Source organism: Kribbella sp. NPDC004138, from assembly GCF_053603655.1.
In genome coordinates this window covers 1-56,466 of record NZ_JBSGFZ010000039.1, presented here as the reverse complement: position 1 = coordinate 56,466, position 56,466 = coordinate 1, and the positions used below count along the sequence as shown (strand labels likewise).

The window sequence follows — 56,466 nt, the reverse complement described above, 5'->3', positions numbered from 1 at the left end:
AGCACCAGATCACTCCTGATCAAGCGTTCGACCGGATCCGCCGGTACGCCCGCAGCCGCGGCATCCAACTGACCAGCGTCGCCGCCGCAGTCATCCGCGACAATTTGGATCCCTAACGGCCCCGAGGGACTCCCAGATAGCACGCTTCGACCCGACGGGGACGCCATCCACAGATTGGCCAGGCCCCTGGCATGAGCCGAGCACGTACTTCGTCTCATCCGCGCACGCCGGGCACTCCGTGGATGGATTCGGCCTGTTGTTCGAGGAAGATCCTCGCGGGCTCGGTTCTGGCCAGGGCGGCTGCGCGGGTGAAGGCTAGCCTGGCTTCTGCTGGTTGCCCGAGTCTGCTCAGCAGGTTGGCACGGGAAGCGTGCAGCAGGTGGTAGCCGTCGAGTTGGTCGCCGAGCTCCTCGAGGAGGGCCAGTCCGGCTTCGGGCCCTCGAAGCTCCGCGACGGCAATGGCGCGGTTCAGCGCAACGACAGGTGTCGGCATGACTGTGAGCAGCCGGTCGTAGAAACGGACGATCGCGGTCCAGTTGGTGTCTTCGTAGCGGGCCGCCGCGCAGTGCATCGCCTGGACCGCGGCCTGCAGCTGGAACGGTCCGATCCGGCGTCGCCGCAGGCAGGACAGGACGAGCGTCTGGCCCTCGTCGATCAGAGCGTGGTCCCACAGCGAGCGATCCTGATCCTGGAGCAGTACACCGATCCCCTGGTTGCCTCGCGCGGGGCTACGCGCTTCGCTGAGCAGCATCAGAGCCAGTAGGCCGGCAGCCTCCGGCTCAGCGGGCACAAGACTGACGAGTACGCGACTCAGCCGGATGGCCTCGGTCCGGAGGAACGCGCGATGGCTGTCATCAACCCCGGCGTTGTACACGAGGTACAGCACCGAAAGCACAGCCCGCAATCGGCCGGGCAACTCTGCGTCGCCGGGCAGGCGATAAGGAATACGCGCCGCCCTGATCTTGTACTTCGCCCGCACGAGACGCTTCGCCATCGTGTCCTCGCTGACCAGGAAGCCCGATGCCAGCTCCGGCAGCGTGAGCCCCGCGACGAGGCGAAGCGTCAGCGCGACCTGATGCTCGCCCCGCAGCGCTGGATGACAGCAGGTGAACATCAGTCTCAGCTGATCGTCGTCGGACGCAGCGGGCTCGCTTTGCAGCCGATCGGTGGCCAGTTCCCTGGTCAATGCGCGTCCGCGCGCATTCCGCCGTACGACGTCGACCGCCCGGTTGCGCGCGGTCGCGATGATCCAACCGGCCGGATTCCGCGGTACGCCGTCGCGTGGCCATCGATCCATCGCGGTCACGAAGGCATCCTGTACGGCGTCCTCGGCCAGTCCGATGTCTCCGAGCAGCCGCACCAGCGTGGCCACGGCCGGACCGTGCGCGTCGCGGAACACACGCTCGACGTCGTCCATCCCGCCGCCTCCGTCAGTGCCCGGCCTGGACCCGTCCCGTCGCCCGGAACGGACGCACCTCGATCGCATGGTTGATCGCCTCCACGACCTTCTCCGCCCATCGCAAGGCCGCATCGAGGTCCTCGGCGTTGATGACGTAGAAGCCGCCGACGTGCTCCTTCGCCTCAACGAAAGGACCGTCGGTGGTCACCTTGTCGAGGCCGGTGCCACCCCGCACCACGGTCGACGCGTCGGAGCCGTGGAGCGCCCCTCCGAACACGAACGCGCCCGCCTCGTCCATCTCCTCCTCGAGTGCGATCACACGGCCCATGAAGGCGTGCATCTCCTCGGGCGTCGCCGGCGCGCCCGCTCCACCGTCGTACACCGACAGCAAGTACTGGTTCATCTCGGCACCTCGACTCCGCGGGACCACCCCGCTCCGACCTCATGACGAACGCCAAGCCCCCGATCAGGACACTTCAGCATCCCAGATTCCGACGTCGTTCCCAGGGATCATCTGCCAAACTCCGACAGAGGGTTGTCGCGAGCGCAGGTGACCGTGGGACCGGCCCGCCGCGCAGGTGGGAGAACCGCATGACGGAGGAGCCATGATGGGCTACCCCTGCGTCCGGCTGGCCGACCGCTTCCTCGCCTCCTACGACGCCACGAACGGCCTCGTCGTCAAACTCCCCGCCAGGCGGGTATCCGAACTGATCCGCGCAGGCACCGGCGTCCCGTTCGCGCCGGCCGGCAAGGTCTTCCGCGAATGGATCGCCGTCCCCACCATCAATCCCGAACTCTGGCACGAACTCCTCGACGAGGCAGTCATCTTCGCCCGAGCGTCCCTGAACGCCTGACGTCCTTCACTCCGATCTGTGCGCGGACCGCGACCAGCGCATACTCCGCAGGACATCCGCCCGATCACCGGGCTTCCAGAAGACCCTTCAGCCGCACGAGATCCTTGCGATTCGCTCGGCGCATCGCCGCAGACATCACCGGGGCCGCGACGCCGGCGAACCCCGAAGGCTCACCGCGGTTACGCAACGACATGTTCGTGGAGTCCTCACCGGCAGGTGACCACTGATAGCTGGTCTCCATCGGGAACGGGCCTTGAGCCGTGCGCATCACCAGTCGCTGCAGCGGGACGAGCTCAACGATCTCATACGTGTACGCGAGTCGCCTGCCAAGGAAATGCGCCACGAAATCCATCCGAGACCCCACCCGGACCGGCGGCTCGGTACGCCAGACGACCGACTCGATGTTGGAGTACCACGCCGGCGCGTTCGAGGGATCCGCGACATACGCCGCCACCAGTTCCACAGGCCGATCGATCACGATCTCGGTCACAACATCGACTGCCATCCACCCTCCCCGCACCCATCGGCGCAGTTACCAGCACAGGGGTGTGCCAGTCCACCAGCGCCGACAGCCCATCGGACCTCAGTCAGTACTGTAGGCCTGCAACTGCCAGCTTGATCTCGGTGCCGCACAGGCCGCTCAGCATCGGCACCTCCGCGAGTTCGGGTGCTGTACGCCAAAGTGGCCAAGGAGCACATCGAACGTTTGGCACGACAACCGTTCTGCTGCCATGGGAGCGGCCGGACGGGCAGCTCCAGGCGGTGGATTTGCACTTCATCTGGAGGGACGGCAGGCCGCTGCGGCCCAGGGCCTCTGAGATACCGGCTGAACCCGTTCAGCGCTGACCGCGGTTCGGCACGCCGAATGGGGTGCCGTGCGGCGCTGAAAGAATGTGCGGGTGGATCACATGCCCGACCCCGCGCTCGTTCCAGAACTATTGGTGGAGTCAGTTGCGGCGAGCCTCGACTTCTGGTGCCGGTTGTGCCGATTCGAAGTGCTGTACGACCGGCCGGAGGAGGGATTCGCGTACATCGCCCAGGGCAGCGCGCATCTGATGCTCGAGCAGATCGGGGTCGGGCGGAACTGGCTGACCGGACCCCTCGACCGACCACTCGGACGCGGCATCAACTTCCAGATCAGCGTTGCCGCGGTCGGCCCCGTCTGCTCGTCGCTTCGCGAAGCGGGCTGGCCGCTGTTCATGGAACCGGAAACCAAGTGGTATCGGACCGGCAATGGCGAGGCCGGCGTCGAGCAGTTCCTTGTCACCGACCCAGACGGCTATCTTCTTCGGTTTCAGGCGTCGCTCGGGAGGCGGCCCGTCGAGCAGCCGTGAGGTGTCTCGAGTCGATCCTCCAACGGACACGCTGGAGTTGTTCGAGTACGTCGGGCTGGGTATGGAGCCCCCAGCCGGCGACTCCTCGGTCACGTACGGAGGACGTCTCCGGCCCCGCTACCCTCAGGTGAGCGATCGAGGGACAGGGAGCGACACGGATGGCGTCCGGTAAGGCCCAGAAACCTGGTGTGCGTGCGGCGAAGGCGGCGGCGACCCGGGCCCGGATGCTGGCGGCCGCGCGGAAGCTGTTCATCGAGCACGGGTACGCCGGGACCAGCATGCAGGCCATCGCCAAGGAGTCCGGGGTGGCGGCACAGACGCCGTACTACACGTTCACGACCAAACGTGCGCTGCTCAAGGAACTCCTCGATGTCGAGATCGCGGGTGACACGGCGCCGATCGCCACCCTCGACCGGCCCTGGGTCGCGGAGGCGATGGCCGCCGAACCGGCTGATCAGCTGCGCCAGATCGCGAAGGCGACCGCCGCCATCCACACCCGCGTGGCTCCACTGCTCGATGTCATCCGCTCGGCGGCACCGACCGAGCCGGAGGCCGCTGAACTGTGGCGAACCAACCTCTTCCAGCGCTTGACCGTTCAGACCGCGGTCGTTGCCGCGCTGATGGCGAAGACTGGGCTGCGCGACGACCTGGACGCCGGTAGAGCGGCCGACATCCTGCTGGCGGTCCTCGCGCCCGAGACGTTCCTGCTCTTCGTCCAGGAGCGCGGATGGACGGCCGACGAGTGGGCGGCCTGGGCCGCGGACACCTTGATTCACTCGCTGTTGCCGGCCGACCTCTGGTAGAACCGAACGCTCGGGCGTCGGGCCGGCGGCAGCAACATGGCGACCAGCGCGGCCACCGACAAGGCGGCCGCGATCGCGATCATCGACGCGGTTGCCTCCACCTCGGGATAGACGGACTCGCCCACGTTGAGGCCGGCATGCGCATAGGACGCCAGGATCACCAGCCGTCCACCGGCGACGAAGATCCAGACGATCAGGACCCGGGCCGCCACGGTCGACACCGTCCAGGCGGCGATCCACGACCACTCCCGGCCGGCCTGCACGAGCGGGACGATGTGCCACGCAGCCCAGATCATACCGATGATGAGACCGCGGAACACCGGGCCGCGAGCGCTGCCGAAGCGTGGGTACAGGAATCCCGTCCAACCGATCTCTTCCATCGAACCGGCTACCAGGAAAACCACGACCAGCACCGGGACCGCCACCGCCGCGGATCCGGCCGCCCCGGCGGCCCTGTCGACGAGCCAGTTCGCGGCAGCGGCCGGCACGAGCAACGCCGGAACGCCGACGAGCCCGGCGAACAGCCATCGTCGACGGCCTCGCCGAGGGAGCCGGATCATCTCCCGCGCGAGGCGGCGCACCGCACCGGCCTCGCCGGTGAAGTGGGCGATCAGGAACGCGCAGATCATCGGTACGACGAACTGCGCGGCCGAGACCGGGAGGTCCATCGGCAGATCCTCTGGAGAGTCGACGAACGTCCCCACCAGCCAGATCGGTGCCGACAGCAAGAAGACAGCACCGACGAACCACCTGCGCTGGCCCCTCTGCGAGACCACTGACGTCGTCACCTGCTCTCCCTCAGACCGATGGCCCGATGGATCCGCGCCAGGGCGTTCGGCGCCCACCAGTTCCACCGGCCGAACAACCTCATGACGGCCGGCAGCAGCAGGCCGCGGACGAGTGTGGCGTCCACCAGGACGGCCAGCGCGAGCCCGACCCCCAACAGCTTCAGCACACTCAGACCCGACGTGGCGACCGCGCCGAGGGCGACCGCCACGACGAGCGCCGCTGCTGTGATCAGCCGCCCGGAGACCTTGAGACCGAAGGCAACGGATCGAGCCGTGTCCCCACTGTCCAGGTAATGCTCACGAATACGCGACAGGACGAACACGCTGTAGTCCATGGACAGGCCGAACGCGACGCAGAACATCAGGATCGGCACGGTGACCTCGAGCCGGCCGGTATGGACGAAGTCACCGACGAGCCACTTCAGATGGCCTTCCTGGAAGACGTAGACCATGGCACCGAACGATGCGGTCAGACTCAGCGCATTGAGGACCAACTGCTGCAACGGGATCACGATGCTGCCGGTGAACAGGAACAGCAGGACGATCATGCTGAGTGCGATGACCGCCGCGGCCCAACCGATCCGGTCGGTCAGCATGTCCTTGGTGTCCACCAGAGTCGCGGCGTCACCACCGACCAGGGCACCAGGCGGCGCCGGCGTCGCACGGACGGCACGCACCAGTGTTTCGGCCGCGCGCGAGTTCGGGTCGAGATCCGCGGTGACCAGCAGCCGCGTTCCGTTGTCGAGAAGCATGCCGGCGGACGTTCGGGATCGGGCCACGGCCTGACCACCCACGAACGTACCCGCCGGTGAGTCGACCTGGGCGGCATGCGGCAGGACCGACAGGCGTCGGGCATAGTCCGCGACCGCGGTCGTCGTGATCGGATCGCCACCGTCGAGGACGACGACGATCGGCGCGGTCTGCGCTGACGGGAACTGGGTCCGGACAGCCTCCGCCGCCACCTGCGCCGACGCCCCTCGCGGAAGCACGCGATCATCCAGGAGGCCGAAGTCCGCCCGAAGGAACGGGACGGCGGTCGCGCCCAGCAGGATCACCACAGCGACAGCCACCACGAGTGGCCGGCGCATGGTCAACGCGGACAATCGCCCTGGCCGACCACCGGAACCCGCACGTCGTCGCCGCAGGAGCGCGGTCACGTCGAACCTGTCGATCCGCAGGCCGACCACCGCGAGCAGTGCGGGAAGCAGGATTACCGAGGTGATCGACGCCAATGCCACGACAACGAAACCGGCGTACGCGAGGGAGCGCAGGAAGTAGATGGGAAAGACCAGCAGGGCGGCGAGCGAGAGCGTCACCGTCATGGCCGAGAACAGGACGGTCCGCCCGGCGGTTCGCACACTCGTCACGATCGCGGCCGCGGTGCCCCGGCCCGCGGCCAGTTCCTCGCGGTACCGATTGACGATGAACAAGCTGTAGTCGACGGCGAGCCCGAAGCCGAGCGCGGTGGTCAGGTTCATCGCAAAGATCGACACCGGCGTCGCTTCCGCGAGCACGCGCAGGACAGCGAGCGTCCCGGCGACCGACACGGCACCGACGACAACCGGCAGCAACGCGCCGATCAGCGACCTGAACACGATCACCAGCACGAGAACGGTGAGCGGTGCAGCGATCAACTCCGACCGCGTCAGATCTTCCGCACTCAGCCGGTCGGCCTCCGCGTTCACGACCCCGGCCCCGGTCGCCCGCACCTCCAGATCCCCCTGCCGGCCGACGAACCGAGGCACTACGTCGTGCACCAGTCGCGCCACCTCGTTCTCGTCGCCGAGGAGCCTGACGACGATCAGCGCGCTCCGGCCGTCGGCGGAACGTAGCCCGGGATCGTTCGTGGTCCAGTAGGACCGCGCGTACGACACCGAGTTCGAGCTGCGCTCGATGCGCCGCGTCAATTGCCGGCCCGCCTCCGCAGCCCCGGCGTCGTCGACGCCGGCGGCGGAACTCGCAACGAGGACGACGTTCGGTGCGCCTGCTCCGAACTCGGAGGTGAGTACGACGTCGGCACGGACCGACTCGAAGCTCTCGGCTGTGTATCCACCGGCGGACAGGTGATGCTCCGTCCCGGCGCCGAGCACCGCGGCGGCACCCGCGATCAGCGTGGTGATCATCAGCGTCAGCCAGCGACGGCGTACGACGCTTCCGGCGACCGTGGCCAGCGCGCCGGCCGGGCGGCGCCCGGTCAGGCGCCCACGGGGCTTCATCCGCTCTTCAGTGGTCTTCGTCATTGTTCTACTCCGCTGTTTCACTACGCGTCGCCGTACGATCGGCAGCGACGTCCGGGGTGCTGGGCACTTCCCCGCCCGCTGATCGCCGGGCCAGCAGGACGAGGGTCAGGGCGGCGCCCACCGCGGCGAGCCCGGCCGCGGTGCTGAAACCGGCCCGAAGGCCATCGACGTAGGCCGCCATCGGGTCGGCCGAGGCCGAGCGCTCCGTCCAGGTAGTTGCGATCAGCAACAGCCCGGTGACGCCGAGGCCGGCCCCGATGCGTTGAGTGGTGTTCACGATCCCGGCGACGACCCCCGCATCCGCGGCGTCGACCGCGCTGACGGCGGGAACGGTGACGCCGACGAACGCCGCCGGCAGCCCGACGCCGAAGACCAGCGAGGGCGGAAGGACGTCCCGCACGAAGTCCGCGTCGACCGGCAGCCGCGCGTACCAAGCCAGGGCGACAGCCTGGAGGGCCAGACCAAGGGCGAGGACGCGCGCAGCTCCGAGCCGCTTCAGGATGCTCGGCAGGACCGTGCGGGAGAACACGATCCCGGCCAGCGCGACGGGCATCACGGCCAGTCCGGAGCGGATCGGCTCATAGCCCTGCGCGATCTGGAAGTACAGAGACAGCAGGACGAACGCCGGGACGTGGGCCGCACCGACGAGTGCGTTCACGAGCGACGCGCCCGTCACCGCGCGGACCCTGAACAGTCGCAGCGGCATCAACGGGTGGCGCGCGCGTTTCTCGAGGGTGAGGAAGCCGGCCAGCAACGCGGCGCCCACGGCGACCGTCGCCCACGCGGCCGTGCCCTGACCTGTCTCGCCGAGTCCGTAGCCGATCAACAGCAGAGCCGACGTACCGATCACCGCACCGGGGAGGTCAAGGCGGGCCGTGGCTCCGCGCACCTCCTGAGGGTCGGCCGGCAGCAGCGGCCGAGCGACGATCAGCCCGGCGACGCCCACCGGGAGATTGAGCAAGAAGATCGCGGGCCAGCCAAGGCCCTGAGTCACCAGGCCGCCGATCGCCGTGCCGAGCGCGGCGCCGGAGGCTCCCATCGCGCTCCACACGGCGAAGGCCTTTCGCTGTGCCGCAGGGTCACTGAAGCTTGACTTCAGTAGAGCGATCTGAGCCGGCACCAGGACGGCAGCTCCCAGCCCTTGCAGTGCTCGCCCCGCGATCAGCAGCGTGGCCGTCGGCGCGAACCCGGCCGCCGCGGAGGCGATCGTGAAGACGGCGAGTCCGGCGACGAACATCCGGCGAGGTCCGAGCAGGTCCGTCGCACGGCCGCCGACCAGCATGAATCCACCGAATGTCAGCAGATACGCGTTGCTGATCCAAGCGAGCTGCGACTCGCTCAACTGCAGTGTGGTGCCGATCGCCGGTAGGGCGATGTTCACCACGGTCGCGTCGAGGAAGACGATCAACTCGACGGCGGTGATCAGCAGCAGGGTGATCGCCTCGCGGCGTCGACCGGTCATCACAAACCCCTTTCACTAGAGCGGGACTTTAGTTAGAATTCACTAAAGCGTTGCTCTAGTCAAATCTGTTCTGGAAGGTAGGTGGCGGCAATGAACGGCACAAGCAGGCCGGTGGCCCTGGTGACCGGGGTCGGACGGCGGATCGGGATCGGCGCGACTCTCGCCGAAGGGCTCGCGGCGAGCGGGTACGACGTCGCCTTCAGCTACTTCGGGAAGTACGACGAGCGAATGCCGTGGGGCCGCGACACCGACGGCCCGACCGGGATCACCGCGGTCCTCGAGCGTCACGGCGCGCGAACGCTGGCGGTCGATGCCGACCTGGAGGACGCACGCGCTCCAGCCGGCCTGTTCCGCACGGTGAACGACGCGCTCGGTCCTGTGCGAGCGTTGGTGATGGCACACTGCGAGAGCGTCGACAGCGGCATCCTCGACACCACGGTCGACAGCTTCGATCGGCACTTCGCCGTGAACGCGCGCGCCACCTGGCTACTGATCAAGGCCTTCGCCGAACAGTACGACGCGCCCTTCGGCTCCGGCCGCATCGTCGCGTTGACCAGCGACCACACCGCGCACAACCTGCCGTACGGCGCCAGCAAAGGCGCGTTGGACCGCATCACGCTGGCCGCCGCAGAGGAACTCCACCACCTGGGACTGACCGCCAATGTGATCAACCCGGGCCCGATCGACACCGGCTGGATGACCCCCGACCTGGTCCAGTGGGGATCCGTGGCCACGCCCCTCGGACGCCTCGGCACCCCCCGCGACACCGCCGACCTGGTCAGCTTCCTGTGCTCCGAACAGGGCGGCTGGATCAACGCGCAACTACTCCACAGCAACGGCGGCCTGAAGGGGTAGCGGCCGGCAGTTTCTCCGGGGATTGCCGGAGGAGTCACCTGGGCGCTGGCGGAGGAGCTCAACCGCCGCCTGTACGAGAACCTGGGGCAGACCGCTGTGAACGCGTTCCGCACGGTGCGAACTCGTCACGCACGTGTCCCAGCTAGCGGATGCGGTCGGTTCGGTCCGCGAGGTGGCGGCCCGGGTACTCCGTGACTTCCGGCTCGCCGGACGGGTCGTCACCGCGCCGGACAGCATCCACATCCTCGCCCCTACCGGACTTCACGATCAGACCTGGAGTCCGGACGAGGCGTGACGGCGTCAACTCGAGCGCACGACAAAAGTCACAGACACCCCGCCGCCGCGGACGAAAGACTGATGCCTCGGCCCGAACCCGTCGGGCCGATCGGCACCTCAGGAGTTCACATGTCCACGGAAGCGACCACTTTTCGCCGGTGGCTGCCGCCCCGCACCGGGGTGGTCCTGCCTGCCCACGGCCCGACCGCGGCCGACCGCCTGATCAAGATCTCCCGGTGGTCCGCATGAGATTCACCAACACGATCACCGTCAACCGCCCGCCGGTCACGGTCTTCGCCTTCCTGGCGAATCTCGAGAACCTTCCCGAGTGGAACTACGCGCTCGCCGAAACCCGAAAGCTCACCCCTGGCCCGACCGGCGTCGGGACCCGCTACCTGCAGACCCGCACGATTCCCGTCCGGGCCGAGGAGACATTGGAGATCACCGAGCTGATTCAGAACGAGAAGCTCACCATCGACGGCACCCTCAACGCGTTCCCCGCGAAGGTGACCTACACGCTCCGTCCAACCGGCAACGGCACAACCCTCACCAACACCGTGGAGCTTCGCACGCCGGGCGCACGGAACCTACTGGCACCCATCGCCCGCAACCGCATCAAGTCCGCGGTCGCGGACAACCTGGCCGAGCTGAAACGACTCCTCGACCACTCGTGATGGCGCCACACCTCGACAGTCGCCAAGCCCTTGTAAACAAGGTCACTTCAGCTCAGCTCAACGGCGGGCGGCACACCCAGCACATTTTCGAAACCTCGATCGGGACGAAGGTCTGCCTGAACTGGGCTTCGTCAGGGTCCCACTGGGCAGATCGACTACTTCGTGACGGGCTGGGTTGGGGTGATTCGTGTTGTGAAGGATTCGGCGCTGTAGACGACGTCGTTCGACGCCGCCCCCTTGCCGACGTCGACCAGGCGGGAGCCGATGCTCTGGCCGCTCGACGGGGAGATGATGATGTCGAGGCGCTGTCCCTCGTTGACGGCGAGGCCGATCGCGCGGCCGTGTCTGCCGTCGAGCGTTTCGACGTCGTCCGTGAGCCGCATTCCGGGGATCTTGCGCGCGGCTTCGTACAGTGCCGCTCGCAGGTCGGCCGGTGCGAAGCCCGAGTTCAGTGCGGAGGCGATGCGACCGAACGCCCGCTGGTCCGGCGACATCGCCCCGGCCCGGGCGAGCTCGAGTTGCCGCTCGGGAACGCCATGCCGCGGCAAGACCGGCGGGGTGTACTTGCGCAACGCAGCGAGCAATGCGTCCGGATCCCGGGGCTGGCCGGCGAGAAACGCCGGTGACGGGAACTCCCAGCTCGGGGTACACGGCGCCGTCTGGGTGTCCGGCTCGATGAGGACGCCTCTGCAGGTCGCTCGGCCCAGACGCGGCTTCGGATGGCCGAGCAGGAAAGGCGCGTACCTGCGCGCCGCGGCCTTGTTCTGGGGCGTGGCGAAGTCCACCTTCACCAACTCCTGGATCCGCAGCGTGTACGGGCGGCTCGGATCGGCCGTGACCCAGCTGTCCTGCCGCAGGTGTTCCGTCGCCGTGAACTCCTTCCTCGGACCGAACTTGTAGAGGAACGTCCTCTCAGTCGTGACCTGACGAAACTTCCCAGGCGGGATCGACGCCTCCGGATCGGCCTTGGCCTTCGCCGCAGCATCAGCCAGGAACGTGCCGGCATCGGCCGTCGCCCCGGGCACCGCCGAGCTGCCATCGCGGCTCATCACGTCGGCAGCGAGGAGCCCGCCGGCCAGGGTCAGCGCAAGGCCACCCGCGACAACAAGCCGCGGCCGGACCACGCGACGGCGTACGGGCGGCGCGGTCAGCAGACGCTGACGGGCCCGAGCCAGGACGAGCGGGTCGGGTTCCGGTACGTCGTCGCGTACGCGCTTGAGCAGGTCGATCTCGGTCATGACAGGTTCTCCTCGAAGTCGGGACCGAGCGCGGAGCGGAGGGCTCGACGGGCTCGGTGAAGGCGGGAGCGAACGGTTCCGATCGGCACATTCAGCGCCTCGGCGATCTGGGCGTACCCGAGGTCTTCCCAGGCGTACAGCAGCAGTACGTCGCGCTCCGCCTGCCGCAGGCCGGCGAGAACACCGGTCAGGATCCGTGCAGCCGAGGCAGCGTCGACACGCGCCGCGACGTCAGCGGCGAAGGGGGCAGTGTGCTGGTCGACGGCCGCCGGTTGGGACCGGGCGTAGGCCAGATACTGGCGTACCTCGTCGCGGCGCTTGCGATGGATCAGGTTGGTTGCGATCCCGTACAGCAGCGGCAGCGCACCAACCGACGCGGCGGCGTACCGCTGTCTGCGCTCGAAGGCGATCAGAAAGGTCTGACCGACCAGATCGTCCGCTTCGCTGGTGCCGAGCCGACGTGTGACGTAGCGATGGATTCGGGGGGCGTAGAGGTCGAACAGGCGGGCGAAACCCTCAGGAGTGTCGGGGATCGGATCGACCTCCGGCGCAGACGCGCGGTCGGGTCGAGACGGACCGGGGCCGGCGATGACTGGTCCCGTCAGGGCGGCTTCGCCCAGCGCGACCTCAGGCGGGTCGTCCTCGGCAATGCCAACTTGGAATCGGTACATGCGCCCTTATGCCCGATCGACCCGTTCCGGTTCCCGCCACACGTCCGGAGCCTAAGGCAGCGTCCGCGTCCTCACGGTCTCCCAGCCACTGATCCGCGGATGCGTTCAGGTTCCTGACATGCCGGATGCTGACAGCGGCTGGGCCGGCCTACCCGGTGAACTTCTCGTGCGCGGCCATCGCGGCGCCGACGATGCCGGCGTTGTTGAGCAGTTGAGCCGGCTTCACCGGGGTGGAGATGTCGAGGAGCGGCACCCACTTGTCGGCGTGCTTGCTGACCCCGCCGCCGACCACGAACAGGTCGGGGCTGAACAGGCCCTCCACGTGCCGGAGGTAACGCTGCACCCGCTTGGCCCACTGCTTGTACGACAAGCCCTCGTTGTCCTTCGCCGCCGAGGACGCCCTCTTCTCCGCGTCGTAGCCGTCCAGCTCGAGGTGACCGAGCTCGGTGTTGGGCACGAGCCGGCCGTCGACCAGGAGCGCGCTGCCGATGCCGGTGCCGAAGGTGAGCAGGATGACCACGCCGCCGACGCCCTTGGCCGCGCCGAACCGGGCCTCGGCGATGCCGGCCGCGTCGGCGTCGTTGAGCACGGTCACGGCGCAGTGGGTGATGTCGGTGAAGACCTTGTCGACGTCGGTCCCGATCCAGCTCTTGTCGACGTTCGCCGCGGTCTGGGCCACCCCGTGCCTGATCACGGCCGGGAACGTCGCGCCCAGCTCACCGGTCCACCCAGCCTCCTCGACCAGCCGGGCCACGACCTCGGCGACGGCCTTCGGAGTCGACGGGACGGGCGTCAGGTACTTCACCCGCTCCGCGGCCAGATCGCCCTTCTCCAGGTCGACGACCGCGCCCTTGATCCCGCTGCCGCCGATGTCGACCCCGAAAGCGGTGGACGTCTTCATCCTGGGCACCTGATCCCTCTCCTCGCCTGCAAGCTGCTGTCCAGACCTTTGTACCCCGCCGTCCGCACATCAGCCTCGGGCTGACGAAGATCCACCGCAGCTGCTCAGCGCCAGTCGAGGACGAAGAGCTTGCCGATCATCGGCGCGAAGTCCGCGGGCGGCTCCACCTTGGTCGGTGTGGAGCCTGGCTTCACGTCGGACACGTAGTAGTCCCGCTTCTCCTCCTTCACGGACAGGAACGCGAACTTCTGCCCGTCCGGCGAGATCTCCAGGACGTAGTTGTTGCGATCATTGCTCGGCAGAATCGGGCCGCTCGCCGCCGCGTTCGGGGTGAGGTCGAAGGTCGAGAACCGGTCGTCGGGTCCGCTGCACAGCACTGTGTCGTTGTCGATCCAGCCCAGCGCGTCACCGGAGGCCGACTCCCCGCACGACAACGACGTCGCCTGATCGATCGCAGCGGGGCCGATCACTGCGCGATCGGGCTTGACGTCCAGCAGCTTTCCCTCGGCCAGGACGCGTTTGCCGTCGGGCGACAGCCGAGCACTGCTGCCCACCACCGCCGTACCGGGTGTTCCGACGACGAACAGGTGGGACTCGCCGATATCCTCGATCGGCCGTTCGCCGACGGCCTTGTGATCTCCGTCGAGTGGCCTGCTCGCAATGTGGTCTTCGTCGTCGACCTCACTGGTGAACCAGACCGCGTCCCCGTCCGGCGACATGGCGGCGTTGTCCTCCTGCGGGGTGTCGCCGAAGTCTTCTTCGCCGGTCAGGTCGGTGAACTTGCCCGAGCGGTCGACGTAGCCCACGTGCGTCGCCATGCTCTGTGGGTCCTGGATCACCACGGCCAGTTTGGTGAAGTCCCGGTCGAACAGCGATCTGACGGCAAGGATGTCGTTGCTGTTCGTCAGATTCGTCGGCGCGCAGATCACTTCCAGCGCGGTGCCGGGCCGGACCTTCTCGGTCGCGGTCAGGACGTTGTCCGGTAACTGGAACTCCGCGTGCGCCATCTTCTGCAGGCTCTGCGGATCCCATCCGTCGACGGTGACCGTACCGCCTCCGCTGTCACCCGCCGGACTGCACTGCGCGGTGACGACCATGCCCGCTCGCGAGAAGTCGTCATCCGCCTTCGGCGTCGACGAGCTCCGGCTGTTTTCGGCTTCCGCTGCCGGGTCGGGCTGATCCTTGCCGGACGAACAAGCACCAAGACCGACTGCAAGCCCCAGCGAGAGAAGAATCGCACGCCACTTCGGTGAACTGACCACGCAACTACTCCAGACATCTCAGAGCGGACAGGATTCGAGGATTCCGAACCATACCGGTCCGACCGGTCACAGCCAGTGACTCCGCGGAGCAGAAGTACGCCGTTCGCTAGCTTTGACTGATGAGCCGGATCTTCACTGTCAGTTTCGCGTCCGTGTACCCGCTGTACGTGACGAAAGTCGAGAAGAAGGGACGAACGAAGGCAGAGCTGGACCAGGTCATCGAGTGGCTGACAGGGTTCGGGTCCGCCACGTTGGAGCGTCACCTGGAAGCCGGGACGACCTTCGAGGACTTCTTCGCCGGCGCGCAGCTCAATCCCCGCGCGTCATCGATCACCGGGGTGGTCTGCGGCGTGCGCGTCGAAGGCATCGAGGATCCGCTGATGCAGAAGATCCGCTACCTGGACAAGCTGGTCGACGAACTCGCCAAGGGCAAGCCGATGGACAAGATCTTGCGAGCGTAGCGGCGCGTCCGCAGGACTGCGACCGGAATCAGCCCCGCGGATCGGAGATGCGTTCGACGTGGGGTCTGAGGGTGCCGTCGTACGGGTTCGGAGGCAGGCCTGTCAGGAGGTCCGGCAGGTGGAAGGTCTGGAAGAGGGACAGGTCGAAGAACGCGACCGCGTGCACGATCGCCGTGGCTGTCAGGGTGAGGACCTGGATCTGGAAGGCCCGGTGGATGTTGTCCTTCGGGTCTCGCATGTAGACGGCGAAGGCGGGGTGGCCGTTGGCCTGCAGCGGGACGAGGTACTGGTCGCCGGGGCGTTCGGCGGGACAGTGGGTGCTGATCAGGCGGCCGATGTCGCGGGCGCCGCGGAACCAGGACGTGAACGGCGGCATCTCCCAGATCGCGTCGTCGGCGAAGAGCGTGACGATCGCGGGGACGTCGTACTGCTCGAAGGCGGCGCGGTAGCGCGCCAGCAGGACGGTGTCGGGGACGAGTGCCGGAGCCGGAGTGAGCGGCGCGGGCCGAACGTCGCCCGACGGAGCCCTGCCCTCGAGACGGAGCACGGTCGCGGCGCGCTTGGCCGGTGTCAGCCGTTGGAGTGCGGCAATCAGCCCGAGGTCGATCGGGTGATCGTCCATCAGGTGCGTGGGAATCGGCTCCAGCCAGACAATCTCCTGGCTCTCCGACAGCACGCCCTCGGGGTCGGCGCTCGGCCCGGCGAGATCCGACGGCAACGGCCGCCGGCCGGAGCGCTGCAGACACGCGCGGGTGGCTTCGTCGTAGCTGTTCGCGACCGCCGCGATCTCGACTGCTTCGGTGACGCAGCCGAGCATCCGGTAACAGTGCGAGGTCAGACCGCGCTGCGTCGCGTCAGCGTGCGGCGTACCTCCGGAGCCGGCCATTCGTCACCTCGTCGGCCAGTCTCGCTGCTCCGGTCGCCGGCTGTCGAGGTACTGGGCCAAGGCGAGCGCCCGCAGGTCCTGGTGATGCGGTACGGCGAGCTGCGCGCCGATCGGCAGCCCGGACGCGGACCAGCCGGCGTTGACCGTGGTCGCCGGGTGCTGCGACATGTTGTACGGGACCGTGAACGCGATGTGCTCGAACGGCTTGCCTGGATCGTCCGTCGGGTACGCCAGCTCCGCGCGGAACGCCGTGATCGGCGCGACCGGCGACAGGATCACGTCGTACGTCGTGAACACCCGGCCGACCGCGGCCGCCATCGCGCCCATCTGGCTGTATCCGTGGAAGACGTCGGCCGCGGTGAGGTCGGACGCCGACGCGACCCAGGAGCGGATCTGCGGCAGGACCTTCGCGCGCCGCTCCTCGGGCAGGGCCGCGATATCGGTCGCGGAGCGGATCCGCCAGAAGCGGTCGAGGCCGTCGAGCATCTCGCGGGTGATGACCGGCCGGATCGGTTCGACGATCGCGCCGCCGCTCTCGAGCACGGCGGCCACGGCCGACACCGCGGCCGCGACCTCGGGGTCGACGGGCAGCCCGACGCCCGCGTCGAGGAGCAGGGCGACCCGCAGCCCTTCGACCTCGACGGCGAACTCGTCGGAGGCCGGCGGGATCGACGTGTGGTCGCGCGGGTCGTACCCGGACATCACCCGCAGCGCGAGCGCCGCGTCCGGCGCCGTGCGGGTCAGCGGCCCGATCGCACGCCCGGCGTACGGGCTGCCGACCGCGATCCGTCCGTGCGTCGGCTTCAGCCCGACCAGTCCGCACCACCCGGCCGGCAACCGGATCGATCCGCCGATGTCGGTGCCGACGTGGATCGGCCCGTAGCCGGCCGCCGCCGCGGCGGCCGCGCCCGCGCTCGAACCGCCGGCCGTCTTCGACAGGTCCCACGGGTTGCGCGTCAGCCGGTGGAAGGTCGAGACACCGGACGACAGCATCCCGTACTCCGGCATCGTCGTCTTGCTGAAGATCACCGCCCCGGCCGCGCGCAGCCGGGCCGCGGCCGGGTCGTCCGTGGCCGCCGGGACCAGCGCGGTCGCCGCAGTCCCTTGCGGTACAGGGGTTCCGCGGGTCGCGATGTTCTCCTTGACGGTCACAGGTACGCCGTCCAGCGCGCCCGCCGTACCGGCCCGCCAGCGCCGCTCGGACTCCTGCGCCGCCGCCCGCGCGCCCTCCGGATCCGGCGCGTAGAGCGCACACAGCTGCGGTTCCCACGCCGCGACGCGGGTCAGCACGTCCTCGACGACCTCGACCGGGGACACCGAGCCGTCGCCGTACCTCGCCAGGAGTTCGGTGGCGGTCAGGTCAGCGAGATTCATGCGGCACTCCTCAGTTCGGGGGGTCGAAGCGGCCGTCGACCGCGGTCCAGCCGCCGTCGACCGCGAGCACGCTCCCGGTCACGAAGCTCGCCGCGTCGGAGGCGAGGTAGACGACCGCACCGGCGAGTTCCTGGGGCTGTGCCCACCGGCCGAGCGCTCCTTTGCGCGCGTAGGCGTCATACCAGCCCTGGTCGGCCTTGATCTGCGCGGTCAGCGGGGTCTCGACGACACCTGGGGCGATCGCGTTCGCGCGGACGCCGGACGGGCCGAGCTCGGCGGCCGCGGTGCGCAGCAGCTGGACGAGGCCTGCCTTCGTGGCCGCGTACACCGACTGCCCCGGCTCGACCGTGGTCCCGCGGATCGAGCTGAAGCCGATGATGCTGCCGCTGCCCCGCTCCGCCATGCCCTTGCCGAACGCGCGCACGAGCTGGAACGACGCCCGCAGGTTCAGCGACACGACCCGGTCGAACTCCTCGCCGGTGTAGTCGAGAATCCGCTTCCGCACGTTCGTCGCCGCGGTGAAGACGAGCACGTCCACCGGATCCAGCTCGGCAGCAGCCCGCTCGACCGCGGAGTCGTCCAGCACATCCAGCTCGTACGCCGCCAACTCGGCGCCGGCCGTCTCCCGAGCGGCGGCGAGGTCGCGGTCCGCACAGGTCACGCGCGCACCATGCGCCGCCAGCGCGAGCGCGCTCTCGCGCCCGATCCCGCTCCCCGCGCCGACCACCACCGCATGCTTGCCGTCGAGCCGAAACAACCTCGCGTAGTCCATCAGCGCGTCCCCTGGTGCTGTTGTGCCGACCTTGGGCCCGCACCAACCGTTTCCGGCGGCGCGATCTGGTTGGTGGGTGCACAAGGGCATGTCTGATAATCCAGCGCCGTCGCGAGGAGGTGCTCGGTGCGGTAGCTCGGCGTGCGGGAGCGAAGGTCTCGATGCGGCGCATCGTGGCCTTTGCTCACGTGCGGCGAGATGCCGTGCCGAGTGCCCCGCAGTAGGCGCTGGATTATCAGACATGCCCTAAGTGTGGTCATGGGCGCGGGCGGATGATGGCCATCCGGGTTGTGGTGAGTTCCTCGATGGCGAAGCGCGGGCCTTCGCGGCCGGTGCCGGAGTGCTTTACGCCGCCGTACGGCATCACGTCTGAGCGGAACCCGGGGACCTCGTTGATCACCACTCCCCCGACGTCGAGCCGGTCGATCGCGGCGAAGGCGGTCTCGAGCGAGGACGTGAAGACGCTCGCGTGCAACCCGTACCGGGTCTCGTTGACTGCGCGCAGAGCAGTTTCGACGTCCGGCACCGACCGTACGGCGATCACCGGCCCGAAGATCTCCTCGTCCCACGCCGGCAACCCGTCCGGTACGTCGGTCAGCACGATCGGACCGAGGACGTCGCCGGGGACCTCGTAGGCGATCGACGCGCCGGCGTGGACCGCGTCGCCGACCCACGCCCGAACGCGATCCGTCGACGCCGGGTTGATGAGCGCCGACACCCGCGTCTCCGGATCGCGCGGGTCACCGACCACGACGCCCGGCATCCGGGCGCCGAGCTTGTCCAGCAACGCCGTACGCACGGATTCGACGGCGATCACGCGCTGGACCGAGATGCAGGCCTGCCCGGACGCGTAGTACCCGCCGCGCACGATCGCGTCGGCGGCCGCGTCCAGATCGGCGTCCGCGGCGACGACCAGCGCGGAGTTCGACCCGAGCTCCAGCAGGACCTTGGTCGGCGCGGCGTCCCGCGCGATCCGATGCCCGACGGCGGCCGACCCGGTGAAGGAGACGGCGCCGATCCGATCGTCGGTCGTCAACGTCGCGCCGACGTCCGCTCCGCCGGTGATCACCTGGAGGGCACTCTCCGGCGCACCCGCGTCGGCGAGCGCCGAGCGCATCAGGTGGGCGAGCCAGAGCGTCGCGAGCGGCGTCTGCGGCGCCGGCTTCACGATGATCGGGCACCCGGCGGCGAACGCGGGCGCGATCTTGTGCGCCGCGAGCAGCAACGGATAGTTGAAGCCGGTGATCCCGATGACCACGCCGATCGGCTTGCGGACCCAGAAGCCCTGCAAGCCCGCACCGCTCGGCAACAGGTCGAGCGGCACGGTCTCGCCGTGCAGCCGGGCGACCTCCTCGGCCGACGTCTCCAGGGTGAGCAGCGTCCGGTCGATCTCCACCCGGCAGTCGACCAGTGGCTTCCCGGTCTCCAGCACCAGCAGATCCACGAACTCGTCGCGGGCGGCGAGCACCGCGGAATGCACGCTCTGCAAGACGTTCCGGCGCACGTACGACGGCAGCCGGCCGACCGTCTCGCGGACGGCGAGCGCGTTGTCGAGGGCTGCGCGCGCCAGCGGGACGTCCCCGACCGGCGCCTCCGCCACGGTGGACCCGTCGTACGGGAAGATCACCGGCGCTGTGGCCGGTGCCTCGACCCAGGACTCACCGATCGGCAGGCCGGCTGGAAACTTCATGCGGGATCTCCCTTCGCGAGCAGGTCGGACGTGGTCGCGCCGGAGAGCGCGCGCTGCAGTGTCGGGATGGCCGAGACCAGGCGCTGCGTGTAGGGATGCTGCGGGGCGGCGTACACGTCGCCGGTGGAGCCGGTCTCGACGATCTCGCCGGCGTTCATCACGGCCACGCGGTCGCAGACGTGTTTGACCACGGACAGATCGTGCGAGACGAACACCAAGGTCAGGTTGAGCTCGTCGACGAGGTCGGAGATCAGGTTGAGCACCTGCGCCCGGACGGAGACATCGAGGGCGCTCACCGGTTCGTCCGCGATCAGGATCCGCGGACGCGGGGCGAGGGCGCGGGCGATCGAGATGCGCTGCCGCTGACCGCCGGAGAACTGGTGCGGGTACCGGTCGCCGGCGTCCGCGGACAGGCCGACGGCCTCGAGCAACTCGCGGACGCGGGCTCCGGACGCCGGATGGCCTTGGACGACGAGCGGTTCGGCGATGATGTCGCGAACCCGCATCCGGGGGTCGAGGGAGCTCATCGGGTCCTGGAAGACGAGCTGGAGGTTCTCGCGCAGCGGCCGCAGCCGGCGCTCCGGAAGCCTGGTGATGTCGGTGCCCTCGACGATCACCTGGCCGGAGGTCGCGCGGTCGAGGGCGGCGATCAGGCGCAGCAGCGTCGACTTGCCACATCCGGATTCGCCGACGATGCCGAACCGCTCGCCCTGCTTGACCTCCAGGCTCACGCCGCGCAGCGCGTGCACGACAGGCGCGGGCTTGAGCAGCGAGGTCCGAGGACGCGGGTAGTCACGCACCAGGTCGACGACCCGGATCGCGGCGGGGATCTGGTCAGCCAGGATCTGCTCAGGCATCGGCGTCTCCGGCTGGGTGGTGGCAGGCGAAGCCGCGCGTTTCCGACCCGGTCCACGCCGGCAGCTCCTCGCACAGAGCAGTGGCGTTTGCGCACCGCGTCCGGAAGACGCAGCCCGACGGGAACCGGCCGGCCAGCGGCACGTTGCCCGGGATCGTGGTGAGACGACGGGACGTGGTCTCGAGGTCGGACGCCGCGAGCAGACCCTCGGTGTAGCGGTGGCGCGGGCGCGTGAACACCTCGCTGACAGGGCCTGCCTCGACGACGCGACCGCCGTACATGACCAGGACGCGTTCGCAGACCGTGGCGACGACGGCGAGGTCGTGGGTGATGAAGAGCAACGCCGACGACCGGTCCATGACACCGCGGACGATCAGGTCGAGGACGAGCGCCTGCACCGTGACGTCCAGCGCGGTGGTCGGCTCGTCGCAGATCAGGAGCGCCGGGTCGTTGGCCAGGGCGAGTGCCAGGACGACTCGTTGCCGTTGGCCGCCGGACAACTGGTGCGGGTACGCACGGAGCGTCTCGGCAGGCAGCTGCACGCGGTCGAGCAGGTCGGCCGCCGAGGCCCGGGCTGCGGGTTTCGCGAGCGTCTTGTGGATCAGCATCGCCTCGGTGAGCTGGTCGCCGATCCGCATGGTCGGGTTCAGCGCGGTCATCGGCTCCTGGAAGACCATCGCGATGTCGCGACCGCGGATCCGGGACATCCGTCGTTCGTCCGCGCCCACCAGCTCGTGGTCCACACCGTCCAGGCGAACCGAACCGTCGGCCCGCACGTCCTCGGGCAGCAGACCGAGGATGCTCAGCGCGGTCAGCGACTTGCCGGATCCGGACTCCCCGATCAGCCCGACCCGCTCCCCCGCGCCGACGGTCAGGTCGACGTCGGACACCAGCGCGGTGTCCCGCACGGAAACGCTCAGCCCGCGGACGCTCAGTACGTCACTCATCGCCGGTCCTCCAGCTTCGGGTCGAACCGGTCGCGCAGGCCGTCGCCTAGCAGGTTGAAGCCGAGGACGGCGATCGCGATCGCGAGACCGGGGAAGATCGCCAGGCGCGGCGCGCTGAACAGGAACTCCTGGCTCTCCTGCAGCATCCGGCCCCAGGACGGGGTCGGCGGCGGCGTCCCGTACCCGAGGAACGACAACGCCGCCTCGGCCAGCACCGCGATCGCGAACGACACCGAGGCCTGCACCGTGATCAGGCTGGTCACGTTCGGCAGCACGTGCCGCACCGCGATCGGGAACGGCTGCCGGCCGGCCGCGCGCGCGGCGAGCACGTACTCGGATCGCATCACCTGCAGCGCCCCGCTCCGGATCACCCGCGCGAAGCTCGGCACCGACGCGATACCGATCGCGATCATCGCGGTCAGGGTGCTGGCCCCGAACACGGCGCCGAACATGATCGCCAGCAGCAGCGCCGGGAACGCGAGCAGCAGGTCGTTGGCGCGCATGATCGCCTCGCCCGGCCAGCGCCGGACCATCGCGGCCAGGATCCCCAGCGGTACGCCGATGACCGCGGCCACGCCGACCGCGACGACGCCGACGAACAACGTGGTCCGCGAACCGACCATGATCTGGCTGAACACGTCCCGGCCGAACTTGTCGGTGCCGAACCAGTGCGACCACGACGGCTTCAGCAACCGGGAGGACGGGGTGACGAGCGTGGCGTCGTACGGCGTCCAGACGAACGACACCAGCGCCATCGCGACGATCACCGCGACGATCACGCCGCCGGCGATCAGGCTCGGGTTCAGTCGTCTCATCTACGCCGTCCTCAGTCTCGGGTCGAGGGCGACGTACAGGACGTCGACGAGGAAGTTGACCAGGAGTACGGCGAGGACCAGGACCATCACGACGTCCTGCACCAGAAGCAGGTCGCGGTTCGACACGCCGTCGAGCAGGAGGCTGCCCAGTCCTGGGATGACGAAGACGCGCTCGACGACGACGGCACCGATCAGGAGCGTCGCCAACTGGAGGCCGAGGACGGTGACGACCGGCACGGCGGCGTTGCGAAGGCCGTGTTTCCAGAGAGCTTGGAAGGGGCGGAGGCCTTTGGCGCGGGCGGTGCGGAGGTAGTCCTCGCGCAGTACGTCGAGGACCGCGCTGCGGACGTAGCGGGTGAGGACGGCGCCTTGGACGAGTCCGAGTGCGAGGGCGGGGAGGATCAGCTGCTGCAGGAACATCGCGGGATCCTGCGCCGGCGGCGTCCAGCCGTTCGCCGGGAGCCAGCCGAGCTTCACCGCGAACACGACGATCAGCAGGATGCCCGCGAGGAACGCGGGCACCGCGACGCCGACCTGGGAGACCGCCGACAGCGCCAGCCCGGACACCTTGCGGTGCCGGGCCGCCATCAGGGTCCCGGCCGGCACGGCGATGGCGAGCGCGATGACCATGCCGGCGACGACCAGCCACAGCGTGACCTGCAACCGGTCGAAGACCTGCGGGCCGATCGCCGCCTTCGACACGTACGACGTGCCGAGGTCACCGTGCAGCAGTCCACCCAGCCAGTCGAAGTACTGCGTCGGCAGCGGGCGGTCGAGGCCGAACTGCCGGCGCAGTTCGGCCACCGCCTCGTCGGAGGCGTTCACGCCGAGCGCGACCCGGGCCGGATCGCCGGGCAGCACCGCCATGAACGCGAAGACCAGCACCGAGCTCACCGCGAGACTGACCAAGAACACGCCGGTGCGCTCGATCAGGCGGAGAATCATCGGGCGAGCTTGGAGAGATCGAAGTTCTCGGTGATCGCGTTGGTCGGCAAGCCCTTGATGTCCTTGTCCGCGACCATCAGGTTCGGCAGCAGGAACAGCCAGTCGCCCGCGGCCTGCTCGGACAGCCGGCGCGCCGCCTTCTTCAGGTTGTCGACCTGCGCGGCCTCGTCACCGGAGTCGGCCGCGGCCAGGTAGCCCTGCAGCGTCGGGTCGTCGTACCTCGTGTAGTACTTCGGGTTTCCGAAGACCGCCCCGAGGTCCCGCGGCTCGACGTGCGCGATGATCGACAGGTCGTAGTCGGCGTTCTTGAACACCGTCGTCAGCCACGCCGCCGGGAACTCCAGCTGGTCGATCCGCACCTTCAGGCCGGCCTGCTCCAGCTGGCTCTTCACCACCTGGCCGCAGGACGTTGCGTACGGCAACGTCGGGAGCCGGAGCCGGAGCGTCTTGCCGGCCGCGCCGGAGGCCTGCAGCAACGACTTCGCCTTGGCCAGGTCGTACGGCGCGACGCCGGTGAGGTCCTCGTACCACGGGTCGGTCGGCGGGACCATGCTGCCGATCAGCTTGCCGCGGCCGGCCCAGCAGGTGTCCAGCAGCGCCTTGTGGTCGATCGCCATCCGGATCGCCTGGCGGGTCCGGATGTCCTTGAACAGCGGCAGCGAGTTGTTGAAGGACAGCAGGACCTCGCCGTTCGTCGTACCCTCGATCACCTGGTACTTGTCGTTGCTGGTGAACTGGCTGAGCGCCTCGGGCGCCTGCACCGTGCTGATCACGTTGATCGTGCCGGTGAGCAGCGCGTTGTTCAGCGCGGTCGCGTCCTTGAAGTACTTCAGCGTGATCTGCTGGAAGAACGGCTTCGAACCCCAGTACTTGTCGTTGCGGACCAGGACGATCGAGTCGCCGCGGTTCCACTTCGAGAACGTGTACGGGCCGGAGCCGACCGGGGCCGTCGCCAGTGCGCTGACGCCGCTCTCGGAGAACATCGCGCCGATCCGGGTGGTCATCCGGAACAGCCAGTCGTTGCTCGGCTTCGCCAGCGTGACCTGCAGCTGGGTCGGCGACAACGCCTTGGCCTGCGAGACCACGTCCATCGCGGCCTTCAGCGACGTCGTCCAGGCGGTCTTCACCCGGTTGATGCTGAACACCGCGTCGCTGGCCGTGAACTGCTTGTCGTTGGTGAACTTCGCGTTGTCGACCAGATCGAACGTGTACGTCTTGCGGTCCGGCGACACCGTCCACGACTTCGCCAGCGAGGGCACGATCTTGCCGGAGTCGTCCTGCTTGACCAGGGTCTCGTAGACGTTCCCGAGCAGCACCTGCGGGATCGCGGCGCCGTCGGTGGTGGTGAAGTCGAGGCTGGCCGGCTCGGCGACCAGGCCGATCGACAGGTTCTGGTCACCGCCCGGCGACGTGCCGGACGACGTACTCGACCCGGCCGAGCAGGCGCTCACCGCGAGCAGCGCGGCGGAGGCGAGGACTGCGACCGCTCGAGTGTAAATCGACGACTTCACGTCTACTCCTCCGGTGCGCCAACTGGTCTGACCAGTGGACTAGGTCTCAATGGGCCACTAGGTTTGTCCTCTGCTCAGGTGCCTGTCAAGCGACTGGGGGTGTGCCGGATGACAAAGAGTCCGCAGTTCCAGCCCGTGCAACCGGTGCGCGCCTACCAGCGGATCGTGGAACAGATCGAGGAGGCGCTGGCCCGCGGTGACCTGACCCCCGGACAGCGGCTGCCGAGCGAGCGGGAGCTGGTCGCGCAGTTCGCGGTCAGCCGGTCGACGGTCCGCGAGGCGCTGCGGGTGCTGGAGAGCAACGGCGTGGTCCGCTCCCGGCCCGGCGACCCGAACGGCCCGGAGATCCTGCCGTTCTCCTCGTCCGCGCTGCGCAAGCAGGTGGCCCGGCTGGCCCGGGTCGACGAGCTGAGCCTGAGCGAGCTGCTCGGGTTCCGGATGATCATGGACGGCGCCGCGATCCAGGTCGCCTCCCGGCTGCGGACGCCGGAGCAGCTGGACGAGCTCGAGGCGACCCTGGTTGCGATGCGGGACGCGATCGACGTCGACTTCGCCGCGTTCAGCGAGGCCGACCTCGCCTTCCACGAGCTGATCGCGCGGATCAGCCGGAACTCGCTGATCCAGACCTGCAACGACGTCGTCCGCGGCGTCGTCCTCGGACTGATCTCCGACAAGATCGCGCACGCACCGAACAGCCGCGCGCTGATGCTCGAATCGCTGCACCACCACGCCGAGGTGGTGGACGCGATCCGGGCCGGCAACGGCCACGCCGCCGCCCGGCTGGCCCGGCAGAACATGTTCGACTACTACGCGGGGTATGTGCCCGACTCCGAACAGGAAACGTTGCGGGCGCTCATAGAAGATTGACGGATTCCCGTGTCATTCTGTCGGGAGTCGGTTCACTGCTGTGGGGGGCACGAGCGTGAGCAAACCTGCGATTCTCACCGTCGACGACGATCCGATGGTCTCGGCCGCCATCTCCCGGGACCTACGCCGCAGGTACGGCGACGACTATCTGGTCGTCCGCGCGACCTCGGGCGACCAGGCACTCGCCGCGCTGACCAAGCTTGCGCTGCGCAACCAGCCGATCGCGCTGATCGCGACCGACCAGCGGATGCCCGGGATGACCGGGATCGAGCTGCTCGAACGCGCCCGCGAGTACGCACGGAGCGCGAAGTACCTGCTGCTCACCGCCTACGCGGACACCGAGGTGGCGATCCGCGCGATCAACGAGATCGGCCTCGACTACTACCTGCTGAAACCCTGGGATCCGCCCGAGGACCAGCTGTTCCCGGTCGTCGACGACCTGCTCGGCGATTGGCAGCACGCCAACCCCGAGCACACCTCCGATGTCCGCGTCGTCGGTAACCGCTGGTCGGACCGGGCTCACGACATCAAGACGTTCCTCGCCCGCAACCACGTCCCGTACCGCTGGTACGACGTCGAGCGCGATGCCGAAGGGCAGCGGCTGCGGGAGCTGGCCGACGCCGCCGACCACGAGCTCCCGCTGGTTCTGATCCCCGAGGGCGACACGCTGCGCTGCCCCACCACCCTCGACCTCGCCTCGGCCCTCGGCCTGCGGACCCGCGCCGAGCAGCCGCTGTACGACGTGTGCATCGTCGGCGGCGGCCCGGCCGGACTCGCGGCCGGCGTCTACGCGGCGTCCGAGGGCCTCAGCACGGTGATCGTCGAGCGCGAGGCGCCCGGCGGGCAGGCCGGGCTCAGTGCCGCGATCGAGAACTACCTCGGCTTCCCGCGCGGCCTCACCGGCTCGGACCTCGCCCAGCGGGCCGTCGCGCAGGCGTCCCGCTTCGGCGCCGAGATGGTGCTCGCCCGGTCCGTCGTCGGCCTGGAGTCCCGCGGCCCGGTGCACGCCGTCCTGCTCGAGGGGTCCGGTGAGATCGAGGCCCGCGCGCTGATCGTCGCGACCGGCGTCTCGTACCGCAGCCTCGACGTGGACGGCCTCGGCGACCTCACCGGCCGCGGTGTGTACTACGGCGCGACCGCGAGCGAGGCCAGTCAGGTCCAGGACGACGAGGTGTACATCGTCGGCGCGGCCAACTCCGCCGGACAGGCGGCGCTGAACCTGGCCCGGTACGCGAAACGCGTCGTGCTCCTGGTCCGCGGCGAGACGCTCGAGACCTCGATGTCGCGGTACCTCGTCGACAAGATCAGCCAGGCTCCGACCATCGAGGTCCGGTGCCGGACCGAGGTCGTCGGCTGCCGCGGCGACGGCCACCTCGAGGCGCTGACGCTCGCCGATCGCCGGTCCGGCCGCGTCGAGGAGGTGCCCGCGAGCTGGCTGTTCATCTTCGTCGGCGCGATCCCGCGGACCGACTGGCTCGGCGACGCCGTCGTCCGCGACGCCAAGGGGTTCGTGGTGACCGGTCCGGACCTGATCGCGCTGAACCGCTGGGCGCTGCCGAGGCCGCCGTACGCGCTGGAGACGAGTGTGCCCGGTGTGTTCGCGGCCGGCGACGTCCGGCTCGACTCGATGAAACGCGTGGCGTCCGCGGTCGGCGAAGGCGCCATGTCGATCTATCTCGTCCACCGCTTCCTTGCGACCGTCTGATGGACGCGGCCGACCTGCGCGACGTCCCGCTCTTCGCGGGGCTGACCGACGCGCAACTCGAGGAGCTGATCGAGGGCAGCACCGAGGTGCCGATCGAACGCGGCGCCGACCTGTTCCACGAGGGCGAACCCGCCGACTACTGGTGGGTGCTCGTCGACGGCGCGATCACACTGCACCGCAAGATCGGCCGCGAGGACACCGTGATGGGCAAGATGGACGTCCCGGGCCGCTGGGCCGGCGGGTTCCGGGCCTGGGACGAGCACGGCCTGTACCTCGCCAGCGGCCGCGGCCTGGCCGAAGGACGTGTACTGCGGGTGCCTGCCGAGCTGCTGCGCGAGCGGATCGACGCCTGGTTCCCGCTCGCCGGGCATCTGATCAAGGGCGTGTACGGGACCGCTCGGGCGATCGAGTCGACCGCACGGCAGCGGGAGTCGCTGATCACGCTCGGCACGCTCGCCGCCGGACTGGCGCACGAGATCAACAACCCCGCCGCGGCCGCGGCACGCTCGGTCAGCGCACTCGACACCGCGTGCGTCACGCTGCTGTCGGCGCTCCGCGGTCTCGCGGAAGGCGAGGCCACTGCCGCCCAGTTCAGTGCGCTCGACGAACTGCGGCTCGAGCTCGGCACGGCGACGGCAGCACCGGATCCGGTGGATCTCGCCGACCACGAGAACACGATCGCGGACTGGCTCGACGACCGCGGCGTCGACCGGTCCTGGTTCATCGCGCCGCCGCTCGCCGCGGCCGGTGCGAGCGTGGACTGGTGCGACCGCGCGGCCGGCGTCCTCGGCGACGCCCTCGGACCCGGTCTCGAATGGGTCGCCAGCACGCTGGCGGCCACGACGCTCCTCGGCGAGGTCAAGGAGTCGACGCGGCGGATCAGCGAGCTGGTCGCCGCGGTCCGCTCGTACTCGCAGATGGACCGCGGCTCGATCCAGACGATCGACGTGACCGAGGGCATCGAGAGCACGCTGGTGATGCTCGGCCACAAGCTCCGCGACGGCGTCGAGGTGATCCGCGCGTACGGCGCCGACGTACCCCGGATCGACGCGTACGCCGGTGAGCTGAACCAGGTGTGGACCAACCTGATCGACAACGCCGTCGACGCGATGGAGGGCGCCGGCACGTTGCGGATCACGACCAGGACGGACGGCGACCGGGTCGTGGTGGAGTTCACCGACACCGGGCCCGGGATGCCGCCAGAGGTCGCGGCCCGCGCGTTCGAGCCGTTCTACACGACCAAGGACGTCGGCAAGGGCACCGGTCTGGGCCTCGATATCGCCCAGCGGATCGTCGCCGAACACCACGGCGGCACGATCGGCATCACCTCACGACCCGGCGAGACGACACTGCAGGTCAGACTGCCCAGACAACCGGCCGGCTGACCTGCCCGGACTTACGTGTCGTGCTCGAGGAGACGGACCCGGGGAACCTTCAGCAGTTTGCGGGCCTTCGTGATCCAGTCGGAGCACAGGAACGCCGCGGCGGTCTCGGGCCAGGCGACGACCACGACCTCTTGGCAGCCGGTGGCCTTCACCATCTGCATCAGCGCGAGCAGCACCTCGCCGTGCGTGATGGAGACGTGCACCGGGTAGCCGCTGGCCGCCCGGAGCTGCCGGGAGCTGTGCTCGATCACCGAGGCGAGATCGACGGCCGGGTCCGCGAGCACCGCCGTCGGTGTTCGCCCCGGGCCCGGCGGCGCCGCCGGCGGACTGATCCGCGCCGACGGTCCGGTCGCCGAGCCGACCACGGACGCCGAGCCGGTCAGACCGGCCACGTCCGCGAACGACGAGCCGAGTAAGGCCATCGGACCGCCGAATCCGCGCTCGGGGTGGCTGGAGACGAGCAGGTGGTAGTCCACGGGTTCCTCACGCTTTGCGTGCAGGGCGGCAACGCGGCGCGCGTCGCCCTCGCTCATCTCCCGCTCGATGAGCACAACCACGTCGTACGTCATGCGTGGCTCCCTTCGCGTCAATTCCGTTGTACTCCTGCACGGGACCGGGCCAAAGCACCGGCCGCGCGTCCGTCACGGAATTGTCAAACTCCTCTCAGGCTCCTCTTAGGGAGTCGCTTCGAGTCTTAGGGAGTCGCTTCGAGGCCGGCGCGGGCGCGGGAGTCGGGGGCCAGGCCGGTCAGCAGGTGCGGCGCGTCGATGAGTGACAGGCTCGCGCCGTCGAGGAGACGCGGGTGCAAGGCATACACCTCCGCGCCCGCGCGCGGCGTGACGTCACCGGTCAGCACGGCCACGAAGTCGGCCCGTTTCGCGGCGTCGGAGTCCCAGCTCCGGTCCGGCTCCAGCCGCAGCGTGACCCGCCGGGCGAACGCCGCCGGCTCCTCGGCCGGGCCGCGGACGTAGCCGACGACCGAGCCGTCGGCGCACCGGACCGCGATCTCGTCGGTCCGCGCGGCCGCGTGCCAGCAGCAGATCTCCCACAGGCTGACCCGGTCGCCCGCGCCGTGCACCTCCTCCATCGTCGCCGCCATCAGCCCGAGATGGCCGCCGTACCGGGCGATGTTGTGGCCGTAGCCGGCCGCGCCGAGGTTCACGTCGTACCAGCGGAGCTCCTTGGTGTGCAGGTCGACGCCGAACGGCAGCAGGATCTTCGCCGGACCGGCCAGGTCGAACCGCTCCACGACCGTCGCCGGGTCGAACAGCGCGTTCGGCTGCCGGAGGACGCCGACGAACCCGCGCTCCAGAGCGTCGAACGGTACGTCGTTGTAGCTGAACACGACCGGCAACAGGTAGCGGCCGCCGACCCGGCGCACCGCGCGCAGGTCGATGTCGACGAACTCCGTCGAACCGTCCGGGCCGGGCGCCGACGTCAGGTCGCCGGAATGCACCAAGGCGTCCTCGTCGAACCGCAGCCGGGTGTAGTCGCACAGCCCGACGAACGCCCACTCCTCGTCGAAGACCGCCACCGACAGGTCGAGATCGATCCGCCGGCCGCGCGGCTCGACCCAGTGCAGGAACAACCGGAGCAGCTGGTCCTGCGGGATCGGGACCGCGCTGCCCCGCGTCATCCGCAGCAGGCTCGACGACGCGCTCCGCTCCGAACCGGGCGCGGCCAGCCGGGCCAGCTCCTCGTCCAGGAACGCTCGCCGCCAGCGCGGCAGACCGGTTGCCCGGCGCAACATTTCGCCGACCAGCACCGCGGACAGCTCGCCGGCGAGCGCGCTCGGCAACGGCTCCCGGTCGTCGACCGCCGTCCAGATCCGGGCCGTCCCGCCGCGGGGGAAGAACAACCGCAGCTCTCCGGGCGGCGTCCGGACCTGGCCGAGGGCGGCCGTCAGAACGGCCGGCGACACGTCCGACACCGCGGTCGTGAGGGCGTCGACGAGGACCGAATGATGCTGCTGCGGAAGTGCGCGCGCGAGGTGCAGCAGCCGGCGCACCAGCTCGCCGGGGCGCTGCATCAGCAGATCGAGCGCCTGCTCCGGCCGCCCTTGGACGAAAGCACCCTCGACGCGTGCGGCGAACGTGCTCATCACGAGCCGCCCGTCCTCCACGCGCACCAACGGATGCCGGGCGGCCGCACCCGCCACCGCCCGGCCGGCCGCGGTCCCGAGATCCAGGTCGGTCCGCCGCAGGACCGCGAAGGCCAGCGCGGCGACCGGGAAGCGGGTCGCGAACTCGAACGGATGCAGGTTCTCCCCGATCCGCTTCCAGGCGCGCTCGTGGCGGAGCATGTCCTCCACGAGCGTCTCGACGGGCAGCCGGTCGAGACGCTGCAGCACGAGCCGTCGAGTTGCCCGCGGCAACGACCGGCGCCGGGCCGGCGGCGTCCGCAACCCGGGGTCGGCGTCCATCAGCGCGAACACCAGTCGCAGGACGTCGGTCGCGGTGCCGGCGCGATCGATCAACGCGGGCTCGTCCGCGAGGAAGTGCGCGAGGACCAGCGCCCGGGTCTCGCGGACCGGGATGTCCGCGGGGACCCAAGCCGGGCCGGCGCCGTCGAGCAGCACCAGCAGATCGGCCCGGTCCGCGGCCGACAAGGGGGCTCGTCGTGCGAGCAGGACCTCGACGGTCTGGCGGACCGAGTCGGCCGTGGCCAGGGAGAGCAGCCGCAGACGATCCGAACGGACATGCGCGGGCGGCTCCTCGGCGAGTGCCGGCTTGAGGAACGGATCGCCGGGGTCGATGCGCCGGAGGCAGAGTGGACAGGCACTGAGGTCGGTGCCGTCCCAGCAGGTGCGGCAGACCAGGTGCGCGCAGGGGGCGACCGCGTGCACGGAGGCCGTGTCACCGCAGAGCACGCACGGCTGCTCCGGCTCCTGCAGCAGCCGCGCGAAGACCCGGTTCACGTAGAAGGTCTCGGTATTGCCCGGAACGGTCTCCGGGAAGCCACGGAACAGCGGTGTGTGGTCGGCGTCGGCGCCTGACTCGGCGTCGAGCAGCTCGAGCAGCGCGCTGCCGAACCCGGCCAGTGCGGGCGCCGACAGCGCGGCGCAGTGCCGGTACAGGCCGACCGAGAGCAGGAGGCCGCGCTGGATCAGGTCGGCCTGGAGGGCGGACAGGCCCGCCTGGATCGTGAGCGGGCGGCGCAGCCACTGCCAGGCGGAGCGCCGGACCGGCGGGGTCAGGGCGGTGGCGTCGACGAGCCGACGGCGGCGCAGCAGCACGGCCGCCCGCGGGTCCCCTGATGGCTCCGGCATGCGCGACTCCCCCGGGTGAGCACGGTGTGTGTGCGTCTGTCAGGACGGCGCCAGGGGCGGAGAGCGGACGCGCTACTTGGCCTGGTGAAGGAGAAGGAAGCACGTCCAGGAGCCGCCCCTGGCACCGAGAACGCTACCGGGCGCCACCGACAGTTTCGGTGCGCTCGCCGGGCCCACAAAGAAGAGCTCCGGTAGCAGGGTCGGGGCCGCCCCGCCCAGACCCCGCTACCGGAGATCTCCAGAGTAGAACGTTCACCCAAATCGCGCGCCACCGGGTCCCCGATTCGGCGGTGAACTGGCACTGATGCGCCGCGCCGGTGACCGACGGCAGGCAGCAGGCCACGGACCGTGAACGCCGATACCCACGCGAAAATCACGGGTAAGGTCAATTCACGAGGCGTCGGGGTTCAACTCGTGAATACCTTCTCCGGAACGTAAGAAATGCGTTAAGAAATACCGCCGGTCACCAGTCGTTACCGCCACCGGAGAACCAGTCGTTACCCGCGCCGGAGAACCAGTCGTTACCGCCGGTGAACCAATCGTTGCCACCGTCGAACCAATCGTTGCCGCCGGTGAACCAGTCGTTGCCGGTACGGACGGTACGGACGGAGTGCGCTGGGATCTGCATGGTTTTCGACCCTTCTCGATGCTGACCAACTGGTGGAATGCCCGGGACACCGGGGTGACCTGACGTGAACAGGTCGTTACTATGAACACATAACCGCTCAGATCTACCGCTTGTGAGGCTGATGATGATTCTGATCGGTCGGAGCAACGGGTTGCCACCCAGGCAATGGAAGCTCTGGTCACTGCCCAGGACCGCATTGGCTTATGTGATCGCGATTGACGTGATTGCGGTGACGATAACCACACTCGCGGTCCGGAGCACGGCCGTCGGGCCGAATTCCGGGGTCACGCATTCGGAGTGGGTGGCGTTCGTCGTCCTGGCGGTGGCCTCGACGCTGCACCTGGAGTGTGCCCGCGGAATCGAGCGCCGACGCGAGCTGGCCGCGAACACCTCGCCGCACACCAACCTGAAGTGCTTGTGGATCTTCGCGGCGCTGCTGCTGCTCCCACTGTCGCTGGTCATCCCGCTGGTGGTGCTCTCGTACACGTACTCCTGGTTCCGGGTCTACGGACGCACCATCGCGCACCGCAAGGTCTTCTCGACGGCGACGTACATCCTGGCCAGCGCGGCGTCGGCCGCCGTGCTGCGGGCCGGCGGCCTGCTGGAGGCGCCGCGGGTGCCGACCGGTTTCTGGTCGCTGCTGGTGGTGCTGGCCGCGGCCGCGACCTGGTGGCTGGTGAACTACGCGCTGGTGATCGGCGCGATCCTGCTCTCCAGCCCAGAGGCCACCGCGCGTGAGGCGCTCGGGGACCTCTCCAACCAGTTGGTCGTGTGCGCCGGCCTGGGTCTCGGAATCGCGATCGCCGCGGTCCAGACGTCGTACCCGTGGGTCGTTCCGGTGCTGATGGTGACGGTGCTGGCGCTGCACAGGGACCTGCTGCTCCCGCAGTACCAGCGAGCCGCCGGCATCGACAACAAGACCGGCCTGGCCACCTCGTCGTACTGGGCGAGCGCGGTGCCCGCGGAGCTCGCCCGTGCGGACACACTGCGCAGCACGGTCGGCCTGCTGATGCTGGACCTGGACAAGTTCAAGGAGATCAACGACACCTACGGGCACCCTGCCGGCGACGAGGCGCTGCGCGCTGCTGGTGAAGCGATCCGTGCGGAGGTGCGGAACGGCGATCTGGTCGCGCGGGTGGGTGGAGACGAGCTGGCGGTGCTGCTGCCGGGTGCGTTCGAGTCCGAGGTGCTGGAGATCGCGGAGCGGATCAGGGAGCGCCTGGTGGGCCTCACGGTCGCGGTCAGCACGACGGACGGGCGGACGACGACGCTCGACGGCGTGCCGGCCTCGTTCGGCGCGGCCGTGTACCCGGAGGTCGCGAGCACGATGGACCAGCTGATCCTGGCCGCCGACGACGCCCTGCTCACGGCCAAGCGGTCCGGGCGGAACAAGATCGTCGTCGCCCGCCCGAACCAGCCTGCAGACCATCCCGCTCTCCAGGCGGACAAAGCTGCTGAGCAGGAGTCAGCGCCGGAGACTGATCAGCGCCTTACCCCGTAGCGTGCGGTTCTCGAGCGCCCGATGCGCGTCGGCCACGTGGTCGAGGTCGTACACCTGATCGACGACCGGCCGGAGGTCCCCGGCCGCCGCCCGGGCGATCACGTCGGCGCCCGTGACGGCCGTCGTCGTGGAGTCGGCGCGAAGGTCCATGATGCCCTTCACGGTGATGCCGCGCCGCTCGGCCTCGGCAGGGTCGTACGCCGCGAATCCGCCGCTCGGCGCGCCGTGGGCGGAGAACCAGCCGCCGTCGGTGACCACGCTGAACGCGGCCGCACCGAGTTCGCCGCCGGCGCCTTCGAACACGATGCCGGCGCCGCGTCCGTTCGTTGCCTCGAGCACTGACTTCTCCCAGCCCGGCCTGCTGTAGTCGAGCAGGACGTCGGCGCCCTGCGCCCGGCTGAGCTCGAGCTTCTCGTCGCCGCGGGCGGCTGCGACGACACGGGCTCCGGCCTGGTGGGCAAGCTGGATCAGGAGCAGACCCATTCCGCCGGCGGATGCGGTGATCAGGACGTCCTGGCCGGCCATCGGCGGCGCGAGTTCCTCGAGCATGAGAGCCGTGAAGCCGTCGCCGTACACCGCGACCGCGGTCGGCAGGTCGAGCTCCGGCGGCACCTCGACCAGGTCGGTCGCGGTCAGGGCGAGTTCGGCGTGCGCACCGAAGGCGACGCCGCGACCGACGACGGTCTTGCCGATCCAGTCCGCATCCACACCGGGACCAGTTGCGCGCACCTGTCCGCCGAGATTGGTGCCCGGCACGTACGGCGTTCGCACGTCGAAGAACTCGCCGTACGCGCCCCGCCGGATCGCGGTCTCGACGAAGATCACGTCCGCGATCGCGACCTCGACGAGCACCTGCCCGGCCGCGGGCTCGGGATCCGGGACCTCATGGGTCTCGATCACGTCCGGACCGCCGAACCTGGTCACCACTGCTGCACGCATATCCACACTCTCCGGTTTGTCGTCGGGAGCTTCCGAGCGTGCAACCTCAACCGGAGTTCAGGTCAAGTCGGACTTGTCGGTGGTCCGGCGTACTGTGCAGGGCATGTTCGACGCCGTCTTCGTGCCCGCCGACCCGCCGCGCGCGGGCCGGCTGGCGTTGTACGGCGACCTGGCCGGCTCGGGCGAGGCGGCTGACGGCACCGTCGACGTCGTCCTCCCCCGCGGCATCACAGTCCGCCGCAGGACCGTCCCGGCCCGCTTGCTGTCGATGGAAGAGGTGCTGGCCCGGCTGACCGAGCCGGACTCCGACCGCGACGCGACGGGAAGCTGGGCGGCATGGCGGGCGGCGGGGCTGGCGGGACTGGTGCTGATCGGGCGTGGGCGGTTGGTCCCGGACCACAGCCCGGAGGGGTACGGCGCGTGGCGGGTGGCTCCGCTGGACCCGATCGACCGCGCCTGGCTGCGGAACCTGGGCGCCGCCATGCCGGCGTACGGTCATGCCCTGCCGATCGACGGCACCCGACCCGTGCGGCTGCGAGAGCCGGAGCCGCTGATCCGTGCGTTCTGGGACGCGCTCGCGGACACGCTTGTCCGCACTCCCGCGGCGGCTGTCGCCACGCGTCCCGGCGCCGCGCCGTTCGCGGCCATCGAGCCGGCGGCCCTGCCCGGAGCGACGAGTTGGCTGGACGAGACCGCCCTGGCCGAAGAGGCCGGCACCCGCCTGGTCCTCCGCATCGAGCCGCCCGACTCCGCCGACGCGCTCGACTTCCGGGCGGTTCTGCAGTTGCGGAGCGGGGTCGACCCGAGCCTGCTCGTCGACGTCGCGGACATGTGGAACGCACCCGCCGCCGTCCTCACCGCCCTCGGTGAACGCGCGGAGACCGATCTCCTGCTCGCTCTGCGCCGCGGTGCGCGGGTCTGGCCGCCACTCGGCTCGGCGCTGCGAGACGCCGCGCCCGAAGAGGTTCCGATCGACGATGTCGCGCTCGAGGAGCTCGCTGAAGGCAGCACGGCGCTGGAGGGCGCCGGCATCGAGGTGCTCTGGCCGACCGAGCTCTTCGCCGGCGAGCTGGCCGTCCGCGCCACCGTCGCGACGCCGTCCCCCGGCGCCGTCACCGGCCCCGATTTCAGCCTGACCGATCTGGTCGCGTTCCGCTGGCGTCCCACCCTCGACGGCGAGGACCTGACCGAGGCCGAGGTCTCCGCACTCGCCGAGGCCAAGCGCCCGATGATCCGGATGCGCGGCCGCTGGATCCGGGTCGACCACGACATCGTCCGCCGGCTCCGCAACGGTTCCGGGCGCAAGCTCACCGGCGCCGAAGCGCTCGGCGCCGCGCTCACCGGGACGATCGACGTGGACGGCGAGCTCGTCCCGTTCGACGCCGACGGGTCGCTGGCCGCGATGCTCGGCCGGCTGCGCGCCAGCGAGGAGCCGGCATCGCTCGCCGAGCCCGCCGGGCTGCGCGCGACACTTCGCGACTACCAGCGCCGCGGCGTCGCCTGGATGGCGCAGCTGGCCAACCTCGGCCTCGGCGGCTGCCTCGCCGACGACATGGGCCTCGGCAAGACCATCCAGGTGATCGCGCTGCACCTGCAGCTGGCAGGACGCGGACCGACCCTGGTCGTCTGCCCGTCGACACTGCTCGGCACCTGGGAGCGTGAGTTCGAGCGGTTCGCCCCCGACGTGCCCACGCGCCGCTACCACGGCGCCGGCCGAAACCTCAGCGAACTCGCCCCGGACGAGGTCGTGCTCACGACGTACGGCGTGGTGCGCCAGGATCACCGGGTGCTCGGTGAGATCGCGTGGGGCCTGGCCGTCGCCGACGAGGCGCAACACGCGAAGAACCCGCTGTCCCGCACCGCCCGCGCTCTGCGAACGTTGCCGTCAGCAACCAGGATCGCGCTGACCGGGACACCGGTGGAGAACCGGCTGTCCGAGCTGTGGTCGATCCTCGACTGGTCGGCGCCGGGGCTGCTCGGGACGCTCGACCGGTTCCGCCACGACGTCGCCGTACCGGTCGAGCGGTTCCACGACGAGGAGGCGACCGCCCGGCTCGCGCGGGTGACCCGCCCGTTCCTGCTCCGGCGGCGCAAGAGCGATCCGGGGATCGCTCCCGAGCTGCCGCAGAAGACCGAGCACGACGTCGTCGTCCCGCTGACCACCGAGCAGGCCACGCTGTACCAGGCCGTCGCGAAGGAGACGCTGGCGAAGATCGAGGAGGCGGAGGGCATCGCGCGGCGCGGGCTCGTGCTGAGTCTGCTCACGCAGTTGAAGCAGGTGTGCAACCATCCGGCGCAGTTCCTGCACGAGCCCGGCCCGCTCGAGCGCCGCTCCGGCAAGCTCGCGGCGCTGGACGAGTTGCTCGACGTGATCCTGGCCGAGGGCGAGTCGGTGCTGATCTTCAGTCAGTACGTCGAGATGTGCCGGCTGATCGAGGCGCATCTCGCGGCGCGGCAGGTCAAGACGCTGTTCCTGCACGGCGGCATCGGGGTGCGCAAGCGCGAGGAGATGGTCACGCAGTTCCAGTCCGGCGAGGCTCCGGTGTTCCTGCTGTCGTTGAAGGCCGGCGGGGTCGGGCTGACGCTGACGCGGGCAACGCATGTCGTGCACTACGACCGGTGGTGGAATCCGGCCGTCGAGGACCAGGCGACGGACCGCGCGTACCGGATCGGCCAGGACCAGCCGGTGCAGGTGCATCGCCTCGTCACCGAGAACACGCTCGAGGACCGGATCGCCACGGTGATCAACGCGAAGCGGGATCTCGCGGACGCCGTCGTCGGCTCGGGTGAGGCGTGGCTGAGCGAGCTGTCCGACACGGAGCTGACCGAGCTGGTCGAGTTGTCGACAGGGCCGGCTCGGTCCGGGGCGGCGAGTGCCTACAACCCTTCTGCCGTTGGGAAATCCGATGCCTGACGACGAGCGTAGGCCAGGGCAAGGCCGCGCCCGGCAGACCGACAGCCCGGCGCAGCCGGCTGCGGCGGGGCCGGCGTGGTGGCGGAGCCGCGAGGACGCGGGGTTGCCGGCTGCCAAGGGGCCGGGGAGCCGGCGGTCGTTCGGGGCGACGTGGTGGGGGCGCGCTTGGTTGGAGGCGCTGGAGCAGCGGGCCCGGCTCGATCCGGGCCGGCTGTCGCGCGGCCGGTCGTATGCGCGGCGTGGCAGTGTGCTCGAGCTGACCGTCAGCCCGGGCGAGGTCCAGTCCGTGGTGCAGGGCAGCCGCGTCACGCCGTACCAGGTGACCGTCCGGATCCGTGCCTTCTCCGCGGACGAGTGGGACGCCGTGCTCGAGATCGTCTCGGCGCAGATCGGGCGGGTCGCGGCGCTGCTCGACGGCGAGTTGCCGCCGGAGGTCGTGGACGACGTCCGGGCGGCCGGGCTGGATCTCCTGCCGGGCGCGGGCGAGGTCCTGACGAACTGCAGCTGCCCGGACTTCGCCGTACCGTGCAAGCATTCCGCGGCGGTCTGCTATCTGGTGGCCGATGCGCTCGACGACGACCCGTTCGCCTTGCTCCTGCTGCGCGGCCGACGCAAGGACGAGCTGCTCGCGGCACTGCGGTCCCGCCGCGGCGGGACCGCCGAACCGCCCGCTCCCCTTCGCGCTCCCGCCCCCGCAGGCATCCCAGCAATCGCCGCCTTCGCCCGTCACCTCTCCACGACATCAGGTCCCCCGACCGTTCCGGTGCCCGTGCCGCCCCGGCCACTAGCCGCTCCCGGGCTGCCGACGGCAGTCAAGGTGCTGGATCCACCGCGCTCCTCGGGCGTCGACATCCGCGACCTGGTCGCGCTGGCGACCGACGCCGCCCGTAGGGCCTGGGAGCTGGCCTCCGGCGACGCCAACCTCGCCCTGACGTACCAACAGGACCTCGCGCGACGAGCCGCGGATCTTCTCGGTACGCCGGCCCTCGCCGACCTGGCTCATCGCGCCGACATGTCCGCCCGCGAACTCACCACCTGGGCCACCGCCTGGCATCACGCCGGCCCTGGCGGTCTGGCCGTCACCGCCGACGCGCCGCACGACGTCGACCCCGACGCCCTGACCGATGCAGTGGCTGCCCTCCCGAACGCCACCGTCGAAGCCAACCGCGTCACCGCCGGCAAGCTCCAGCTCCGCCTCGGCCAGGACAACCTCTGGTACCGCTTCGACCAGAGCTTCAACGACTGGACCCTGACCCGCCGACCAACACCAGACCCTCAGGACCTCGTCTAGCCCGCCCGACCGCCGAGTCGTGAGATTCGGTCGCGAACAGGAGCCCGGATCCACGACTCGTGGGAGCGGGTGTCGACCGATCGCCACGACTCGGCGGGTCTAGCGGGCCTCGACGAAGGCCTTGGCGAGGCGGGAGATGAGGTTGTACGGGATGGGCTCGGCAAGCGGGAACTTCAGCGTGTACGCCGTACCTCCTCCAGCGCCACCCGCACCTCGGCCGGGAACGACGCGATGTACTCGTCCACACTCCCGAACCTCGTACCCATCCCACCATCGTGCCCCACACCCCCTCTCCCCTGTCCCGGCCTTGGTGGGCTGAGACCACAACTGGTGGGCTGGGACCAGAACTCGTGGGTTGATACCTGCTATTTCAGGTCTCCGGGTGCCAGTTCCCGTCCCGGGACACCAACTCCCGCCTCGGGAGGCTAGGTGGGGCGGCGGAGGGAGGTGTGTTCTTCGAGGGCCGCGACCAGGTGGCCGGCGATCTTCGCGTGGCCGGCGACCGTGGGGTGGACGAGGTCGGTGCAGTCGTCCTCGGTGATCCAGCCGGTGGAGTCGACACAGACCAGGTCCGGGTCGTCGACGGTCTTCACCGCGGCCTGGATCGTCTCCGCGTGCTTCCCGCTGAACGGGGTGAGCGCCACGATCGTCGCCGACGGGTACGCCGCGCGCACCCGGCGTACGTAGTCCGTGTACTCCTCGATCTCCAGTGTCGGGTCGTTCACGCCGAGGTTGACCACGATCACGTCGGACGGCTCGACCCGCTCGGCCGGCGAGCCGGCGAAGTTCCACCCGAACGAGTCCACCCCGGCGGGCACCTCGCCGTTGCCCGGCTTGCTGATCCCCTGGCTGCCGAACCCGACCTGGTACGCCGTGGCGCCGAACGCCCGCGCGGTGAGATACGCGTACGACGTCGTACCGTCGGCGCCCTCGGACTCCGGATGCTCGCTCAGCGACCGCACGCCCTGCGTGATCGAGTCGCCGTAGAACTCCAGCCGCGGGCCGCCCGGCCGGCCGCTGAGCCGCAGCCGCGACTTCACGTCCAGCACCAGACCGGCGAACACGACCGCACACTCGAACGGCGGGTTCCACCGGTTGACGTGCTCGTTCACGTCCTTGACCACGACCTCGACCCGGTGCCGGCCGTCGGGCGCCTCGACCTCGACGACCGGCTCCTCGATCACGTGCAGCCGGGGCTCGCCGTCGTCGACCGTGATCCACAGGTGCGGCGCCACCGACAGCCCGTCGGTGTCGAACAGCAACTGCAGCCGCTCACCGGCGTACGAGAACGAGATCCGCGACCCGGAGTTGACCGTGATCGCGACGCCGGGCTGGTGTCCCCACTGTCCTTCCAGGACGATACGCGGATCGGACGGGGCGACGACCTCACCTGGCTCGAACGGCACGGCACACTCCTGGTCTTCGGCTTCGACGGCGATGCCATTGTGCCCAATACGTCACCAGCCTTCCTTCCGGGCCCGCGCTTCGAACAGCAGGATCCCCGCCGACAACGCGACGTTCAGTGAGTCCGCCTGGCCGAGCATCGGGATCGACACCGCATCGAACCCCTCGTCGTGCCACGCCCGCGACAGGCCCGACCCTTCCGAGCCGACGACGAACGCGGTCGGGCCGTCGTACCGCGGGACCCGGTAGGTGCCCGTCGCGGCCGGGTCCGCGAGATGCACGCGGAACCGGTGGCTGCGCAGCCAGGCGGCCGCGGCCGGGATGTCGTCGAACTCGACGATCGGCGTCGAGAGGACGGTGCCGCGGCTCGCCGAGTACACGGCGGGATGGGTGGGGCGTGCGCGGCGGCTGGTGAGGACGAGGCAGTCCGCGTTGGCGGCGTCCGCCGTACGGATCAGGGTGCCGAGGTTTCCGGCGTACTCGACCCCGTCGGCGACCAGGACCAGTGACCGGCTGGTGAACCGGAACGTGTGCGGCCGCCATTCCGGCAGGCGCGCGATCGAGATCAGGCCGTCCGAGCGGGTCTTGCGGGACAGGCGGGTGAGCAGCTTCTCCGAGATGCGGTACACCTCGGTTGCGCGCTCGGCGATCCGATCGACGTCGGTCGCCCCGGCTTCCGGGCACCAGAAGAAGGTCTCGATGGTGGCGGTCGTGGTCAGCAGGCGGTCGTGTTCCCAGGTGCCTTCGACCATGATCCGGCCGGGTGAACCGTCCCTGCGCAGCGTGAGCAGGTCACGGACACGGGGGTGTTGCGCGCCGATGGAACGCGCGTTGTGCACAGTCATGTGCAAGCTCCGAACGGAGAGAATCAGCAAGCGCGCCGGGGACACGACGGTCCACTCCGGCGGGGCGACACCCGCGGGTGCCGTGGTACTGACGCGGCCTTCCCGACCGCGTCAGCCAAGGATTCTCATCACGTATCGGATGGTAGGCAGCCGCGGATCCGCCGTCATCCGGTTTTCCACAGGCCGCTGGCGGGTGAGTTTTGGTCTGTCGGTGCTGGTGGCTAGAGTCCTTTTCTCTGATAGCCGCGCTATCACACGGGAGGGAGTGCGGATGGACGCGACACTGCTCGACGCCGAGGCCGAGGCGGCTGTGCTGCGGGTCTACCGTCAGGTGTTCGCCGTGCTCGCCCGTGAGGCCGGCGCGATGATCGTCGACCCGGACCTGCTCGACGTGGACCAGGCGATCCTCGACGCGTTCGCCGAGGCCGGCAGCGACGGGCTGACCGTGGAGCAGGCCACCCTCGCCTGCCGGGCGTATCCGCACGACGTGATCGTCCGCCGCTTCGACCTCCTCCGGCAGTACGGCGCGATCACCAAACTCGTCGACCGGCCGAACGAGTTGCGCCACCGCGCCGCCTTCGCGCCGTACGTGATGCTGATGTTCCTGCGCCGGATGTCGGTCCAGGGCGGCCAGGCCGAGCTGCACCAGCTGCTCACCCTCGAGGCGCACAGCGTCAGCGACCCGCAGGCGACCGCGGCCGACGGCCAGGCCTCCATCGGCCGGCTGACCAAGGTCTTCCGCCTGCTCGGCAACGAGCTCGCGATCCTGGTCTCGACCAGCACCACCGCCCAGCTCCGGGAGAACGCTCAGCTCGCCTGGGGCAACGAGCGCCTGATCGAGCAGGCGGAGAAGGTGCACCGGCTGGTCCTGGACCGCTGGCCGTCGCTGCATCGGGACTGCACCTCGCTGCGCATGTCCCTGGCGGCGTATGCCGACGCCGTGCAGCTCGCCGCCGGCCGCCTGGTCGAGCGAGCCGGCACGACGCGGGCGCTCGGCCTGCTGCCCATCGAGACCTGGCTGACGTTCACCCGCGGCAGCGAGCCCGACGTGCTGGCTGCCGTGCTCGACGGGTTGTTGTTCGACGCTCCGGCGCCGGACTTCTCCGCGCAGACGATGGTCGAGGCGGTGGAGACCGGCCGTCGCAGCGGCAGCGCGCGGATGGCGCCGCCGCGGCCGACCGCGGACGCGGACGCACCGGAGTCCGCCGCAGCAACCGACCGCGAAGACCTCCGGGCCGAGGCGGAGCGAGTGCTCGCCGGCCGGCCGGCCGTCGACATCGTCGAGGTCATCGACGAGGCGGGCGACTGGATCACCGCCCGCCGGGTGCTCGCCGAGCTGACCGCGGCGCACCTGCACGACGAGCTCGACTACGAGCTCGTCTGGTCCGACGGCATGCGCATCGACCCGGCCGCCGGCACTCCCTGGGCCACCGAGGGCGTGTTCCGGAGGGTGTCCCGTTGAGCAGCGAAGCCGTCGAGCGGCGGCTGTACAACGCGCTGTGGTGGGCGAAGGTGCAGTCGGCGGGCCCGCTCGAGGTGGATCCGGACACGCCTGTCGTCGCGGGCCTCACCCGCGCGGCCTCGCCGGACGGGTCGACGGTCTGGCTGGTGCCGACGCTGCCGTCGGGTGCTGGGCACGGTGTGCTCGAGGAGCTCGGCGCTCCCCCGGTCGCCGTCGAGCAGCCGAACGAGACGGCCCGCATCCTCGCGATCTGTGTCGCCTGCTGCTGGACCGATCGCAGCGCGCCCGCCTGGCCGGGTGAGACCGGCACGCTCGCGCAGATCCGGGCGGTGTACGCCGGGATGCGCGGCCGCCCCGAGCAGTCGAGCGACCTCACCCTGATCATCGGCAGCCTCCGCCGCCTGCACGCCACCCACTGGCTGCTCTGGAACGACAAGGCCGGCGAGGTCCGCCTCGGCCCCCGCGTCATCACCTGGACCCCCGCAGACCTGGCAACCCTCCGAGACCTCTGCCGCCACCTCCCAGACCCACCACCGGCAGTCCTCTCCCCCCACTCACCCACCACACCCCCGCCCGCCGAGTCCCTCCCGGATCCCGCCCCGGCACAGACCGACGCCGGCCAGGAATCGGAGGTGCCGGGTGACTGAGAAGCATGCGTTGTTCGATTCGTTGCTGCAGGATCTCAGCGATCGCTCCCGTGACGAGGTGCTCGCCGCGTTCAGCGCGGTGCAGTATGCGGCGCACCCGGTCGCCGAAGTCCAGCTCGCCGGGCTGCGCGACGTCACGTTGCGCCGCCAGGTGCAGCGCATGCTGAAGCTCATCGGCCGCACCCTCGTCCACGTCGACGGCACCCATTGGACCGCCGGGTACGACGACGACATCGCGGCCGGCCTGGCCGCACAGGGCTGGCAGCCGTTGTCCGTCGTCGACCGCGCGGTGCTGGTGCTCGTGCTGGTCCACTCCGTCGCGATCCCGCGCAGCGAAGGCATCCTGACCGGCGACAGCTGGAAGTCCGCGCGACCGACCACGGTCGACGAGCTGCGCACCAGCAGGATCAGCGGCGAGGAGCGGCGCCTCGCCCTGCAGCGGTTGCGCGCCGCGGGCCTGATCCAGCTGTCCGGCGATCACTCCGGCGGCCCGGCGTACATCCCGGGACCGCAGCTGCAGCGCCTGACACCGGCCGCCCGCCGCCGCCTCCAGGACCAACTGATCCTGGCCGCCGCGCCGGCCAGCCCGATCGCCGAAGCCATCCGCGCCCGCAACGGCGTCCCAGCAGAAGTCAGCACTACAACGGGAGATGATGCATGAGCGAGCGCAGCGAGCTCATCATTCAACACAGCGCGGGCCGTGCCTCAGCCGCGCCCGGAGCGAAGCGAGGACGCGGATGAGCTTCGCTGCTGCTGGTGAGGACGGGCCGTTCGACATCTTGGGGTCGAAGGTGCTGCTGGGGGTCCAGGTCGTCGACCTGTCGCGCCTGTCGACGCACCCCATCCCGATGATCGGCCGCGGCCTGATCACCGTCGCCGGTCAGGGCCCGACCGACTCCAACGGCGCCGGCAAGTCGTCGTGGATCGCCGCGCTCAGCCTGCTGCACGCCGACGACCAGTGGCGCCTCACCAGCGGTGCTCCGGGCGCGGCCGAGCTGCTGTTCACCGCGGAGGCGGCCGGCCAGGAAGGCAACTGGTCGAACGTCGACCGCGGCTACATCGTCGGCGTCTTCTCCGACCCGGACCTGACCGACCTCGACGAGATCGAGGCGGCCGCCGTCACGATCTGGATCCGCATCAACCGCAAGGCGTCGTACATCGACCTGCGCTGGAAACAAGGCCTGCACATCCCCTACGGCGAGACCGAGGCGGAGCGTGCCGCCGGCGCCGACGCGCTGTGGGCCGCCCTCCCGCACTCGAACGGCCGCACCGACTTCCACGCCAACAAGCTCTCCCACGTGCTGTACGGCGGACAGGTGCGCTGCGTCTCGTTCCTGTCGACGTCGGTCCGCTCCAGCCCCACGGCGAATCTGCTCGCCGAGCCGCTCAACGAGCTCGGCCCGGCCCGTATCTTCAACGCGATCGCGACGCTCACCGGGCTCGATCACGAGCTCGAGCAGGAGCAGGCACACCGTTCCGCCGAGCACACCCAGCGCGAAGCGACCAAGCAGGCGACCGCCGACCTGCAGCGCTGGGAGCAGGAGATGGCGACTGTCGAGGCGGGCATCCTGCAGCGCGCCGCCGCCCGCGAAGCACTCGCCGCGGCGAAGGAGTCCTGGCAGGCGCGCTCGGCGCGGCACCTGATCGACGGCTCGGCGCGCAACGACGAAATCCTGCAGGAGTTGGCGGTTCTGGACGAGCGGGTCGCCGAGCAGGAGGCCCGGAAGGAAGCGGTCGACGCCGAGATCGATGCCTTTGGCAACGAGGAAGGCCTGCTCCGCGACGTCCAGCTGACCCGCCAGGAGCGGGACAAGCTCGACGCCCGCGACCGGGAGCTCGACCTGGCGCAGCGTTCGGTGCGGGAGCAGCTGGAGCGTCTCGGCCAGGAGCATCGGCGGCTGCTGGAGGCGGGTCGTTCGGCGGACGGCCGCGACCTGGCCGCGGCCGGCGAGGAGCAGGCCGAGGCCCGTGAGATCCTCGAGGAGCACATCGGCCGCGACCACGCGGCACGCGTCGCGGTCGAGCACGCGACAGCCGATCTCCGCGAAGCCGAGAGCGGTCAGACGGTGTCGGCGCCGCAGCAACAGGTCCTGGAGAACGCGGGGATCGAGTGCGGCGCGCTGACCGACATCACCGAGCTGCCGGCGTCCGACCGCGCCGAGTGGGAGCCGCGCCTGGCGCCGTACCGCGAGGCAGTCGTCATCGACGCCGCCGACGCGCAGGTCGCATCGACCGCCCTGGCCGACGCCGGGTATGCCGGATTCGTGCTGGTGCTGGCGAACCGGCCCGGGGCGAAGCCGTCCGGGAAACGCGGACCGACGTCCGCGGACAAGCGATTCGTTCTGGACGCGTTCTTCGCCGCGATCGGCGACCGCGCGACCAAGGACCACATCGACGACGTCGCCGGTGTCGTCGCCGTCGGGCAGTTCGACGAGCCGATCACCGGCCGGACCGCGCGGATCGAGGCGGCCCGGCGCCGCGTCGAGGCCGCGGTCGAGGCCCGCGCCGCAGCATCCGCGGCGCTCGAGCAGGCCCGGGCCCGGGTCGAGCAGGCAGAGCGCCGTACGGCGGCCGCCCGCGCGCTCGCCGACGCGGAAGCGGTGCAGGAGCAGATCCTCGCGCTGCGCGAGACCGTCGACCGGCACGAGACCGATCGTGACTCGCTCGCACCGCAACTGCAGGCGGCGAAGGAGTCGGCCGAGACCGCCGCCGGCCAGCAGCTCGTCCGCGACGAGCGGCTGAAGAACCTCGAGGCGACCCGCCGCGACCAGGACCGGATCCTCGACGAGTTCACCGCCCGCCGGCTCGCGCTCCGCGAGGAGCAGACCGCACTCGACCTCACCACCCGGACCACGGCGTGGGGCGGGACGCCCGCCGAAGCGGAGGAGTTCCTGCTCGGGCTGCCCGACGACGCGCAACGCCGCACGACCGCCGACTGGAACCATCAGGCCTGCACGCAGCTCGACGACGTCATCCGCCGCTGCTTCCCGAACGCCCGCTCCCGCGAGGAGATCCCCACCGAGCTGTGGGAGATCCTCAACGGCCCGGACGGCTGGACGAACGGCACGCTCGGCGACCGCGTCGGCCTGGTCCCGGCCCTGCACCGGACGCTGAGCAGCCATCTCGCCCAGCACGAGACGTTCGACAGCCTGCAGCAACAGCAGATCGCCAGCCAGCGCGCCGAGCGGAACGCCGCGCTCGAGCGCGCCCGCGAAGGCCTCGGCGAGGCCGAGAGCACGGCCCGCGCACACCGCGCGTCCCTTGCCGACGGTATCAAGGCGCGGCTCCGCCTGGTGTCGCAGGAGTTCGACCGCCTCGACCAGCAGTACGGCGGGTACGGCGCGAAGCTCGAGTTCCCCGAGCCCGATCCGCCGGCCGAGCCGGACAAGCCGTGGCGCTGGACCGTCACGCCGAAGTGGCGCCGGTCCGAGGGCGGCCCGTTCTCCGCGTTCAACGTCAAGGGCAACACCGCCCAGATGGACGAGAAGGCGGTGAAGCTGGTGTGCGCGGCCGCGCTCGCCGGGGGCTCGGACCGTCCGCTGCTGCTGATCCTCGACGAGCTCGGCCGCAACCTCGGCTCGCAGCACCGGCGCGAGGCGGTGGCACTGTTCGAGCAGATCGGCCGCGACCGGAACATCACCGTGATCGGCGCGCTCCAGGACGACATGGAGCGGTACGCGCTCGCCTCGTCCCGGCTATATGTGAAGCTCCGGCGCAGCTCGGACACCATGCCGTACAACCAGGCGCCGGTGGTGAAGGGCAACGAGGACAACGCGGCCCGGGTCGAGCTGCTCCGCGAGTGGATGACATCGTACCGCGGTTCGACGCCGACCCTCGAGCTGGCCTCGCCGACGCTCACGTAGTCCGACAATTTCCGACAGAAACAATCACCCGAGGCCTTGACCTCGGGTCGTGGGTCCGCATACTCACCAGGTGAGAGCGCTCTCTTCCTACCGCCCCAGGGAGATCCACATGCTGCCGCGACTCCGCCTGCTCACGCTGCTGCTCGGCCTCATCGCCGTGCTCCTGACACCGCTCACCGCGAGCGCGTTCGCCCCGAAGCCGCCGCCGTTGACGACACCGTGGACCAATCAGGTGTCGGTGACCGACCCGCTCCCGGAGTACCCGCGGCCGCAGCTGACGCGGACCGAGTGGCAGAGCCTCAACGGCGTCTGGCAGTTCGCACCGACCAGCGATCTGAACAATCCGCCGACCGGGACGCTGCCCGAGGAGGTGCTGGTCCCCTACCCCATCGAGTCGGCGCTGTCCGGGATCCAGCGCCACGAGAACCGGATGTACTACAAGCGCACCTTCACCGTCCCGGCGAGCTGGTCGGGACGCCATGTGCAGCTCAACTTCGGTGCGGTGATGTGGCAGTCGAAGGTCTGGGTGAACGGCACGCTGCTCGGCACCCACGAGGGCGGGTACGACGCGTTCTCGTACGACATCACGTCAGCGTTGCGGGCCGGCAGCAACGACATCGTCGTCGGCGTCTGGGCACCGGTCGACACTGAGGACATCCCGCTCGGGAAGCAACGCGTGAACCGCGGCGGCATCTGGTACACGCCGTCGTCGGGGATCTGGCAGACCGTCTGGCTGGAACCGACGCAATCCACCTGGATCACCCGGCTCGACACGATCCCGAACGTCGCGGCGGGCGGCCTGGATCTCACCGTGCAAGGCTCCTCGCCAGGACAATCCGTCCACGCCCAGGTGCTGTCTGGCGGTCAAGTCGTGGGCGAGGCCGACGGCGTCAGCGGCACGCAGTTCCGGATCGCCGTACCGAACGCGCACCTGTGGTCGCCCGATGACCCGTTCCTGTACGACCTGCGCGTGACGATGGGCAATGACTCCGTCGGCGGGTATTTCGGGATGCGCTCCGTCGGCAAGGCGATGCTCGGCGGCTTCCTGCGGCCGACGCTCAACGGCAAGTTCGTCTACGCGCTCGGCACGCTCGACCAGGGGTTCTGGCCGGACGGTCTCTACACCGCGCCGACCGACGAGGCATTGCGGTTCGACCTCGAGCAGCAGAAGGCGCTCGGCTTCACCATGGTCCGCAAGCACATCAAGGTCGAGTCGGCCCGCTGGTTCTACTGGGCGGACAAGCTCGGGCTGATGGTGTGGCAGGACATGCCGTCGCTGGTCGCGGGCCGCAACGCCTCCACGACCGGCGAGGCCCGGTACGAGTCCGAACTGCGGCGGATGGTCGACAACCACAAGCAGATCACGTCGATCGTGCAGTGGATCCCGTTCAACGAAGGCTGGGGCGAGTTCCAGGCCGGGCGGATCGCCGACCTCGTGAAGAGCCTCGACCCGAGCCGCCTGGTCAACCACAACTCCGGCTCGAACTGCTGCGACTCCGATCCGGATCCCGGCAACGGCGACATCATCGACGACCACCTGTACGTCGGTCCGGGCGTCGCGCGAGCACCGTCGACGACGCGCGTCCTGCAGCTCGGTGAGTACGGCGGGCTCGGCCTGCACGTCGCCGGGCACGAGTGGCCGAGCGGCAACAGCTTCGCGTACGAGATGCTGCCCACGAGCGACGCGCTGACCACCAGGTACGTGCAGATCACGAGCCAGCTGCCGGACCTGATCACCGGATCGGGTCTGTCCGGTTCGGTCTACACCGAGCCAACCGACGTCGAGGACGAGATCAACGGGTTCTACACCTACGACCGCCAGGTGCGGAAGATGGACTTCGCGCGCGTGCGGGCGGTCAACCAGCAGGTGCTTGCCGCCGCCAACGGCACGACGCTTCCGCTCGGCAGGCTGGTCTCGTTCCGGGTCACCACCCCGACGTACACGAACCGCTATCTGAGGCACATCGACGGCGTGGCGAACACCGAGGTGGTCGATGCCGGCAGCAACCAGACGCTCAAGCAGGACGCGACCTTCTGGGTCCGGCCCGGTCTGTCCAACAGCAGCTGCTACTCCTTCGAGTCGCGTAACTTCCCCGGCCAGTACCTGCGCCAGCGCGACCTCAGGATCTACAAGGAAGCCGATCCGGTCGCGGCCGACGCCACGTTCTGCTCGCGCCCGGGGCTGAGCGGCGGCGGTACGTCGTTGGAGTCGGCCGCCCGGCCCGGGTACTACCTTCGCCACCGCAACTCCGAGGTCTGGCTGGACACCGACACCGGCGGCTCGTACCGCGACGACGCGACCTGGAACCTCGTCCCCGCCTGGTGGCGCAGCGGCACGGATCTCGCGGTCGGCCAGGTCCGCACATTCCGGGTGACCACGGCCGGGTACACCGATCGCGTACTCCGGCATCGCGACGGGCTGGCGCGGACCGACGTGATCACCGCCGGCTCGTCGCTCACGGACCGGCAGGACGCGAGCTTCGTGATCCGCGCCGGCCTGGCCGAGAGCAGTTGCTACTCGCTCGAGTCGGTCAACTTCCCCGGCCAGTACCTCCGGCACAGCAACTACCGGCTGCAGAAGGCATCGAACGACGGGACGGACACCTTCCGCAAGGACGCCACGTTCTGTGCCCAGCCTCCACGCGCGGGCGGTGCCGGCAACGTGTCGCTGCAGTCGATCAACTACCCGACGTACTACGTCCGGCACGCAAGCGAGCTGGTCTACATCGCCACCGTCGGCGGCGCGAACGCGTGGGACGGCGGCGGCTCGTACGACGCCGACACGACGTGGGCCGACCAGCCCGGACTCGGAGGCTGACCATGCGCATCCTGCTGACCCTCGCCCTCGTGCTGACACCTGCTCTTCCGGCTGACGCGCACCAACCGCTGGCCGCGCAGGTCTGCTCGGTCTCCTGCGACACACTCGATCCGTCGAAGGCACAGGAGGAGACGTTCCCCGTACCGGAGAAGCTGATCAACGGGCGTCACGTCGTACTGCACGTGTCCGACAAGGACGCGATGGCGTGGGGCAGCATCGACGGCGGGACGACCAACGACGCCGTCTGGCTGGACCGCAGCTGGGACGGCGGCGCGACCTGGGACGGTCTGCTCGGCAAGGCCTCGATCCCGTCGGGGTGGACCGGCACGCGCACGCTCATGTACAACCTCGCCGATCCGGCCGGGCATCGGCGCGGCCTGATCCGCGCCTGCGGCGATGCGGCGGGCGTCGACTGCACCGCGTGGGTTCACACCGCGGTCTGCGCGGCGGCGTGTGACGGCAGCACCGGCCCGTCCGGCGACAACCAGCCGGTGCCGTCGACCACGCTGTCCAGCCGGCGGATCTCGGTGCATATCGACAATCGCGGGATGGCGTGGGGCGTGATCGAGAACGGCGCCGCCGGCGACGAGATCTGGCTGGATCGCTCGTGGAACGAAGGCGCGTCCTGGCCCGGCGGCTCGTCACTCGGTCGCACGAGCGTCACGTCCGGCTCGTCCACCGCAACCCGCCTCTACGCCACTGCCGATCCACTCTCGAAGCTGTACGGCGGCGCGGTCCGCGCGTGCGGCCGAGCCGTCGAAGGCCAGAACGGCAGCTGTACGGCGTGGGCGCGGCCGGCGACCGATCGGCCCGGCGCGGCGGCCGACGCGTTGATGTACTCGTACCAGCCGCACACGGCGTGGTGGCTGTCGAGCTGGTGGAACTCCGCGGTGGCTTTCACCACGCTGATGGATTACCAGCAGCGCACCCGTCGTACCGATCTGCGCTGGATCGTGAACGAGGTGTTCGAGAAGAACAAGGGCGTGTTTCCGGCGGGCGAGAAGAGCGGCGACGCCTTGGAGGGGAACTTCATCAGTCGCGCGATCGACGACACCGAGTGGTGGGGTATCGCGTGGATCGAGGCGTACGACCTGACCGGCGACCGTCGATATCTGGACATGGCTGTCACCATCGCCAACTACGTCGAAGGCTATTGGGACACGGGGACGTGCGGCGGCGGAGTCTGGTGGGACCGCGAGCGCACCTACAAGAACGCGGTGACGAACGGCCTGTACATCCGGCTGACCGCGGCACTGCACAACCGGCTGGCCGGCGACACCGTGTGGTTGCAGCGGGCCACCACCGCGTGGAACTGGTTCGTCGGCAGCGGGATGATCAACTCGTCGAACCTTGTCAACGACGGCATCACCGGTGCGTGCACGAACAACGGCCAGACCGTGTGGACGTACAACCAGGGCCTGGCGATCGGCGGCGCGCTCGAGCTGTGGCAGGCGACCGGCGACAGTTCCCTCCTCGCGACAGCCCGTCGGCTCGGGGACGCGGCCATGTCCTCGCTCAGCCCGGGCGGCATTCTCACGGAAAGCTGCGACCCCGGCGGCACCTGCGACGACAACCAGAAACAGTTCAAGGGCATCTTCATGCGGTACCTGATGGACCTGGCGGACTCGACCGGCGACGCGTCGTACCGGACCTATGCCCAGCGGCAGGCCGACTCCATCTGGCAGCACGACCGGGACTCGCTGAACCGTCTCGGTCAACGCTGGACGGGCGGCGGAGCGCGTGATTGGCGCACACAGGCGAGCGCTCTCGGGGCGCTGGTGGCGGCGACTCCGGCGGGCTGAGCTTGACACTTGTCCAGATTTCGCTGTGAGGCTACCAAAATCGGACCCCGGTGCTGCCCCTGCACCAAGGAGTGCAGCAGACTGTTCCGGTGACTGTTCCGGAGAGGCGCCGCGTCTGCTCACACCGAGTAGGCGGAGCTCTGGTCAAGCGGTCGTATGGCGGCGTACCGTCACCTGCATCCGGCATTGTGTCACCGCCCGGCACTGTGTCACCGTTCGGCACCGCGTCAGCATCCGGTACGGCGTCGCCTGCGCCGGGTCGGCCGCCTCACGATCGGAGGGCGTGAATGGCATCGTGGCTGCTGCGCGCCCAATGGCCGCATCGTGACGAGTCCGTCGAGCACCGCGCGCTCCGCGTCGGCCGCACCCTGACCGCGGTGGCCGTGGCGTTCCCCGACGTCCACAACTGGACGCAGGACGAGCGCTGGGGATACCACGTCCTCGAGGCCGACGGTTCGACGCCGTTGCAGGAGATGGTCGAGGCCACGACGAAGGTCCTCGCGAACGGCACGAGCACGACGCGCTTGCATCTGCAGAGCACCGGCGAGCTGCCGTGGCTGTTCGACCTGTCGATGGGCGGCACAATGACGACCGTCTCGGATCAGCTCACGCTGCACTGGAGCGACGAGGACGCGCTGCAGCAGTCGGAGCGTTTCGCCCAGGTGCTGCGCGCGGTCGTCACGATCTGGGAGCCGCAGTGGGCGAGCATCGCCGACACCGAGCTCGCCGCGGCCGCCGGGGTGTTCCGGCGCGGCATCCCGATGATGGGCTGGCTCACGTACGTGCGAGGCATGGTGGCCGGCGCGCCGGGCATCGACATCACGCTCACGCCGTACGAGCGCGGCACCCTGCTGCAGGCGCCCGTCTCCCCCGACGACCTGACGCCTGTACACATCTGCGCCGCGGCAGCACTCGTCGGCATCGCCCCCGAGGAATAGCTACTCCGTCAAAACGACGTGAAGGTCCCAGTTTGCGAGCTCGTCGGCTGTCGGCGGCTCGTATCTGGCGCTCCACTCCGTGAGTTCCTCCCGGCTGATCGCGAACGTCCCGGCCTGCAGATCCGCGTTGCGCCGCTCGATACGCTCCCACAGCACCTCGAACGGCAGATCGAGGACGATGATCTCCGCGCTCGCGCCGAGATCCTGAGCCCGGGTCCGGAACAGGTCCCGCTCCTCCCTCGACCAGCAGCCGTAGTCGAGGATCACGTTCACCTCGAGCTCCAGCGCCCTTGCCGCGACGCCCCAGAACAGCTCGGACTCCAGCATCCAGCGCCGCCCTTCGAACTCGTTCGTGTGGAAGAGGGCGTCCATCCACTCGTCCGGCGTCAACCGCAGAGCCTTCCGCTCCTCCTCGAGCCGTCGCGCCAACGACGTCTTACCGGCGCCCGGCAATCCCACGATCAACACCATCCCAGCCATCTGCAGAGCCTATTCGGCCGCAGTGGGACTGCCCGCGCCGCGATGTCTCAACGTCACCAGATCGTGCCGTGCTGCGGGCAACGTCGACTCCTCCAGGCCCTCGACCGTGAAGCCGGCGTCCGCGATCAGCTGCAGGTCGTCGGCACCGGGCTGTCCCTCACTCGTGAGGTAGTCACCCAGGAAGATCGAGTTCGCCACATGCAACGCCAGCACCTGCATCCCGCGCAGATGAATCTCCCGCCCACCCGCCAGCCGGACCTCGACGTCGGGGAAGCAGAACCGGAACAGCGCCAGGATCCGCAGGCACCGCTCCGGCGTCAGCTCCCAGCGCCCCTCCAGCGGCGTCCCCGCGAAAGGGATCAGGAAGTTCACCGGCACCGAGTCCGGATCCAGCTGGCGGAGCGCGAACGCCAGATCGACGATCTCCTCGTCCGTCTCGTACAGATCTCGCCGTACCGCTCCTCGCTCGTGTTCTGGTTGTGGCTGTACGCGTAGGCGTCGGCGTCGCGCAGCCGCTCGGCCTGCCCCTCCTTCAGCAGCCCGAGGCACACGCAGACCTCTACCTGCGGATGCTCGGCCTTGATCGCACCGATCGTGCTCTCAACCCGCCGGATGTCCCGGTCGCCCGGACCACGGCCACTCGCCACCAGACAGACCCGCTTCGCCCCGGCGCCGACCGCCTTCCCGGCGAGCTCCGCGGCCTTGGCCGACTCGATCCACGAGTACTTCATGATCTCGGCGGTCGACCCGAGCCGCTGCGAACAGCACGTGCAGTGCCTTAACCCTCCAAGGACCCCGCGGGCGATCTTGGCCTTTCGAGCCGGCGTGGCCGGTCAGCGGCGTACGGGATAGCGCAGGTGAAGCACCCGGCTGCCCTGAATCATCGCCTCAGGATCCTCCAACAGGTGCTGCCCCTCGACCGACCCGAAGTAGCGCTTGCCGGACCCGAACACCACGGGTACGACGTCCATGCGCACCTCGTCGACCAGACCCGCGGCAAGCGCCTGGCCACCGACATCACCGGCGGCGACCTCGACGATGCGGTCACCCGCAAGCTCCTGAGCCTTGGCCACGGCCGCCTCGACGCCGTCGACAAAGTGGAACGGCGCCTCGGGGTCCCAGCCCTCGGGCGCCGGCCGGTGCGTCACGACCACCACATGGTCGATCCCGCTCGGAGGCTTCCCGTCCCAGCCGTCCGTTATGTCGAACACGTGGCGACCGGCGACTGTCACCCCGATCTGGTCCCAGTACGGCCGGACGTAGTCGTAGGACGCCTGCGACACCTTCACGACACCGCTGTCGTCCAACGGCACGTCGCCGCTGAGCAACCAGTCGAACAGCGGTCCGGGCTGGTCGTTCTCGTCGGCTATGAAGCCGTCGACCGATACCGAGGCATACATGACCACCTTGCCCATCGGGCTCTCCTCCGCTGTGGGGTGCCCCCAAACTAGCGTCTCGCGAGCCCCCGCTCTTGTAAGAAATCAATCGGCCGGAAGCGGCCAGCCCTCCAGCGCGTGGCCGGGATTTTCACGCAGGAACTGCCGCCGGACCTCGATGTACCGGGTCGGCGTGAGCCCGGTGAATGCCTGAAACTCGTGACCGAAGTGGGCCTGGTCGAAGTAGCCAGCGCCGGCCGCGAGATCGCTCCAGTCGATCGGTTCGGCAGGGTTGATCGTCAGCACCGCGGCCGCGAAGCGGTGGGTGCGGGCCAGCCGCTTCGGCGTGACTCCGATGACTTCTTTGAACCGCTGCGCCAGATGAGTATTACTGACACCAACTGCCTCACTCAGACCGCCAACAGCCCCCGCCCCGCCGGTCGCCGCGATCACGTTGCTCGTATGGCGAACCAGCCCCAGGCCGGCAGTCTCGCAAAGCCGCCGCATCAGCTCGTCTTCGAGCACCGTCAACATCTCGTCCGGTCGCCCCGCCGCGACCAGCCGGTCTCGCAGCTCAGCAACCGCGGACCGCCCCCAAACCTGCTCCACCGTCACTGGCCGATCACACAGCTCGGCCGCAGGCATCGCCAGAAACGGCGCCAGCCCCCAAGGCTTGAAATGCACCCCGACAGACCGCGTGTGCGGCGGGTACCCGAAGTCCCACGCTCGGGTAGGCACGGTAACCACGCACCCATCGGCGTACTCGCCCATCGCGCCATCGCCCCCACCGCGGATCTGAAACGCCGCCCCAAGATTGACAACAAGCAGCCCCACCGGCGCCGCCGGCAACCGAGCGTACGGCGCCGCCCCCTCCAGGTAGTAGAGGTCGTCAATCACCCCATCCAACGGTGACCGCGGCACCCTGGACACATACTCCACCCCCGCAGCATCCCAGACCCCCACCACCGCCGAGCCCACCACACCTCACGACCACCCGATGACCGCGCCCCCGCACCACCCGGGAAACAACTCGCGCCAGCGGATGTGTGTGAGCGGCCGGTTCGCCGGCGTGCGGAGCTGTGAGGTCGTGCGGGGCAGCCTGATGCCGCGTGGTCATGCCCCGCGGGCGACGTGCCGGCGCGGCCACGTGTCTGCACGGCCAACTCTCTGCACGGCCTTCTGTTTGCACAGCCGACTGACTGCAAAAGGTCGTCTGTCTGTGCAAAATGTTAAGGGCCACCCCGGTGTGGGGTGGCCCTTAACAGTGTGAATGTCCGGCGGCGTCCTACTCTCCCACGACCTCCCGGTCGCAGTACCAT

General features: G+C 69.6%; 51 protein-coding genes (1 of these 51 only partly in view). 21 read left to right on the top strand and 30 right to left on the bottom strand.

Going from position 1 to position 56,466, the window contains the following annotated elements:
- Positions 1-116, top strand: partial view of an ANTAR domain-containing protein gene (locus tag ACWEOO_RS38900; RefSeq protein ID WP_452147315.1) — the 3' portion only. 43 nt of this gene lie to the left of the window's left edge; only the last 116 of its 159 coding nucleotides appear in the window; its start codon lies beyond the left edge, outside the window; it ends in the stop codon at positions 114-116.
- Between the two features lie 98 nt (positions 117-214).
- Here the strand turns inward: ACWEOO_RS38900 and ACWEOO_RS38895 are convergent, their stop codons facing one another.
- Positions 215-1,417, bottom strand: coding sequence for an RNA polymerase sigma factor (locus ACWEOO_RS38895; protein WP_452147314.1), 1,203 nt, complete (start codon positions 1,415-1,417; stop codon positions 215-217).
- Between the two features lie 13 nt (positions 1,418-1,430).
- On the bottom strand, positions 1,431-1,802 hold the full coding sequence (locus ACWEOO_RS38890; protein WP_452147313.1) for a YciI family protein: 372 nt from the start codon (positions 1,800-1,802) through the stop codon (positions 1,431-1,433).
- 202 nt (positions 1,803-2,004) lie between these two features.
- On the opposite strand from ACWEOO_RS38890, the gene ACWEOO_RS38885 reads away from it, so the two are divergent.
- Positions 2,005-2,253, top strand: coding sequence for a hypothetical protein (locus tag ACWEOO_RS38885; protein ID WP_452147312.1), 249 nt, complete (start codon positions 2,005-2,007; stop codon positions 2,251-2,253).
- 64 nt (positions 2,254-2,317) lie between these two features.
- Here ACWEOO_RS38885 and ACWEOO_RS38880 read toward each other — a convergent pair whose 3' ends face one another.
- A complete protein-coding gene (locus tag ACWEOO_RS38880) occupies positions 2,318-2,758 on the bottom strand; it encodes an SRPBCC family protein (RefSeq protein WP_452147311.1) in 441 nt (146 codons plus the stop codon).
- A gap of 403 nt (positions 2,759-3,161) precedes the next feature.
- Between ACWEOO_RS38880 and ACWEOO_RS38875 the strand changes: the two genes are divergently transcribed.
- Together ACWEOO_RS38875 and ACWEOO_RS38870 are read left to right on the top strand one after the other, a co-directional pair.
- Entirely contained in the window at positions 3,162-3,587 is a 426-nt protein-coding gene (locus ACWEOO_RS38875; RefSeq protein ID WP_452147337.1) for a bleomycin resistance protein, read from the top strand.
- Positions 3,588-3,745: 158 nt separating this feature from the next.
- Positions 3,746-4,390 (top strand): TetR/AcrR family transcriptional regulator, encoded by a 645-nt coding sequence (locus tag ACWEOO_RS38870; protein ID WP_452147310.1) that lies wholly within the window; start codon positions 3,746-3,748, stop codon positions 4,388-4,390.
- Here ACWEOO_RS38870 and ACWEOO_RS38865 read toward each other — a convergent pair.
- Genes ACWEOO_RS38865 through ACWEOO_RS38855 form a run of 3 tightly spaced genes read right to left on the bottom strand, consistent with a single transcriptional unit; the run spans position 4,360 to position 8,880 of the window.
- Positions 4,360-5,178: a CPBP family intramembrane glutamic endopeptidase gene (locus tag ACWEOO_RS38865; protein WP_452147309.1), complete on the bottom strand. Its 819-nt coding sequence runs from the start codon at positions 5,176-5,178 to the stop codon at positions 4,360-4,362. The genes ACWEOO_RS38870 and ACWEOO_RS38865 overlap by 31 nt on opposite strands.
- Entirely contained in the window at positions 5,175-7,418 is a 2,244-nt protein-coding gene (locus tag ACWEOO_RS38860) for an MMPL family transporter (protein ID WP_452147308.1), read from the bottom strand. The genes ACWEOO_RS38865 and ACWEOO_RS38860 overlap by 4 nt, the downstream gene beginning before the upstream one ends.
- A 4-nt stretch (positions 7,419-7,422) precedes the next feature.
- Positions 7,423-8,880: an MFS transporter gene (locus ACWEOO_RS38855; protein WP_452147307.1), complete on the bottom strand. Its 1,458-nt coding sequence runs from the start codon at positions 8,878-8,880 to the stop codon at positions 7,423-7,425.
- A gap of 90 nt (positions 8,881-8,970) precedes the next feature.
- Between ACWEOO_RS38855 and ACWEOO_RS38850 the strand changes: the two genes are divergently transcribed.
- The 3 genes from ACWEOO_RS38850 to ACWEOO_RS38840 all read left to right on the top strand — a co-directional run bounded on the left by ACWEOO_RS38850 (position 8,971) and on the right by ACWEOO_RS38840 (position 10,685).
- Positions 8,971-9,735 (top strand): SDR family oxidoreductase, encoded by a 765-nt coding sequence (locus ACWEOO_RS38850; protein WP_452147306.1) that lies wholly within the window; start codon positions 8,971-8,973, stop codon positions 9,733-9,735.
- A gap of 133 nt (positions 9,736-9,868) precedes the next feature.
- Positions 9,869-10,030 (top strand): helix-turn-helix domain-containing protein, encoded by a 162-nt coding sequence (locus tag ACWEOO_RS38845; RefSeq protein WP_452147305.1) that lies wholly within the window; start codon positions 9,869-9,871, stop codon positions 10,028-10,030.
- Between the two features lie 226 nt (positions 10,031-10,256).
- Positions 10,257-10,685 (top strand): SRPBCC family protein, encoded by a 429-nt coding sequence (locus tag ACWEOO_RS38840; protein WP_452147304.1) that lies wholly within the window; start codon positions 10,257-10,259, stop codon positions 10,683-10,685.
- 155 nt (positions 10,686-10,840) lie between these two features.
- Here the strand turns inward: ACWEOO_RS38840 and ACWEOO_RS38835 are convergent, their stop codons facing one another.
- The 4 genes from ACWEOO_RS38835 to ACWEOO_RS38820 form a co-directional block, all read right to left on the bottom strand.
- Positions 10,841-11,923: a CU044_5270 family protein gene (locus ACWEOO_RS38835; RefSeq protein ID WP_452147303.1), complete on the bottom strand. Its 1,083-nt coding sequence runs from the start codon at positions 11,921-11,923 to the stop codon at positions 10,841-10,843.
- Positions 11,920-12,594 carry an RNA polymerase sigma factor gene (locus ACWEOO_RS38830; RefSeq protein WP_452147302.1) on the bottom strand — a complete coding sequence of 225 codons (675 nt, stop codon included), beginning with the start codon at positions 12,592-12,594 and terminating at the stop codon, positions 11,920-11,922. Before ACWEOO_RS38830 ends, ACWEOO_RS38835 begins: the two co-directional genes overlap by 4 nt.
- A 148-nt stretch (positions 12,595-12,742) precedes the next feature.
- Positions 12,743-13,495: a polyphosphate--glucose phosphotransferase gene (gene ppgK / locus ACWEOO_RS38825; protein WP_452147301.1), complete on the bottom strand. Its 753-nt coding sequence runs from the start codon at positions 13,493-13,495 to the stop codon at positions 12,743-12,745.
- 104 nt (positions 13,496-13,599) lie between these two features.
- A complete protein-coding gene (locus ACWEOO_RS38820) occupies positions 13,600-14,592 on the bottom strand; it encodes a hypothetical protein (RefSeq protein WP_452147300.1) in 993 nt (330 codons plus the stop codon).
- 284 nt (positions 14,593-14,876) lie between these two features.
- Between ACWEOO_RS38820 and ACWEOO_RS38815 the strand changes: the two genes are divergently transcribed.
- Positions 14,877-15,218, top strand: coding sequence for a DUF2200 domain-containing protein (locus ACWEOO_RS38815; protein WP_359922285.1), 342 nt, complete (start codon positions 14,877-14,879; stop codon positions 15,216-15,218).
- Between the two features lie 28 nt (positions 15,219-15,246).
- Here ACWEOO_RS38815 and ACWEOO_RS38810 read toward each other — a convergent pair whose 3' ends face one another.
- The 9 genes from ACWEOO_RS38810 to ACWEOO_RS38770 form a co-directional block, all read right to left on the bottom strand.
- A complete protein-coding gene (locus tag ACWEOO_RS38810) occupies positions 15,247-16,104 on the bottom strand; it encodes a hypothetical protein (RefSeq protein ID WP_452147299.1) in 858 nt (285 codons plus the stop codon).
- A 3-nt stretch (positions 16,105-16,107) separates the two neighbouring features.
- Positions 16,108-17,478, bottom strand: a complete 1,371-nt coding sequence (locus ACWEOO_RS38805; RefSeq protein WP_452147298.1) for an amidase — start codon at positions 17,476-17,478, stop codon at positions 16,108-16,110.
- A 10-nt stretch (positions 17,479-17,488) separates the two neighbouring features.
- A complete protein-coding gene (locus ACWEOO_RS38800) occupies positions 17,489-18,250 on the bottom strand; it encodes an SDR family NAD(P)-dependent oxidoreductase (protein WP_363718223.1) in 762 nt (253 codons plus the stop codon).
- A 256-nt stretch (positions 18,251-18,506) separates the two neighbouring features.
- On the bottom strand, positions 18,507-19,940 hold the full coding sequence (locus ACWEOO_RS38795; protein WP_452147297.1) for an aldehyde dehydrogenase family protein: 1,434 nt from the start codon (positions 19,938-19,940) through the stop codon (positions 18,507-18,509).
- Positions 19,937-20,797, bottom strand: a complete 861-nt coding sequence (locus tag ACWEOO_RS38790) for an ATP-binding cassette domain-containing protein (protein ID WP_452147296.1) — start codon at positions 20,795-20,797, stop codon at positions 19,937-19,939. Before ACWEOO_RS38790 ends, ACWEOO_RS38795 begins: the two co-directional genes overlap by 4 nt.
- Positions 20,790-21,743 (bottom strand): ABC transporter ATP-binding protein, encoded by a 954-nt coding sequence (locus tag ACWEOO_RS38785; protein WP_452147295.1) that lies wholly within the window; start codon positions 21,741-21,743, stop codon positions 20,790-20,792. The genes ACWEOO_RS38790 and ACWEOO_RS38785 overlap by 8 nt, the downstream gene beginning before the upstream one ends.
- Positions 21,740-22,558 (bottom strand): ABC transporter permease, encoded by an 819-nt coding sequence (locus tag ACWEOO_RS38780; RefSeq protein ID WP_359922264.1) that lies wholly within the window; start codon positions 22,556-22,558, stop codon positions 21,740-21,742. The genes ACWEOO_RS38785 and ACWEOO_RS38780 overlap by 4 nt, the downstream gene beginning before the upstream one ends.
- A complete protein-coding gene (locus ACWEOO_RS38775; protein WP_359922262.1) occupies positions 22,559-23,503 on the bottom strand; it encodes an ABC transporter permease in 945 nt (314 codons plus the stop codon).
- Positions 23,500-25,014 (bottom strand): ABC transporter substrate-binding protein, encoded by a 1,515-nt coding sequence (locus ACWEOO_RS38770; protein ID WP_452147294.1) that lies wholly within the window; start codon positions 25,012-25,014, stop codon positions 23,500-23,502. The genes ACWEOO_RS38775 and ACWEOO_RS38770 overlap by 4 nt, the downstream gene beginning before the upstream one ends.
- Before the next feature lie 108 nt (positions 25,015-25,122).
- Between ACWEOO_RS38770 and ACWEOO_RS38765 the strand changes: the two genes are divergently transcribed.
- The 3 genes from ACWEOO_RS38765 to ACWEOO_RS38755 are packed head-to-tail and all read left to right on the top strand — an operon-like array spanning position 25,123 to position 28,971.
- Positions 25,123-25,881, top strand: coding sequence for a FadR/GntR family transcriptional regulator (locus ACWEOO_RS38765; RefSeq protein ID WP_359922256.1), 759 nt, complete (start codon positions 25,123-25,125; stop codon positions 25,879-25,881).
- 55 nt (positions 25,882-25,936) lie between these two features.
- Positions 25,937-27,586 (top strand): FAD-dependent oxidoreductase, encoded by a 1,650-nt coding sequence (locus ACWEOO_RS38760; RefSeq protein WP_452147293.1) that lies wholly within the window; start codon positions 25,937-25,939, stop codon positions 27,584-27,586.
- Positions 27,586-28,971 (top strand): sensor histidine kinase, encoded by a 1,386-nt coding sequence (locus ACWEOO_RS38755; RefSeq protein ID WP_452147292.1) that lies wholly within the window; start codon positions 27,586-27,588, stop codon positions 28,969-28,971. Before ACWEOO_RS38760 ends, ACWEOO_RS38755 begins: the two co-directional genes overlap by 1 nt.
- Positions 28,972-28,982: 11 nt before the next feature.
- On the opposite strand, the gene ACWEOO_RS38750 is transcribed toward ACWEOO_RS38755, so the two are convergent.
- From ACWEOO_RS38750 to ACWEOO_RS38740, 3 genes are all read right to left on the bottom strand, one after another.
- Positions 28,983-29,540 carry a hypothetical protein gene (locus ACWEOO_RS38750; protein ID WP_452147291.1) on the bottom strand — a complete coding sequence of 186 codons (558 nt, stop codon included), beginning with the start codon at positions 29,538-29,540 and terminating at the stop codon, positions 28,983-28,985.
- A 125-nt stretch (positions 29,541-29,665) separates the two neighbouring features.
- The gene (locus ACWEOO_RS38745) at positions 29,666-32,239 is read right to left on the bottom strand and encodes an MXAN_6230/SCO0854 family RING domain-containing protein (RefSeq protein ID WP_452147290.1); all 2,574 of its coding nucleotides are present in this window, start codon (positions 32,237-32,239) and stop codon (positions 29,666-29,668) included.
- 463 nt (positions 32,240-32,702) lie between these two features.
- Positions 32,703-32,867 (bottom strand): DEAD/DEAH box helicase, encoded by a 165-nt coding sequence (locus ACWEOO_RS38740; protein WP_452147289.1) that lies wholly within the window; start codon positions 32,865-32,867, stop codon positions 32,703-32,705.
- 229 nt (positions 32,868-33,096) lie between these two features.
- On the opposite strand from ACWEOO_RS38740, the gene ACWEOO_RS38735 reads away from it, so the two are divergent.
- A complete protein-coding gene (locus tag ACWEOO_RS38735) occupies positions 33,097-34,368 on the top strand; it encodes a diguanylate cyclase (RefSeq protein ID WP_452147288.1) in 1,272 nt (423 codons plus the stop codon).
- On the opposite strand, the gene ACWEOO_RS38730 is transcribed toward ACWEOO_RS38735, so the two are convergent.
- A complete protein-coding gene (locus ACWEOO_RS38730; protein ID WP_452147287.1) occupies positions 34,333-35,307 on the bottom strand; it encodes a zinc-binding dehydrogenase in 975 nt (324 codons plus the stop codon). The genes ACWEOO_RS38735 and ACWEOO_RS38730 overlap by 36 nt on opposite strands.
- Before the next feature lie 103 nt (positions 35,308-35,410).
- On the opposite strand from ACWEOO_RS38730, the gene ACWEOO_RS38725 reads away from it, so the two are divergent.
- Complete coding sequence (locus ACWEOO_RS38725) at positions 35,411-38,221, top strand: DEAD/DEAH box helicase (RefSeq protein ID WP_452147286.1); 2,811 nt, start codon at positions 35,411-35,413, stop codon at positions 38,219-38,221.
- Positions 38,214-39,512, top strand: coding sequence for an SWIM zinc finger family protein (locus ACWEOO_RS38720; RefSeq protein ID WP_452147285.1), 1,299 nt, complete (start codon positions 38,214-38,216; stop codon positions 39,510-39,512). The genes ACWEOO_RS38725 and ACWEOO_RS38720 overlap by 8 nt, the downstream gene beginning before the upstream one ends.
- A gap of 425 nt (positions 39,513-39,937) precedes the next feature.
- Here ACWEOO_RS38720 and ACWEOO_RS38715 read toward each other — a convergent pair whose 3' ends face one another.
- Both ACWEOO_RS38715 and ACWEOO_RS38710 read right to left on the bottom strand, forming a co-directional pair.
- On the bottom strand, positions 39,938-40,918 hold the full coding sequence (locus tag ACWEOO_RS38715; RefSeq protein WP_452147284.1) for a GDSL-type esterase/lipase family protein: 981 nt from the start codon (positions 40,916-40,918) through the stop codon (positions 39,938-39,940).
- A 51-nt stretch (positions 40,919-40,969) separates the two neighbouring features.
- Positions 40,970-41,761 (bottom strand): TrmH family RNA methyltransferase, encoded by a 792-nt coding sequence (locus ACWEOO_RS38710; protein WP_452147283.1) that lies wholly within the window; start codon positions 41,759-41,761, stop codon positions 40,970-40,972.
- 271 nt (positions 41,762-42,032) lie between these two features.
- Between ACWEOO_RS38710 and ACWEOO_RS38705 the strand changes: the two genes are divergently transcribed.
- The 7 genes from ACWEOO_RS38705 (at position 42,033) to ACWEOO_RS38675 (ending at position 53,291) form a co-directional block, all read left to right on the top strand.
- Positions 42,033-43,223 (top strand): hypothetical protein, encoded by a 1,191-nt coding sequence (locus tag ACWEOO_RS38705; protein ID WP_452147282.1) that lies wholly within the window; start codon positions 42,033-42,035, stop codon positions 43,221-43,223.
- Positions 43,220-43,870 (top strand): hypothetical protein, encoded by a 651-nt coding sequence (locus ACWEOO_RS38700; protein WP_452147281.1) that lies wholly within the window; start codon positions 43,220-43,222, stop codon positions 43,868-43,870. The genes ACWEOO_RS38705 and ACWEOO_RS38700 overlap by 4 nt, the downstream gene beginning before the upstream one ends.
- Complete coding sequence (locus ACWEOO_RS38695) at positions 43,863-44,531, top strand: hypothetical protein (RefSeq protein ID WP_452147280.1); 669 nt, start codon at positions 43,863-43,865, stop codon at positions 44,529-44,531. Before ACWEOO_RS38700 ends, ACWEOO_RS38695 begins: the two co-directional genes overlap by 8 nt.
- A gap of 76 nt (positions 44,532-44,607) precedes the next feature.
- A complete protein-coding gene (locus ACWEOO_RS38690) occupies positions 44,608-47,733 on the top strand; it encodes a chromosome segregation ATPase (protein ID WP_452147279.1) in 3,126 nt (1,041 codons plus the stop codon).
- Between the two features lie 109 nt (positions 47,734-47,842).
- Positions 47,843-50,551: an AbfB domain-containing protein gene (locus ACWEOO_RS38685; protein WP_452147278.1), complete on the top strand. Its 2,709-nt coding sequence runs from the start codon at positions 47,843-47,845 to the stop codon at positions 50,549-50,551.
- 2 nt (positions 50,552-50,553) lie between these two features.
- Positions 50,554-52,353 (top strand): glycoside hydrolase family 76 protein, encoded by a 1,800-nt coding sequence (locus ACWEOO_RS38680; RefSeq protein ID WP_452147277.1) that lies wholly within the window; start codon positions 50,554-50,556, stop codon positions 52,351-52,353.
- A gap of 287 nt (positions 52,354-52,640) precedes the next feature.
- On the top strand, positions 52,641-53,291 hold the full coding sequence (locus tag ACWEOO_RS38675; protein ID WP_359922206.1) for a hypothetical protein: 651 nt from the start codon (positions 52,641-52,643) through the stop codon (positions 53,289-53,291).
- Here ACWEOO_RS38675 and ACWEOO_RS38670 read toward each other — a convergent pair whose 3' ends face one another.
- The 5 genes from ACWEOO_RS38670 to ACWEOO_RS38650 form a co-directional block, all read right to left on the bottom strand.
- A complete protein-coding gene (locus ACWEOO_RS38670; RefSeq protein WP_452147276.1) occupies positions 53,292-53,771 on the bottom strand; it encodes an AAA family ATPase in 480 nt (159 codons plus the stop codon).
- A 9-nt stretch (positions 53,772-53,780) separates the two neighbouring features.
- On the bottom strand, positions 53,781-54,143 hold the full coding sequence (locus ACWEOO_RS38665; RefSeq protein ID WP_452147275.1) for a hypothetical protein: 363 nt from the start codon (positions 54,141-54,143) through the stop codon (positions 53,781-53,783).
- Positions 54,140-54,502, bottom strand: coding sequence for a hypothetical protein (locus tag ACWEOO_RS38660; protein WP_452147274.1), 363 nt, complete (start codon positions 54,500-54,502; stop codon positions 54,140-54,142). The genes ACWEOO_RS38665 and ACWEOO_RS38660 overlap by 4 nt, the downstream gene beginning before the upstream one ends.
- Before the next feature lie 102 nt (positions 54,503-54,604).
- On the bottom strand, positions 54,605-55,186 hold the full coding sequence (locus ACWEOO_RS38655; RefSeq protein WP_452147273.1) for a dihydrofolate reductase family protein: 582 nt from the start codon (positions 55,184-55,186) through the stop codon (positions 54,605-54,607).
- A gap of 66 nt (positions 55,187-55,252) precedes the next feature.
- Positions 55,253-56,068 (bottom strand): helix-turn-helix domain-containing protein, encoded by an 816-nt coding sequence (locus tag ACWEOO_RS38650; RefSeq protein ID WP_452147336.1) that lies wholly within the window; start codon positions 56,066-56,068, stop codon positions 55,253-55,255.
- Positions 56,069-56,466: the final 398 nt, after the last annotated feature.

What these genes read in the sequence shown, in the direction of transcription:
- ACWEOO_RS38895 (WP_452147314.1), bottom strand. Translation starts at nt 1,417, where the DNA reads ATGGACGACGTCGAGCGTGTGTTCCGCGACGCGCACGGTCCGGCCGTG.
- ACWEOO_RS38890 (WP_452147313.1), bottom strand. Translation starts at nt 1,802, where the DNA reads ATGAACCAGTACTTGCTGTCGGTGTACGACGGTGGAGCGGGCGCGCCG.
- ACWEOO_RS38885 (WP_452147312.1), top strand. Translation starts at nt 2,005, where the DNA reads ATGATGGGCTACCCCTGCGTCCGGCTGGCCGACCGCTTCCTCGCCTCC.
- ACWEOO_RS38880 (WP_452147311.1), bottom strand. Translation starts at nt 2,758, where the DNA reads ATGGCAGTCGATGTTGTGACCGAGATCGTGATCGATCGGCCTGTGGAA.
- ACWEOO_RS38875 (WP_452147337.1), top strand. Translation starts at nt 3,162, where the DNA reads ATGCCCGACCCCGCGCTCGTTCCAGAACTATTGGTGGAGTCAGTTGCG.
- ACWEOO_RS38870 (WP_452147310.1), top strand. Translation starts at nt 3,746, where the DNA reads ATGGCGTCCGGTAAGGCCCAGAAACCTGGTGTGCGTGCGGCGAAGGCG.
- ACWEOO_RS38860 (WP_452147308.1), bottom strand. Translation starts at nt 7,418, where the DNA reads ATGACGAAGACCACTGAAGAGCGGATGAAGCCCCGTGGGCGCCTGACC.
- ACWEOO_RS38855 (WP_452147307.1), bottom strand. Translation starts at nt 8,880, where the DNA reads ATGACCGGTCGACGCCGCGAGGCGATCACCCTGCTGCTGATCACCGCC.
- ACWEOO_RS38850 (WP_452147306.1), top strand. Translation starts at nt 8,971, where the DNA reads ATGAACGGCACAAGCAGGCCGGTGGCCCTGGTGACCGGGGTCGGACGG.
- ACWEOO_RS38840 (WP_452147304.1), top strand. Translation starts at nt 10,257, where the DNA reads ATGAGATTCACCAACACGATCACCGTCAACCGCCCGCCGGTCACGGTC.
- ACWEOO_RS38835 (WP_452147303.1), bottom strand. Translation starts at nt 11,923, where the DNA reads ATGACCGAGATCGACCTGCTCAAGCGCGTACGCGACGACGTACCGGAA.
- ACWEOO_RS38830 (WP_452147302.1), bottom strand. Translation starts at nt 12,594, where the DNA reads ATGTACCGATTCCAAGTTGGCATTGCCGAGGACGACCCGCCTGAGGTC.
- ppgK (WP_452147301.1), bottom strand. Translation starts at nt 13,495, where the DNA reads ATGAAGACGTCCACCGCTTTCGGGGTCGACATCGGCGGCAGCGGGATC.
- ACWEOO_RS38820 (WP_452147300.1), bottom strand. Translation starts at nt 14,592, where the DNA reads ATGGTCGTCACCGCGCAGTGCAGTCCGGCGGGTGACAGCGGAGGCGGT.
- ACWEOO_RS38815 (WP_359922285.1), top strand. Translation starts at nt 14,877, where the DNA reads ATGAGCCGGATCTTCACTGTCAGTTTCGCGTCCGTGTACCCGCTGTAC.
- ACWEOO_RS38810 (WP_452147299.1), bottom strand. Translation starts at nt 16,104, where the DNA reads ATGGCCGGCTCCGGAGGTACGCCGCACGCTGACGCGACGCAGCGCGGT.
- ACWEOO_RS38805 (WP_452147298.1), bottom strand. Translation starts at nt 17,478, where the DNA reads ATGAATCTCGCTGACCTGACCGCCACCGAACTCCTGGCGAGGTACGGC.
- ACWEOO_RS38800 (WP_363718223.1), bottom strand. Translation starts at nt 18,250, where the DNA reads ATGGACTACGCGAGGTTGTTTCGGCTCGACGGCAAGCATGCGGTGGTG.
- ACWEOO_RS38795 (WP_452147297.1), bottom strand. Translation starts at nt 19,940, where the DNA reads ATGAAGTTTCCAGCCGGCCTGCCGATCGGTGAGTCCTGGGTCGAGGCA.
- ACWEOO_RS38790 (WP_452147296.1), bottom strand. Translation starts at nt 20,797, where the DNA reads ATGCCTGAGCAGATCCTGGCTGACCAGATCCCCGCCGCGATCCGGGTC.
- ACWEOO_RS38785 (WP_452147295.1), bottom strand. Translation starts at nt 21,743, where the DNA reads ATGAGTGACGTACTGAGCGTCCGCGGGCTGAGCGTTTCCGTGCGGGAC.
- ACWEOO_RS38780 (WP_359922264.1), bottom strand. Translation starts at nt 22,558, where the DNA reads ATGAGACGACTGAACCCGAGCCTGATCGCCGGCGGCGTGATCGTCGCG.
- ACWEOO_RS38775 (WP_359922262.1), bottom strand. Translation starts at nt 23,503, where the DNA reads ATGATTCTCCGCCTGATCGAGCGCACCGGCGTGTTCTTGGTCAGTCTC.
- ACWEOO_RS38765 (WP_359922256.1), top strand. Translation starts at nt 25,123, where the DNA reads ATGACAAAGAGTCCGCAGTTCCAGCCCGTGCAACCGGTGCGCGCCTAC.
- ACWEOO_RS38755 (WP_452147292.1), top strand. Translation starts at nt 27,586, where the DNA reads ATGGACGCGGCCGACCTGCGCGACGTCCCGCTCTTCGCGGGGCTGACC.
- ACWEOO_RS38750 (WP_452147291.1), bottom strand. Translation starts at nt 29,540, where the DNA reads ATGACGTACGACGTGGTTGTGCTCATCGAGCGGGAGATGAGCGAGGGC.
- ACWEOO_RS38745 (WP_452147290.1), bottom strand. Translation starts at nt 32,239, where the DNA reads ATGCCGGAGCCATCAGGGGACCCGCGGGCGGCCGTGCTGCTGCGCCGC.
- ACWEOO_RS38740 (WP_452147289.1), bottom strand. Translation starts at nt 32,867, where the DNA reads ATGCAGATCCCAGCGCACTCCGTCCGTACCGTCCGTACCGGCAACGAC.
- ACWEOO_RS38730 (WP_452147287.1), bottom strand. Translation starts at nt 35,307, where the DNA reads ATGCGTGCAGCAGTGGTGACCAGGTTCGGCGGTCCGGACGTGATCGAG.
- ACWEOO_RS38725 (WP_452147286.1), top strand. Translation starts at nt 35,411, where the DNA reads ATGTTCGACGCCGTCTTCGTGCCCGCCGACCCGCCGCGCGCGGGCCGG.
- ACWEOO_RS38720 (WP_452147285.1), top strand. Translation starts at nt 38,214, where the DNA reads ATGCCTGACGACGAGCGTAGGCCAGGGCAAGGCCGCGCCCGGCAGACC.
- ACWEOO_RS38710 (WP_452147283.1), bottom strand. Translation starts at nt 41,761, where the DNA reads ATGACTGTGCACAACGCGCGTTCCATCGGCGCGCAACACCCCCGTGTC.
- ACWEOO_RS38705 (WP_452147282.1), top strand. Translation starts at nt 42,033, where the DNA reads ATGGACGCGACACTGCTCGACGCCGAGGCCGAGGCGGCTGTGCTGCGG.
- ACWEOO_RS38690 (WP_452147279.1), top strand. Translation starts at nt 44,608, where the DNA reads ATGAGCTTCGCTGCTGCTGGTGAGGACGGGCCGTTCGACATCTTGGGG.
- ACWEOO_RS38685 (WP_452147278.1), top strand. Translation starts at nt 47,843, where the DNA reads ATGCTGCCGCGACTCCGCCTGCTCACGCTGCTGCTCGGCCTCATCGCC.
- ACWEOO_RS38680 (WP_452147277.1), top strand. Translation starts at nt 50,554, where the DNA reads ATGCGCATCCTGCTGACCCTCGCCCTCGTGCTGACACCTGCTCTTCCG.
- ACWEOO_RS38675 (WP_359922206.1), top strand. Translation starts at nt 52,641, where the DNA reads ATGGCATCGTGGCTGCTGCGCGCCCAATGGCCGCATCGTGACGAGTCC.
- ACWEOO_RS38670 (WP_452147276.1), bottom strand. Translation starts at nt 53,771, where the DNA reads ATGGCTGGGATGGTGTTGATCGTGGGATTGCCGGGCGCCGGTAAGACG.
- ACWEOO_RS38660 (WP_452147274.1), bottom strand. Translation starts at nt 54,502, where the DNA reads ATGAAGTACTCGTGGATCGAGTCGGCCAAGGCCGCGGAGCTCGCCGGG.
- ACWEOO_RS38655 (WP_452147273.1), bottom strand. Translation starts at nt 55,186, where the DNA reads ATGGGCAAGGTGGTCATGTATGCCTCGGTATCGGTCGACGGCTTCATA.